This window comes from Kitasatospora sp. NPDC085464 (assembly GCF_044541955.1).
Classification (GTDB): Bacteria; Actinomycetota; Actinomycetes; order Streptomycetales; family Streptomycetaceae; genus Kitasatospora.
In genome coordinates, this window is the sequence record NZ_JBITTM010000069.1 from 1 (window position 1) to 42,789 (window position 42,789).

35 protein-coding genes are annotated in these 42,789 nt (G+C 72.9%); 13 read left to right on the top strand and 22 right to left on the bottom strand.

The window, feature by feature from the left end:
• Window positions 1-290 precede the first annotated feature (290 nt).
• From ACIGG8_RS38700 to ACIGG8_RS38715, 4 genes are read right to left on the bottom strand one after another with little or no spacing between them, the layout of a single operon-like run.
• Window positions 291-1,151 carry an amidohydrolase family protein gene (locus ACIGG8_RS38700; RefSeq protein WP_396553282.1) on the bottom strand — a complete coding sequence of 287 codons (861 nt, stop codon included), beginning with the start codon at window positions 1,149-1,151 and terminating at the stop codon, window positions 291-293.
• A gap of 8 nt (window positions 1,152-1,159) precedes the next feature.
• On the bottom strand, window positions 1,160-2,044 hold the full coding sequence (locus ACIGG8_RS38705; RefSeq protein ID WP_396553283.1) for a 3-hydroxyacyl-CoA dehydrogenase NAD-binding domain-containing protein: 885 nt from the start codon (window positions 2,042-2,044) through the stop codon (window positions 1,160-1,162).
• Window positions 2,041-4,020, bottom strand: a complete 1,980-nt coding sequence (locus tag ACIGG8_RS38710) for an acetoacetate--CoA ligase (protein WP_396553284.1) — start codon at window positions 4,018-4,020, stop codon at window positions 2,041-2,043. Before ACIGG8_RS38710 ends, ACIGG8_RS38705 begins: the two co-directional genes overlap by 4 nt.
• Window positions 4,017-4,811 (bottom strand): crotonase/enoyl-CoA hydratase family protein, encoded by a 795-nt coding sequence (locus ACIGG8_RS38715; protein ID WP_396553285.1) that lies wholly within the window; start codon window positions 4,809-4,811, stop codon window positions 4,017-4,019. Before ACIGG8_RS38715 ends, ACIGG8_RS38710 begins: the two co-directional genes overlap by 4 nt.
• 110 nt (window positions 4,812-4,921) lie before the next feature.
• Here ACIGG8_RS38715 and ACIGG8_RS38720 point away from each other — a divergent pair, with 110 nt between their 5' ends.
• Entirely contained in the window at window positions 4,922-5,383 is a 462-nt protein-coding gene (locus ACIGG8_RS38720; protein WP_396553286.1) for a MarR family winged helix-turn-helix transcriptional regulator, read from the top strand.
• Window positions 5,384-5,717: 334 nt separating this feature from the next.
• On the opposite strand, the gene ACIGG8_RS38725 is transcribed toward ACIGG8_RS38720, so the two are convergent.
• Complete coding sequence (locus ACIGG8_RS38725; RefSeq protein ID WP_396553287.1) at window positions 5,718-6,410, bottom strand: substrate-binding domain-containing protein; 693 nt, start codon at window positions 6,408-6,410, stop codon at window positions 5,718-5,720.
• Between the two features lie 73 nt (window positions 6,411-6,483).
• Here ACIGG8_RS38725 and ACIGG8_RS38730 point away from each other — a divergent pair, with 73 nt between their 5' ends.
• The 7 genes from ACIGG8_RS38730 (at window position 6,484) to ACIGG8_RS38760 (ending at window position 13,577) form a co-directional block, all read left to right on the top strand.
• Complete coding sequence (locus ACIGG8_RS38730; RefSeq protein WP_396553288.1) at window positions 6,484-7,251, top strand: IclR family transcriptional regulator; 768 nt, start codon at window positions 6,484-6,486, stop codon at window positions 7,249-7,251.
• Window positions 7,252-7,365: 114 nt separating this feature from the next.
• Window positions 7,366-8,574, top strand: a complete 1,209-nt coding sequence (locus tag ACIGG8_RS38735) for a 4-hydroxybenzoate 3-monooxygenase (RefSeq protein WP_396553289.1) — start codon at window positions 7,366-7,368, stop codon at window positions 8,572-8,574.
• Window positions 8,575-8,601: 27 nt separating this feature from the next.
• A complete protein-coding gene (locus ACIGG8_RS38740) occupies window positions 8,602-9,639 on the top strand; it encodes an amidohydrolase family protein (protein ID WP_396553290.1) in 1,038 nt (345 codons plus the stop codon).
• Window positions 9,640-9,656: 17 nt separating this feature from the next.
• A complete protein-coding gene (gene ligK / locus ACIGG8_RS38745; RefSeq protein ID WP_396553291.1) occupies window positions 9,657-10,346 on the top strand; it encodes a 4-carboxy-4-hydroxy-2-oxoadipate aldolase/oxaloacetate decarboxylase in 690 nt (229 codons plus the stop codon).
• A 2-nt stretch (window positions 10,347-10,348) separates the two neighbouring features.
• The gene (locus ACIGG8_RS38750) at window positions 10,349-11,269 is read left to right on the top strand and encodes an amidohydrolase family protein (RefSeq protein ID WP_396553292.1); all 921 of its coding nucleotides are present in this window, start codon (window positions 10,349-10,351) and stop codon (window positions 11,267-11,269) included.
• 27 nt (window positions 11,270-11,296) lie between these two features.
• Window positions 11,297-12,604, top strand: coding sequence for a protocatechuate 4,5-dioxygenase subunit alpha (ligA, locus tag ACIGG8_RS38755; RefSeq protein WP_396553293.1), 1,308 nt, complete (start codon window positions 11,297-11,299; stop codon window positions 12,602-12,604).
• A gap of 1 nt (window position 12,605) precedes the next feature.
• Window positions 12,606-13,577 (top strand): Gfo/Idh/MocA family oxidoreductase, encoded by a 972-nt coding sequence (locus ACIGG8_RS38760; RefSeq protein ID WP_396553294.1) that lies wholly within the window; start codon window positions 12,606-12,608, stop codon window positions 13,575-13,577.
• A gap of 861 nt (window positions 13,578-14,438) precedes the next feature.
• Here ACIGG8_RS38760 and ACIGG8_RS38765 read toward each other — a convergent pair.
• From ACIGG8_RS38765 to ACIGG8_RS38785, 5 genes are all read right to left on the bottom strand, one after another.
• Window positions 14,439-15,578, bottom strand: coding sequence for an FAD-dependent oxidoreductase (locus ACIGG8_RS38765; protein WP_396553295.1), 1,140 nt, complete (start codon window positions 15,576-15,578; stop codon window positions 14,439-14,441).
• A gap of 189 nt (window positions 15,579-15,767) precedes the next feature.
• Entirely contained in the window at window positions 15,768-16,463 is a 696-nt protein-coding gene (locus ACIGG8_RS38770) for a TetR/AcrR family transcriptional regulator (protein WP_396553296.1), read from the bottom strand.
• A 222-nt stretch (window positions 16,464-16,685) separates the two neighbouring features.
• Window positions 16,686-17,033, bottom strand: a complete 348-nt coding sequence (locus ACIGG8_RS38775) for a DUF4259 domain-containing protein (RefSeq protein WP_396553297.1) — start codon at window positions 17,031-17,033, stop codon at window positions 16,686-16,688.
• Window positions 17,034-17,131: 98 nt separating this feature from the next.
• Window positions 17,132-17,557 (bottom strand): DUF4267 domain-containing protein, encoded by a 426-nt coding sequence (locus tag ACIGG8_RS38780; RefSeq protein ID WP_396553298.1) that lies wholly within the window; start codon window positions 17,555-17,557, stop codon window positions 17,132-17,134.
• A 111-nt stretch (window positions 17,558-17,668) separates the two neighbouring features.
• A complete protein-coding gene (locus ACIGG8_RS38785; RefSeq protein WP_396553299.1) occupies window positions 17,669-18,019 on the bottom strand; it encodes an antibiotic biosynthesis monooxygenase family protein in 351 nt (116 codons plus the stop codon).
• Window positions 18,020-18,240: 221 nt separating this feature from the next.
• On the opposite strand from ACIGG8_RS38785, the gene ACIGG8_RS38790 reads away from it, so the two are divergent.
• Window positions 18,241-18,822: a TetR family transcriptional regulator gene (locus ACIGG8_RS38790; RefSeq protein WP_350522336.1), complete on the top strand. Its 582-nt coding sequence runs from the start codon at window positions 18,241-18,243 to the stop codon at window positions 18,820-18,822.
• A 325-nt stretch (window positions 18,823-19,147) separates the two neighbouring features.
• Here ACIGG8_RS38790 and ACIGG8_RS38795 read toward each other — a convergent pair whose 3' ends face one another.
• The 3 genes from ACIGG8_RS38795 to ACIGG8_RS38805 all read right to left on the bottom strand — a co-directional run bounded on the left by ACIGG8_RS38795 (window position 19,148) and on the right by ACIGG8_RS38805 (window position 23,877).
• Complete coding sequence (locus ACIGG8_RS38795; RefSeq protein ID WP_396553300.1) at window positions 19,148-19,864, bottom strand: hypothetical protein; 717 nt, start codon at window positions 19,862-19,864, stop codon at window positions 19,148-19,150.
• A gap of 516 nt (window positions 19,865-20,380) precedes the next feature.
• Entirely contained in the window at window positions 20,381-20,545 is a 165-nt protein-coding gene (locus ACIGG8_RS38800) for a hypothetical protein (RefSeq protein WP_350522339.1), read from the bottom strand.
• A gap of 569 nt (window positions 20,546-21,114) precedes the next feature.
• Window positions 21,115-23,877 carry a tetratricopeptide repeat protein gene (locus ACIGG8_RS38805; RefSeq protein ID WP_396553301.1) on the bottom strand — a complete coding sequence of 921 codons (2,763 nt, stop codon included), beginning with the start codon at window positions 23,875-23,877 and terminating at the stop codon, window positions 21,115-21,117.
• Window positions 23,878-24,226: 349 nt separating this feature from the next.
• On the opposite strand from ACIGG8_RS38805, the gene ACIGG8_RS38810 reads away from it, so the two are divergent.
• Window positions 24,227-25,000, top strand: a complete 774-nt coding sequence (locus ACIGG8_RS38810) for a glycosyltransferase family 2 protein (protein WP_396553302.1) — start codon at window positions 24,227-24,229, stop codon at window positions 24,998-25,000.
• Window positions 25,001-25,227: 227 nt separating this feature from the next.
• Here ACIGG8_RS38810 and ACIGG8_RS38815 read toward each other — a convergent pair whose 3' ends face one another.
• The 3 genes from ACIGG8_RS38815 to ACIGG8_RS38825 all read right to left on the bottom strand — a co-directional run bounded on the left by ACIGG8_RS38815 (window position 25,228) and on the right by ACIGG8_RS38825 (window position 28,351).
• Window positions 25,228-26,178: a DUF2218 domain-containing protein gene (locus ACIGG8_RS38815; RefSeq protein ID WP_396553303.1), complete on the bottom strand. Its 951-nt coding sequence runs from the start codon at window positions 26,176-26,178 to the stop codon at window positions 25,228-25,230.
• Between the two features lie 350 nt (window positions 26,179-26,528).
• Complete coding sequence (locus ACIGG8_RS38820; protein WP_396553304.1) at window positions 26,529-27,179, bottom strand: response regulator; 651 nt, start codon at window positions 27,177-27,179, stop codon at window positions 26,529-26,531.
• The gene (locus ACIGG8_RS38825; RefSeq protein ID WP_396553305.1) at window positions 27,176-28,351 is read right to left on the bottom strand and encodes a sensor histidine kinase; all 1,176 of its coding nucleotides are present in this window, start codon (window positions 28,349-28,351) and stop codon (window positions 27,176-27,178) included. Before ACIGG8_RS38825 ends, ACIGG8_RS38820 begins: the two co-directional genes overlap by 4 nt.
• Window positions 28,352-28,553: 202 nt before the next feature.
• Between ACIGG8_RS38825 and ACIGG8_RS38830 the strand changes: the two genes are divergently transcribed.
• Both ACIGG8_RS38830 and ACIGG8_RS38835 read left to right on the top strand, forming a co-directional pair.
• A complete protein-coding gene (locus tag ACIGG8_RS38830) occupies window positions 28,554-30,806 on the top strand; it encodes an MMPL family transporter (RefSeq protein WP_396553306.1) in 2,253 nt (750 codons plus the stop codon).
• A 305-nt stretch (window positions 30,807-31,111) separates the two neighbouring features.
• Window positions 31,112-32,107 (top strand): WD40 repeat domain-containing protein, encoded by a 996-nt coding sequence (locus tag ACIGG8_RS38835; protein WP_396553307.1) that lies wholly within the window; start codon window positions 31,112-31,114, stop codon window positions 32,105-32,107.
• Window positions 32,108-32,475: 368 nt separating this feature from the next.
• Here ACIGG8_RS38835 and ACIGG8_RS38840 read toward each other — a convergent pair whose 3' ends face one another.
• Window positions 32,476-33,132 (bottom strand): helix-turn-helix domain-containing protein, encoded by a 657-nt coding sequence (locus tag ACIGG8_RS38840; protein WP_396553314.1) that lies wholly within the window; start codon window positions 33,130-33,132, stop codon window positions 32,476-32,478.
• 143 nt (window positions 33,133-33,275) lie between these two features.
• Between ACIGG8_RS38840 and ACIGG8_RS38845 the strand changes: the two genes are divergently transcribed.
• Complete coding sequence (locus ACIGG8_RS38845; protein ID WP_396553308.1) at window positions 33,276-34,265, top strand: alpha/beta fold hydrolase; 990 nt, start codon at window positions 33,276-33,278, stop codon at window positions 34,263-34,265.
• Between the two features lie 50 nt (window positions 34,266-34,315).
• On the opposite strand, the gene ACIGG8_RS38850 is transcribed toward ACIGG8_RS38845, so the two are convergent.
• From ACIGG8_RS38850 to ACIGG8_RS38870, 5 genes are all read right to left on the bottom strand, one after another.
• Window positions 34,316-35,377: a glycosyltransferase gene (locus tag ACIGG8_RS38850; protein ID WP_396553309.1), complete on the bottom strand. Its 1,062-nt coding sequence runs from the start codon at window positions 35,375-35,377 to the stop codon at window positions 34,316-34,318.
• A 1,058-nt stretch (window positions 35,378-36,435) separates the two neighbouring features.
• Window positions 36,436-37,137 (bottom strand): hypothetical protein, encoded by a 702-nt coding sequence (locus ACIGG8_RS38855; RefSeq protein ID WP_396553310.1) that lies wholly within the window; start codon window positions 37,135-37,137, stop codon window positions 36,436-36,438.
• A 274-nt stretch (window positions 37,138-37,411) separates the two neighbouring features.
• Window positions 37,412-40,156, bottom strand: coding sequence for a M4 family metallopeptidase (locus ACIGG8_RS38860; protein ID WP_396553311.1), 2,745 nt, complete (start codon window positions 40,154-40,156; stop codon window positions 37,412-37,414).
• A 306-nt stretch (window positions 40,157-40,462) separates the two neighbouring features.
• Window positions 40,463-41,938, bottom strand: coding sequence for a UbiD family decarboxylase (locus ACIGG8_RS38865; protein WP_396553312.1), 1,476 nt, complete (start codon window positions 41,936-41,938; stop codon window positions 40,463-40,465).
• Window positions 41,939-41,951: 13 nt separating this feature from the next.
• On the bottom strand, window positions 41,952-42,557 hold the full coding sequence (locus tag ACIGG8_RS38870; protein ID WP_396553313.1) for a non-oxidative hydroxyarylic acid decarboxylases subunit B: 606 nt from the start codon (window positions 42,555-42,557) through the stop codon (window positions 41,952-41,954).
• Between the last annotated feature and the right edge of the window lie 232 nt (window positions 42,558-42,789).

Sequence of the window (42,789 nt, forward strand, 5' to 3'; positions counted from 1 at the left end):
CTGACCCTCAATGAAGATCAGGATGATCAGACGATCGCGAGGTGGGTCACCGTTGGTCCGCCGTTCAGCGGTCAGTTTTCACCCGTCGGCGAGAGGGCCCCGGTGTGCCGGGCCTGAGTGACGCATCCGGCCCCGGCTGGAATGGCCGCGGGCCGGTGGCGCTGCTCCCTCGGCGCCGACCGCCGCACGGAGCCGCCGCCCGGTTCTTCACTGACAGGCAGTCGGGCGCGTTGCCGATGAGAGGAACGGAGCGCCGGGAAACCACCGCCCGATCGCCTTCGCGTGCGCTGTCAGAGGGCCAGGACGCGGACGGCGTTCTCCTTGAGGATCAGGGGGCGGACCTCCGGTTTGATGTCGAGGGTGTCGAAGTCCGCCAGCCAGCGGTCGGGCGTGACGACGGGGAAGTCCGAGCCGAACAGCACCTTGTGCCGGAGGAAGGAGCCGGCCGCCTTCACGAGTTGCGGCGGGAAGTACTTCGGCGACCACCCCGACAGGTCGATGTAGACGTTGGCCTTGTGCGTGGCGATGGAGATCGCTTCGTCCTGCCAGGGCACCGACGGGTGCGCGAGGACGATGGTCAGGCCGGGGAAGTCGGCGGCGACGTCGTCCAGGAGCATCGGGTCGGACCAGCGCAGCTTGATGCCGCGCCCGCCGGGCAGGCCGGCGCCGATCCCGGTCTGCCCGGTGTGGAACAGGGCGGGGACACCCAGTTCCTGGATCGTCTCGTAGAGCGGGTAGTGCTCGCGGGCGTTCGGCGCGAACGCCTGGAGGCTCGGGTGGAACTTGAAGCCGCGGACGCCGTGGTCGAGGACGAGCGAGCGGGCCCGGGCGACGGCGTCCGGGCGGTGGGGGTCGACCGAGCCGAACGGGATGAGGACGTCCGGGTGGGCGGCCGCCGCCTCGGCGATCTCCTCACTGGACAGGGCGGGATGGCCCAGGCCCGTGGTGGCGTCCACCGTGAAGATCACGGCGGCCGTGCGGCGCTCGCGGTAGTACGCGGCCAGGCGCTCCACGGTCGGCGTGCGGTCCTGGCCGGACTTGAAGTAGGCGGCCGAGGCGTCCATCAGCTCCGGGTCGAGCGCGAGATGGCCGTGGGCGTCCTGCTCCACGTGCACGTGGAAGTCGATGGCGATCGCATCGGCGGGGTTCATCGGTGTGCTCACAGGTGGTCGGTCCGGTTCTTGGCGTCGAGGAGGAGGGAGAGCAGGGCGTCGCGCTCCGCGACGAGGTCGGCCGCCGCGGTACCGGCCAGCTCGTCGCTGACGCCTTCGGCGATCGCGCGCGTCAGCTCGGGCGTGAGGCGCGGTGCGCCGAGGTCGGCCCACCACTCCTCCATGGGCGGGCCGAGGTGCTCCAGGACGTGCGCGATGCCGCCCGCACCGCCCGAGAGGTGCTGGTTGAGGAAGGGCCCGAGCAGCGCCCAGCGCAGGCCGGGACCGTGGGCGATGGCCGCGTCGATGTCGGCGACGCTCGCCGCGCCCCGCTCGACCAGGGAGTAGGCCTCCCGCCACAGCGCGGCCTGGAGCCGGTTCGCGACATGGCCGGGCAGTTCCTGGCGCAGCCGGATCGGACGGCGGCCCAGGCTTCGGTAGAACTCCATGGCCGCTTCGACGGCGGTTTCATCGGTCCGCTCGCCCGGTACGACCTCGACCAGGGGGATGAGGTGGGGCGGGTTGAACGGGTGCCCCACGAGGACCCGTTCGGGATGGGCCGCGCAGGCCCGTTGGATCCGCGACGGCAGCAGCCCGGAGGAACTGCTCGCCAGGATCGTCCCCGGCGGGGCCGCGGCGTCGAGGACGGCGAAGACCTCGTCCTTCAGCTCGGGACGCTCCGGGCCGTTCTCCTGGACGAAGCCGGCGTCCGCGACGGCTTCGGCGAGGTCCGGGGTGAAGGACAGCCGGCGCTGGTCGGCGGCGACGGCGGCCCGGAGGCGCTCCTCCGCGCCGGGTGCGGGATCGCTGGCGACGACCTCGTGCCCGTACGACAGGAGGAGCGTGGTCCAGGACGCTCCGATGACCCCGGTGCCGACCACGGCGACCCTCACGACGCGCTCCCGTGCCCGGTGCCGGCGGCCCGCCCGACGGCGTACGCGACGAAGGCGGCCAGGGAACAGGGGTCGGCGAGCACGTCGGTGCTGGCGACGGACTCGGGACGCGCGCCGAGGAGGATCCGTTTGACCGGCACCTCCAGCTTCTTGCCGGTGCGGTTGCGCGGGACGGCCGGTACCTGCTCGATGACGTCCGGGACGTGCCGCGGCGACAGCGCCGACCGCAGCGCGCGGGCGATCCTCGTACGGAGGGCGTCGTCCAGCTCCGCGGGGCCCGCGACGAAGAGCAGCAGCTCCCCGTTGCCGCCCTCGGGGTCCTCGATGTGGACGACGAGACTGTCCTCGATCTCGGGCAGGTCCTCGACGACGGCGTAGAACTCGGCGGTGCCGAGCCGGACCCCGCCCCGGTTGAGGGTGGCGTCGGAGCGTCCGGCGACGACGCAGTGGCCCTCGGGCGCGAACCGCACCCAGTCGCCGTGCCGCCACACGCCCGGGTACTCCTCGAAGTACGCGGCCCGGTAGCGGGAGCCGTCGGTGTCGCCCCAGAAGCCGACGGGCATCGACGGCATCGGCTCGGTGATCACCAGCTCGCCCAGCTCGCCGACGACCCGCCGGCCCTCGCTGTCGTAGGCGTACGCGGCGACCCCGAGGCAGGGCCCGGAGATCTCCCCGGCGCGCACGGTCTGGAGCGGGCTGCCCTGGAGGATGCCGGTACAGACGTCGGTGCCGCCGCAGCCGACGTTCAGGAGGACCCGGCCCCCGAACTGCTCGGCCACCCAGCGGAAACCGTCGGCGGCGAGCGGGCTGCCCGCCGCGCCGAGCTGCCGCAGCCGCGACAGGTCGAACTCCTCGGCGGGCCGGATCCCGGCCTTGCGGCAGGCCATGAGGTAGCCGGGGCTCACACCCATCAGCGTCGCCCCCGTCTCCTCCGCGATCCGCCACTGCTCCCGCAGGTCGGGGTGGACCGGATTGCCGTCGATCATGACGATCGAGGCGCGGACGAGCAGCGCCGAGACCAGGGTGTTCCACAGCATCCAGGCGGTGGTGCTGAACCAGAGCATCCGGTCGCCCGGCTTCAGGTCCCAGCTCAGCGCGTTGTTCTTCAGGTGCTCCAGGAGGATCCCGCCGTGCCGGTGGACGATCGCCTTGGGAATGCCGGTGGTGCCGGAGGAGAAGAGCACGAACAGCGGATGGTCGAACGGCACGGGAGCGAAGGACAGTTCGGCCGGTTCGGCCAGCAGCTCCGCCCAGCCCAGCGCGTCGGGGAGGGCGTTCGGTCCGTACGCGACGTGGACGACCCGCTCGACGGTGGGCAGCTGAACGGCGATCTCCGCCACCTCGGTGCGGCGGTCGACGTCCCGGTCCCCGTAGCGGTAGCCGGCGACGGTCAGCAGCACCTTCGGTTCGAGCTGGGCGAACCGGTCGACCACGCTGCGCGGGCCGAACTCCGGCGCGCAGGCCGCCCAGACCGCCCCGATGCTCGCGGTGGCGAGGAAGGCCACCAGCGTCTCCGGGATGTTCGGCAGGTAGGCGACGACCCGGTCGCCCTGGCAGACGCCGAGGCGCAGCAGCCCGGCGCGCGCCCGGGCGACCTGGTCACGGAGCTCGCCGAAGGTCAGCTCGACCGGTGCCCGGGTCTGGGAGCGGGCGACCAGCGCGACGGCGGCGTCGTCGGCGGCGGCCCCCTCGCGGCCGAGCGCGTGCTCGGCGTAGTTGAGGGTCGCGCCGGGGAACCACTCGGTGTCCGGCATGGACCTGCGGCCCAACGCGGCGGTGGGCGGGGTGTGCGGGCGGACGTCGAAGAACTCCCAGACCGACGACCAGAAGCCGTCCAGTTCGGTGACGGACCACTGCCACAGGCTGTCGTAGTCGGGGAAGCTCAGCTGCCGCTCCGTCTCCAGCCAGCGGAGGTAGCGGCCGATCTCCGACTCGTCCCTGACCCTGGGGCCGGGGGTGCTGAGGATCTCGTTCATCGGGCGTCCTTCCGGTGGGTGCCCGGTCCGGCGGCGACCTTCGCGGCGCGGCCGTCCAGGAACGCCCGCATCCGCTCCTGGGCGTCGCGGCTGCCGGCCGCTACGGCCGACATGAGGGATTCGAGCAGGAAGCCGCCCGCGGGCGGGGCCTCGGCGATCCGGGGGAGCGCCTGGAGGACGGCGAAGTTGGTCAGCGGCGCGTTGGCCGCGATCCGCTCCGCGAGTTCCAGGGCCTTCGCACGCGCCCCGCCCTCCTCGGTCAGGTACTGCGAGAGGCCGGCGGCCAGGCCCTCGGCGGCGTCGAGGACGCGGCCGGTGAGCATCATGTCCGCCATCCGGTGCGCGCCGATCAGCCGGGGGATCCGGACCGAGCCGCCACCGCCGACGAAGAGTCCGCGCTGTCCCTCGGGCAGCGCGTAGAACGTGGACGGCTCGGCCACGCGGATGTGCGCGGCGGCGGCCAGCTCCAGGCCGCCGCCGATCACCGCGCCCTTGAGGGCAGCCACCACGGGGACGCGCCCGGCCTCGATGGTGTCGAAGACGCGGTGCCACATGAGCGAGTGCTCCAGAGCCTCCTCGGTGGAGCGCTCGGTCAGCTCGCCGAGGTCGAGCCCGGCCGAGAAGTGATCACCCTCGGCGTCCAGGACGACGGCGCGGACGTCGGCGCCAGGCTTCCGGAAGAACTCCTCGATGCTCAGCACGGTGGCGTCGTCGAGGGCGTTGCGCTTGCTGGCGCGGCGGAGTTTCAACACCGCGACAGCGTCGCGGTGTTCGATGGAAAGCGTGCTCACGGGAAGGCTCCTCAATTATCAGGAATCCTGAGTATCGGAGGGTCTGGCGCCGTCAGGCAAGGGGGTTGGGCTAGGATTTTCGACAGGTTTCCTGACGATGGGGAGGACTTGTGACGGGCGTCGCTCCGCCGTCGTTCTTGTACGCGGTGAAGCAGGTCGAGCTGGCCACCCGGGCCCGGCTCGACGAACTGCTCAAGCCCTCGGGCGTCACCGCCCTCCAGTACACCGCGCTGACCGTGCTCGAACGCCGGGACGGGATGTCCTCGGCCGAGCTCGCCCGCAACTCCTTCGTCAGACCGCAGTCCATGTCCGACCTGGTCGGCGCACTGGAGCGACGGAACCTCATCACCCGGTCCCCGGACCCGGCGAGCCGGCGCCGCCACGTCATCAGCCTCACCGACGACGGCCGCGCCCTGCTGGCCCTCCATGCCCCGGCCGTCCGGGAACTGGAGGACGAGATGCTCACGGGCTTCACGGCCCGGGAGCGCACCGCCTTCCGCGCCTACCTCAACCGCGCCCGGGAAGCACTCGGCCACCCAGGAGACCCGTCTACGTCGACGGCGTTGTCGTAGCGGCCGGGACGAGCGAACGCGCAGTGTCCGCGAACTGATCGTCGACACGCGTCGACACGCGTCGACACGGCGTTGCGGCTGGTCGGGCAGCGCTGCGCGGAGGCGCTCATCGTCCGCGGCTCGGCACCCCACCGGGCGCCGACCAGACCGCTGCCCGTGGCCTTCGCCGTCGATGCCAAGGGATCACCGCCTTGGGGGTGGGGGGGTGGGGGTGGGGGAAGTGCGAGCCATGAAACCGGGGGAGCCAAAGACACGTCAATCCTGTTGTCATAAGAGCCGTGCCGATCGTCCGCCGGGTGGTTCCGCGCTTTCCGGGGCCTCGTGTCGGGCCCTGCTACCCGACCGCCCGCATGCCCCTGGCGCGGGCGATCCCCGACGCCGTGTCGGAGCCGAGGAGGTCGAGGACCGTGCGGGCCCGGCCCGGTCGGCCGGAGGACGCAAGGACGCCCCCGCTGAAGACCGAGTCGATCGCGGTGTCGCCGGGCAGCGGTCCGACGACGAAGACACCCGGCAGGTCCGTCAGCTCGCTGCGCTGCTGGAAGGCCAGGTCGGCCCGGCCGGACGAGAGCAGGCTGCCGGCGGGCACCCCCGCCGGCGCCTGGACGAGCCGCTCCGAGAGCGTGCCGGTGAGCCCCAGCCGGGCGATCAGCCCGATGAGAGCCGTCCCGCTGGGACCGGTGGAGTACGCGACCCCCGTCGCGGACAGGAGCGCGGCCCGCAGGTCGGATTCCGAGTCGAGCGCCGGTACCGGCGCCCCGTCCGGTACCGCGGCGACGACCTGGGAGACCCAGAGCGGGCGCGCCGTGCCCCTCAGCACGAGTCCCTCCTCCTCCAGTTCGGCCAGTGCTCCTGCGGCGAGGACGAGCAGGTCGGCCCCGGCACCCTCGCGCACCCGCCGTGCGACCTCGACGCCGCCTGCGGACTCGAAGCGCACCGGGGTGCCGCAGGTGTGCCGCAGGTGTTCGCAGAGGTCGGCCAGGACCGGCCGCGTCGCCATCGAGGACAGCCCGGAGATCTCTTGGTTCACATCGCCTCCTTGGGTCCGGCAGCCGGTACGACGCGTGCCAGGGGGCTTCGCGCCGGTCTGCGAGACTGGCCGGATGATCACACCCCGGAGCACGGCGGCCGGAAAGGTCCTTGAGGTCCTTGCGGCCTTCGACCGTGAGCACCCGTCGCAGACACTGTCGGAGATCGCTCAGCGTACGGGCATGGCCTTGAGCACCACGCACCGCGTGGTCACGGAGCTGGCGGGCTGGGGAGCGCTCGAACGCGCGGAGGACGGGTCGTGGCACATCGGGCTGCGCCTGTGGGAGATCGCCTCGGGGTGTCCGCGGACCCAGATCCTGCGTGACGCGGCGCTGCCGTTCATGCAGGACCTCTACGAGGCGACCCACGAGAACGTCCAGCTCGCGGTGCGCGAGGGCACGGAGCTGGTCTTCGTGGAACGGATCGCGGGACACGGGTCGGTCGAGGTCGTCACGATGGTCGGATCCCGGTTTCCCATCGGCTCCACCGGGATGGGCCGGGTGCTGCTGGCGCACGCGCCCCAAGAGATCCAGGAGGAAGTCCTCGAATCGCCGCTCCGGGCCTGGACCCCGCACACCGTCACCGAACCGAAGGCGCTGCGGGCGCAGCTGGACCGGATCCGCCGCGAGCAGGTCTTCGTCAGTGACCGGCAGCTCTCGGAGCGCTCCGTCGCGGTGGCCGCGCCGGTGCGGATCGGCCGGGCCGGCCCGGTGAGCGCCGCCCTGGGGATCGTCATCGCGGCGCGGGGTGCGAGCCGGGCGCGCGGCCTGCGCGAGCCGCTGCTGAGGGCTGTGCGGGGGATCTCCGAGGAACTCGGCAGGCGGGCCCGGACGACGGCCTGAAACCCGGGGAGGTTTCCGCCTGACGGAAAGGGGGGCGACCGGTCGAGGACCCGGATGCGAGCGTTCGGGGTGTTCGAAACCTTCGCGACCCCGCGCCACCGTTCAGGAGATGCCATGGCCGATGCCATCGTCGACACCGTTGCCTCGGTCCCCGTCGCCGTCGTCGGTGCCGGCCCAGCCGGCCTGATGCTGGCCCATCTGCTCGGGCGAGCCGGGGTCGAGACGATCGTGCTCGACACCCGCACCCGGCACGAGATCGAGACGACGCAGCGGGCCGGCATCCTCGAAGCCGACGCGACCCGGGACCTGGTCGAGACCGGTGTCTCCGAGCGGGTCCTGCTCGACGGCCACGAGCACGAGGGCGTCGAGCTCCGGTTCGGCGGCCGGCCGTACCGCATCGACTTCAAGGAGCTGGTCGGCGCGTCGGTGTGGCTCTACCCGCAGACCGACGTGTTCGTCGACCTGGCCGACGCCCGGCAGCGCGACGGCGGCACGGTCCACTTCGGCGTCAGGGACACCGAAGTCCTCGACATCCCGACCGACGCTCCCCGGGTCCGCTGGACCGCGCCCGACGGGACCCGCCACGAAGTCCGGGCACGGTACGTGGTCGGTGCGGACGGGTCGCGCAGCATGTGCCGCGATCTGGTCCCCGAGGACCGGCGGGCGCGCTACGGCAAGGAGTACCCCTTCGCGTGGTTCGGCATCATGGCCGAGGCACCGACGAGCGCACCCGAGCTGGTCTACGCCCACTCCGAACACGGGTTCGCGCTGATCAGCCAGCGCACCGAGACCGTGCAGCGGATGTACTTCCAGTGCGCCCCCGACGAGTCCGTGGACGCCTGGCCCGACGACCGCATCTGGGAGACGCTCCAGGCCCGGGTGGCCGGCGAGGACGGCTTCCGGCTCAAGGAGGGGCCGATCCTGGAGAAGACGGTGCTGCGGTTCCGCTCCTTCGTGCAGGAGCCGATGCGCTGGGGCTCGATGGCGCTGGCGGGCGACGCCGCGCACACCGTACCGCCGACCGGCGCCCGCGGGCTGAACCTGGCGCTGCACGACGTGAAGGTCCTCGCCGGTGTCCTGCTGCGGGCGCTCGGCGGTGAGGGCGCGGCCGCGCTGGACGACTACCAGCCGCGCGCCCTCCAGCGGGTCTGGCGGGCACAGAACTTCTCGTACTGGATGACCCGGCTGCTGCACACCGCGCCCGGCGCCACGCCGTTCGACCTGCGGCGTCAGCTCGGCGAGCTCGACAACGCGGTGGGCACCCGGGCGGGCCGCACCTTCCTCGCCGAGCAGTACACCGGCTGGCCCGCGGCCCAGGACTGACCCCGAACGCCCTCCAGGAGAGCACGCATGATCATCGACTGTCACGGTCACTTCACCACCGCACCGCCGCAGTTGGCGCAGTGGCGGGACCGGCAGGTGGCGGCGGCCGGCTCCGCCGGCGACGCACCCGACCCCGACGACCTGGTCATCACCGACGACGACCTGCGCCGGGCGATCGAGGGCAACCAGCTGCGGCTCATGGACGAGCGCGGCAGCGACCTGACGATCTTCTCCCCGCGGGCCAGCTTCATGGCCCACCACATCGGCGACTTCGCGGTCTCCTCGGTGTGGGCGCGGATCTGCAACGACCTGGTCCACCGCGTCGGCACGCTCTATCCCGACCGCTTCGCGGTGGGCGCGATGCTCCCGCAGTCGCCCGGAGTCGACCCCGCGAGCTGTCTGCCCGAACTGCGCCGCGCCGTCGAGGAACTCGGAGCGGTGACGGTCAACCTCAACCCCGACCCATCGGGCGGCCGGTGGACCGCGCCGCCACTGACCGACCGCAGCTGGTACCCGCTCTACGAGGCGATGGCCGAGTACGACATCCCTGCCATGATCCACGTCAGCACGTCGTGCAACCCGGCCTTCCACACCACCGGTGCCCACTACCTCAACGCCGACACCACGGCGTTCATGCAGCTGGTCCAGGGCGACCTGTTCGCCGACTTCCCGACGCTGCGGTTCGTGATCCCGCACGGCGGCGGCGCGGTGCCCTACCACTGGGGCCGGTTCCGCGGCCTGGCGATGGCGCTCGGCAAGCCGGATCCCGAGACGCTGCTGGACAACGTCTTCTTCGACACCTGCGTCTACCACCAGCCCGGCATCGACCTGCTGACCCGGGTGATCCCCAGCCGGTCGGTCCTCTTCGCCAGCGAGATGATCGGCGCGGTCCGCGACATCGACCCGCGCACCGGCCACCACTTCGACGACACGAAGCGGTACGTCGACGCGGCCCCGAACCTCTCGGACGAGGAGCGGGCCGCCGTCTACTCGGGCAACGCCCTGCGTGTCTACCCCCGCCTTGCCGCCCGCCTCGCCGCCCGCCTCGCCGCAGCCGGGCGTTGAACCCAGGAGAAGAAGCCATGGAACACACCGACATGGGTGTCGTCCACACGTCGATCACCCGCGCCGACCCCCAGACGGTCGCCGCGCTGTCGGAGTTCGGCGTCGCGACGGTCCACGAGGCGATGGGCCGGGTCGGACTCATGCGCCCCTACCTGCGCCCGGTCTACCCCGAGGCCCGGCTGTGCGGCACGGCGGTGACCGTCCTGCTGCAGCCCGGCGACAACTGGATGCTGCACGTCGCCGCCGAGCAGATCCGCGAGGGCGACGTCGTCGTCGCCGCCTGCACGACCGAGAGCGAGGACGGTTTCTTCGGCGACCTGCTCGCCACCTCCTTCCGCGCCCGGGGATGCCGGGGCCTGGTCATCGACGGCGGCGTCCGCGACGTGGCCGACCTCCAGGAGATGGACTTCCCGGTCTTCGCGCGGGCGGTCAACGCCAAGGGCACGGTCAAGGCCACCCTCGGCTCGGTCAACGTGCCGGTGGTCTGCGCCAACGCCCTGGTCCGGCCCGGCGACGTCGTCCTCGCGGACGGCGACGGCATCGTCGTCGTGCCGCGCGAGCGGGCCGCCGAGGTCGCCGAGGCGGCGGCCGGGCGCGAGGCGGGCGAGGCGGGCAAGCGCGTGAGGTTCCGCGCGGGCGAACTCGGCCTGGACATCTACGGCATGCGCGGCCCGCTGGCCGCGCTCGGGCTGCGGTACGAGGACTGAGGATGACGACGACCTTCGAGAAGACCCCCGGCTGGCTGGACTGGTACGCCGGTCCGAGCCGCCCGCAGTTCCGGCTGCCCGCGGGCGCCGTCGACGCGCACTGCCACGTCTTCGGGCCGGGCGCGGAGTTCCCGTACGCCCCCGAACGCAAGTACACCCCGTGCGACGCGTCGAAGGAGCAGCTCTTCGAGCTGCGCGACCGCCTGGGCTTCGCCCGCACCGTCGTGGTCCAGGCGACCTGCCACGGCGCGGACAACAGCGCCATGGTCGATGCCCTGCGAGCCTCGGGGGGCCTGGCCCGCGGCGTGGCGACGGTGCGCCCCGGGATCCCCGACGCGCAGGTGCGGGAACTGCACGAGGCAGGGGTGCGCGGCGTGCGGTTCAACTTCGTCAAGCGGCTCGTCGACGCGGCGCCGCAGCAGGACCTGTGGGACGTCGTCGAGCGGATCAGGCCGTACGGCTGGCACGTCGTCGTCTACTTCGAGGCGGCCGACCTCGCCGACCTGCGCGAGTTCCTCCTCTCGATCCCGGTGCCGCTGGTCGTCGACCACATGGGCCGGCCCGATGTCGCCAAGGACCCGCACGGCCCGGAGTTCGAGGCGTTCCTGGACTTCATGCGGGCCCGCCCCGACATCTGGTGCAAGGTCACCTGCCCGGAGCGGATGTCGGTGAGCGGCCCGCCGGCCCTCGACGGTGAGCGGGCGGCCTACCGCGACGTCGTCCCGTTCGCCCGACGCGTGGTCGAGGAGTTCCCCGACCGGGTGCTGTGGGGCACCGACTGGCCGCACCCGAACCTCACCGACCACATGCCCGACGACGGCCTGCTCGTCGACTTCGTGCCGCACATCGCGCCGACGCCGGAGCTGCGGCACCGGCTCCTCGTCGACAACCCGATGCGCCTGTACTGGCCCGAATCGGACTGAACCGTCCCACGAACGGAGGACCCACCCATGTCGCTGGACAAGAGCTACCAGCTGGTCCCGGGGACGACCGTCTTCGACGCCGAGCAGTCCGCCAAGGGCTACCACCTCAACCAGTTCTGCATGTCGCTGATGACGGCGGAGAACCGTGAGCGCTACCTCGCCGACGAGCGCGCCTACCTGGACGCCTGGCCGCTGCGGGAGGAGCAGAAGCAGGCGCTGCTCGACCGCGACCTCAACGCCGCGATACGGGAGGGCGGCAACATCTACTTCCTCGCCAAGTGGGGTGCGACGCTGGGGCTGTCGTTCCAGCAGATGGCCGGCTCGATGACCGGCATGACCGAGCAGGACTACCGCGACATGATGGTCGCCGGCGGCCGCTCCATCGCCGGCAACCGGATCGGCCACGCCGTCCTCGAAGCGGCCCACACCGGCCGGCGCTCGCCGCAGGGACAGGCCGTCATCACCGGCGCGGTCTTCACCTCGCACGTACCGGCGATCGGCGCGGCGATGGACCACCACAAGACCGACGAGCCCTACTGGCGGCCGGTCTTCGAGGGCTACGAGTTCTCCAAGCAGTGGGAACGGGACAACGCCCCCGACGTGATCTTCCTGGTCTACAACGACCACGCCTCCACCTTCGACCTGTCGATGATCCCGACCTTCGTGCTCGGCACCGGCGCTGCCTTCCCCACCGCCGACGAGGGCTACGGACCCAGGCCGGTCCCCGGGATCGAGGGCGATCCGGAGCTGGCCGCGCACATCGCGCACGCACTGATCCGCGCCGACTTCGACCTCACCCTCGCCAACGAGATGACCGTCGACCACGGCCTGACCGTCCCGCTGTCACTGATGTTCGGGAACGTCGAGCGGTGGCCGTGCAAGGTGATCCCGTTCCACGTCAACGTGGTGCAGTACCCGGTGCCCTCGGGCGCGCGGTGCTTCCGGCTCGGCCAGGCGCTGCGCCGGGCGATCGAGTCCTACGACAGGCCGCTGAACGTCCAGGTGTGGGGCACGGGTGGCATGAGCCACCAGCTGCAGGGGCCCCGGGCGGGCCTGATCAACCGGGAGTGGGACAACGTCTTCCTGGACCGGCTGATCGCGGATCCGCAGGGCCTGGCCCAGGTGCCGCACCTGGAGTACGTCGAGGAGGCCGGCTCGGAGGGCATCGAGCTGGTCATGTGGCTGATCGCCCGCGGCTCGATGAGCGACATCGACGGAAGCGGTGAGATCGAGGTCAAGCACCGCTTCTACCACGTGCCGGCGTCCAACACGGCCGTCGGACACCTGATCCTGGAGAACCACCCGCGGGCCGAGGTGCCCGCCGTGAAGGAGTGACATGACTGACGACCGGACCGTTCGGATCGCTCTCGCCGGAGGCGGCGCCTTCGGTGCCAAGCACGCGGCCGCGCTCAGGCGGATCAAGGGCGTCGAGGTGACCGCCGTCGTGAGCAGCTCCCTCGAAAACGCCCGGAAGTTCGCCGAGGAACAGGGCGTGGGCCGAGGCGTCGCGACGTTGGAGGAGGTGCTGACGATGGACGACGTCGACGCCGTCATCCTCGCCACGCCCACGCCGATGCACGCCGCGCAGACGCTGGCCTGCCTGGAGGCGGGCAAGCACGTCCAGGTCGAGATCCCGTTGGCCGCCTCGCTAGCCGACGCCGAGGCGTGCCTGACCGCGCAGCAGGGCACCGGGCTCGTCGCGATGGTGGGGCACACCCGGCGCTTCAACCCCAGCCACCAGTGGGTGCGGCAGCGGATCCAGGCCGGGCAGTTCCGGATCCAGCAGATGGACGTGCAGACCTACTTCTTCCGCCGCACGAACCTCAACGCCCTCGGGCAGCAGCGCTCCTGGACCGACCACCTGCTGTGGCACCACGCCGCGCACACCGTCGACCTGTTCGCCCACCAGACCGGCTCGCCGATCGTGCAGGCCAACGCGATCCAAGGACCGATCCACTCCGAACTCGGCATCGCGATGGACATGTCGATCCAGCTGCGCGCGGAGAACGGGGCCATCTGCACGCTGTCGCTGTCCTTCAACAACGACGGTCCGCTGGGCACCTTCTTCCGCTATATCGGCGACACCGGCACCTACCTCGCACGTTACGACGACCTCTTCACCGGGAAGGACGAGCCGATCGACGTGAGTGGCGTCGACGTCTCGATGGACGGCATCGAGCTGCAGGACCGCGAGTTCGTCGCCGCCATCCGCGACGGCCGCGAGCCGAACTCCTCCATCGCCCAGGTGCTGAACTGCTACCGGACGCTGGCTGCCCTGGAGGAGCAGCTCGCGGCTGCCGCTTCGTGACTGCGGCGAAGACTTCGGGTCCGGGCCGCCGCGTGTTGCGGCGGCCCGGCCGTTCGAGGTCCCGGCGGTCGGCCTGGGCTGCACGCCTGGGAAGCGGACAGTGCGCCGGTCCTGCACTGGCGCGCCCTCGACGCCCCCATCGGCCGCACCTTGGCGCCGCCCCGCCCACCGACGACGACCTCGCCGACGCCGAAGCCGCCATCCGCCTCCTCACGAACGCGCTCACCCGCATCACCCACCCCTGACCAGCACAGCCCTACGCCCCCGGCCGGGCACCACGCGAAACGGCTGCGGTACCACGCCGGGGACCGTGCCCGGCCCGCCGAGGCGAGGCGGTGGCGGCGTCACGAGGGCCACCGGGACCCCGATGTCCCGGGCCGCCCCGGTGAGGCACCACTTCCACCGCCCGCACGGCGCTCTCGGCGGCCAGACACCCTACGAACGCCTCAAGCAGAAGACCGAGGCCCCCGTGTAACCGGGCTCCGGCAGATGCACACCTAGCTCTGGCAGAGAGGGGCCTCGGCGTCAGCGAGGCTGTTCTCGGGGCGAGAAGATCATGGCCGCGCCCGCGGCGTGACCGCCACCTGCAAACCCCGCCCAGCAGGCTCTCGTCCTCGCGATGCAGACAATCGGCGGCAGCTGCGCCCGGTCGCCGTCAGCCTGCCGATCGGACGCCGACGCGTCCGGTGCTGGTGCTGGTGCTGGTGCTGGTGCTGCCCACGATGATCGCGAGGTTCAGCATGATGACTCCGGTCGGAGAAGGCCCGGCCGCCGCCGGGCGGTGAGGACACGGTCAGGTGGGACGGCGGGAGAGCGCTGAAGGGTCCTCGGCGGGAGGCTGCCGCTCCCGCCGAGGGGCTGTCACCCACGGGCCGGGGCGGTGGTGAAGAAGGCGGTCATCTTCTCCAGACCGTCGTCGCCGAACATGGTGTTCAGGCTGGCGGCGGACTCGGCGGCGGAGGCCTCGCTGCGCGGGAAGAGGGCGTTCTCGTAGGTGGTGAGGGCTGCCTCCGTGTCGCCGGGGTGGGCGGCGATGGCCTGCCCCAGTTCGGCGCCGTCGAGCATGGCGAGGTTGGCGCCCTCGCCGGCAAAGGGGGACATCAGGTGGGCGGCGTCGCCGAGCAGGGTCACGCCGGGGACGCGGTCCCAGCGGTGTCCGACCGGCAGGGCGTGGACGCGGCGCGGGGTGATGGTGTCGGCGTCGACGACCAGGGCTCGCAGGTCCTCGTGCCAGCCCTCGAAGTGGGCCAGGACGGCGGCCTTGGCGGCGTCGCCGTCACGGAAGTCCACGGTGTCCAGCCAGTCCTCGGCGGCCTTGAGCGCGGTGTAGACGTGCAGGCTTCCGTCGGTCTCCCGGTGGGCGAGGAAGCCGCTCCGGCCGCCGAGGGAGAGGAAGAACCCGCCGCCGATGACGGCGGCGCTGCGCGGGTGACGGCTGTCGGCGTCGAAGAGGTCGGTCTCGACGAAGGAGATGCCGGTGTAGCCCGGGACGGCTTCCGAGAGCAGCGGCCTGATGCGCGACCAGGCGCCGTCGGCACCGACCAGCAGGTCGGTGGTGAGGGTGGTGCCGTCCGCGAAGGACACTTCGTGGCGTCCCCCGTCCAGCGGGCGGGCGCCGGTGGCCTTCCTGCCCCAGTGGACGGTGCCGTCGGGCAGGGAGTTCAGGAGGAGGTCGCGAAGGTCGCCGCGGTCCACCTCGGGCCGGCCGCCGGTGGCGTCGTCCTCCTCGGCCACGTGGACCGTGCCGTCCGGGCCGAGCAGGCGCAGGGCCTGGCCGCCCGGGTGGACGATCTTGAGGAAGTCGTCGTGGAGGCCGGCGGCGCGCAGGGCCTGCTGGCCGCTGTCCTCGTGGATGTCGAGCATGCCGCCCTGGGTTCGGGCTTCGGCGGACGCCTCCAGGTCGAAGACGGCCGCCTGGATGCCGTGGACGTGCAGCACCCGGGCGGCGGTAAGGCCGCCCAGGCCGCCGCCGATGATCGCGACGGGGAAGTGCGTGTTCATGGGTGCCTCCGGAAGGTCGTGGTGCCGGGTGTCGACCGGGCAAGGGGTTGCCCGTGCCCGGCCGTGCCGCCGGATGCTGCGGCTCCTCCAACGTAACGAACATGTTCGTTACGAACAAGTTCGTCGAGGCTGCGCATGCGAAAAGGCCCCGGGAGCGCAGCGCCCGGGGCCGGATCGGAAAGAAGACGCTCAGTCGGCGCCGGCAGGAAGGGGGGTGTGCGTGATGCCGTTGACCAGGACGTCGAAGCCCCAGGTCAGACGGTCCTCGACAGCTCCGGCGAGCAGGGCCGGCATATGCGCGCTGATCATCGGGTGGGTCGTCTCATCCACGGCGCTCACGGCCTGCTTCAGCGCGTCCCAGTCCTCGCGCGAGGCCGGGTCACGCTGCTGAGTGCCGTGCTCGGCGGCGGTGGCCGTGGCATGCAGCAGCAGGTTGTCGACACCCCAGGCCACCTGCCCCCGCGGCGCGCCGCTAGCGGCCAGCAGACCGAGGACGCGTTCGACCAGGCGCAGGTAGTTCACGCCGCTGGGCCGGGCCACCAGAGCCGAGCGGGCGAGCTGCGGGTGCTCGAACAGGACCCGGGTGTAGGAGGAGAGCACCGCGAAGAGCCGTTCCCGCCAGCCCTCTCCCGCCTCTCCGGCGGCCAGGTCGACCTCGCCCAGGAGCGCGTCCAGGACGGCCGCGTGCAGTTCTGCGGTGTTGGCCACATAGACGTACAAGGACGCGGGGCCGGTGTCCAGCTCCTGGGCGAGCCGGCGCATGGTCACCTTCTCCAGCCCCTCCGCGCGCATGATCCGCATGGCCGTCTCCACGATGCCGTGCCGAGTCAGAGCGGGCTTCGCGGGACGCTCACGGCGGCTGACCGGCTCTCGTTTCACGTCCATACCCTGATCGTAACGAACACGTTCGGGATCGGCGTCGGCCTCCACACGGGCCGGCCGCCACTCCGAAGGTCGGACAGCGGTGACCTGGGCGGGGACTGATGGCTGCAGCCGCCTGACCCGCCCCGCCCATCACTGAGCCGGCCTGTCGCGCCTACGCGTCGCCGAAGAGCGGAACGTCGATCGACGGAGGTGGTGGGTCGAGCACCGAACAAAGAGCCTCGATCAGGGCGATCCACCGAGCGCAGTCGGCGGCCGCGCCCCAGCTCTCGGTGATGCCGAACTCATCGGAAGCGATGCGCGCGAGGACCTCGCCGGCGAGCAGGCGGAGGTCCGAACCATGGCCTCCCGCTCGACGGGCTCGGCCTCATCCAGCGCTCCGGCGAAGTCGGCGGCCGTGTCGTTGTCGAACGGGCCGACCCTGTCGTGGTTCGCGCGGCTCTCCCCCGCCAGGAGTCGGCGTCGTCGGCGGTCCGGTAGGAGTCTCCGGAAGGGTGCGGACCTCGGCGTGGTGGGCCGTGCGGTCGACCATTGCGGCTGCGACGACGTCGCCGGAAGAAGCGCTGGTCCCACGAGGATCGGTCGAAGTTCGGCGGGCGATCGGGGTTCAACGCGGAGTTCAAGGCAGCGCAGGCGCCGCTCGCAGGCTGCGCGGCCCCGGGGCGGTGGAATCAGGCGGGCTGCGGGACGGTCGTCCCTGGGGCGGCCGCGGTCTTGCGGGTCTCGCGAAGCATCAGCAGGCCAGTGGACGCCATGAGGGTCGCGGTCAGGCCGTGGACGCCGAGCGCGGTGGCCGCCGAGCCGTGGTGGGCGAGCACGGTGGCCATGTCGCCGTAGGCGGCGAGGGCCTCCACGAGCAGCACCCAGCCCAGTGCCCGGCGGTGGCCCGTCACCAGCAGGACGCCCAGGACCAGGGCCAGGACGACGTCACGGATCCCCTTGACGACGAGGAAGCCGCCGCCGTCGCCGGACGGCCAGGCCGGCAGGCCGAAGCCCGGTGCCGTAGTCGCCGGGCTCAGGATGAACTCCGTCCCGAACCAGAGGATGAAGAGGACGAAGGCGGTGGCCAGGACGGTGTTGATCTTCTTCAGTGACACGGTTCTTCTCCTTGCGGGCCTCGGTGCGGTTCAGTCAGAACCGGGTGGGTGAGCGCGGATGGCGGGGCCGGGGCGCCGTGGCGCCCCGGCCCCGCGCATCGATGCGTGGTGTCACGCGTCGATCCGCTCGAAGATGTGCGGGTACGACACGATGTCGTCGGGGAACTCGGCCGCCAGGCGCTGGAACTCCGGGCTGCCGAACGCCGCGGCGAGCGCCCCGGTGGACTCCCAGACCGCGATGTTCATCAGGAGGCGGCTGCCCGCCGCCCCCTTGTGCATCTGCAGGCTGATGAATCCCGGCTGGGCCTGCATGAACTCCGCCTGCCTGCGGAAGAGCACCAGGAAGGCTTCGGTCCTCTCCGGCGGAACGACGAACGTGTTGGCCAGGACGATCGGCCCGGTGTCCTGCGTGAACTGCGCGAACAGCGGCGTGCTCGGGTCCAGGCTCTGCAGCTCGGCCATCTCCGGTACTTCCTCTCGCTCTCGGTCTGCCCCACGGCACCGGATCCGGCGGCGCTCGCCGCCCAGTGGCGCACGAGGGGGTCTGTCGGGCATTCATGTCGCTTCGCCGCAAGGGCAGTTCGGCGACAGCCGCGATGCCAACGCTTGTTGGTCAACGCTTGTTGGCAAACGTAGAGCGGCGATTCTGGACTGTCAACACCTGTTGGCCTACAGTTGTTGGCATGACCGGCACCACGGAGAACCAGCAGGCCGCCCGGCGTTCCGACGCCACCCGCGCCACGATCCTCGCCGCGGCCCGCGAGCGGTTCGCGGCGGACGGCTACGAGAAGGCGACCATCCGGGCCATCGCACGCGACGCGAAGATCGACCCGTCGATGGTGATGCGCTACTACGGCAACAAGGCCGGCCTGTTCGCGGCGGCCGTCGCCATCGACCCCGGCCTGCCCGGCCTGCCCGTCGAACCGCGCGAGGAGATCGGCCGCACCCTGGTGCGCCACTTCCTCACCCTGTGGGAGGAGAACGGCGAACTCACCGCCCTGATGCGGGTCGGCGCCACCGACCCCACCGCCGCCGAGCGCATGCACAGCGTGCTGCGCGACCAGCTGATCCCACTGGCCCGCCGCGTCGGCCCCGCACCCGAGCAGGCACCGGCGCGGGCGGCACTGTGCGCCTCGACCGTGCTCGGACTCGCACTCACGCGCTACGTACTGCGATTCCCCGAGAGCGTGGACCTCTCCCCCGAGCAGATCGTGGACTGGCTCGGACCCACGCTGCAGCGCTACCTGACGGCGCCGACACCGTAGACGACAGTCGGCACAGCGACCGGAGCGACCGAAGCGACCCACTGGGGCGCAACAGCGTCGCCCAGGCCACCCACCACCGATCCGGACGGCACGAGGAAGCCCCGGCGGGCATGCAGCGGCGCAGAGAAGGCGGACGGCGTGGCATCGGTGACGGCCAGTCAGTTTGCGGCGTCCTGCCACCGGGGCGGCAGGCCAGGTATCGGGCGTGCACGACCCGTCCACCCGGCGCTCGCCTGCCTTCCGGCCTCGGTACGTGCGACGGGGCCGCGACGGGTCGGCCCCCGTCGCGGCCCCGCGGATCACTGCCCCGCGTAACCCTCCCGGCTCAGCTGCCCAGCGGGCGGAGGGCCGAGTCCAGGGGGTCGAGCGACCAACCGCCGCCGCCGGGGCGGCAGCTGAGCGCGGTGTCGGCCGTGTCGGCCGCGTTGGTGCTGGTGTTGAAGTTGGCGTTCGGGGTGTTCGGCAGCACGCCCATGTAGTACATGCCGGCCGACGTCCACACGCACTGGTGCAGGTTGAGGTAGCGGTTGCCGGCCAGGTCGAAGGACTTGACGGCGGAGTTGGCGAGCGTTAGCGTCCAGCCGCCACCGCCCGGGCTGCACCGCAGCACCGTGTCGGGCGTGTCGGACACGTTGGTACCGGCGTTGAAGTTGACGTTCGGGGTGTTCGGCAGGATGGCCGTGTAGTGCTGGCCGGCCGAGAAGTACACGCACTGGTGGACGTTCAGGTAGCGGCCGGCGGCGAGGTCGAACGCCTTCACCGCCGAGTTGGCGGGCGCCGGCATCCAGCCCCCGCTCCCCGGACCGCAGGAGAGCGCCGTGTCGGGCGTGTTGGAGACGTTCGTCCCGGTGTTGAAGGACGTGTCGGCAGTGTTCGGCAGCAGGTTGGTGTAGTGCCCACCCGGGCCGTAGTACACGCACTGGTGGATGTTCAGGTAGCGCGCGGCGAGCCGCGGCCCCGGCGGCCCCGCCACGGCGGTACTCCCGAGGACGAGGGCGACGGCCCCCGTGACCGCCGCCACGGTGATCGACAATCTACGCATGGTGCACTCCTCCCGAACCCACGCCCACCCGTCAGGGCGTGCACGCACCAAGCTAGTGGGGACCGGCGGGTGGGTGGTCATGACCGCACGTCGGTAACCCATTCGGCCGTATTGAGCGGACGATATGCCCATCAGATCGGACGACCGCCCAGCTCGGCTTGAGCTGGGCGAGGACGGCGAGGACGGCACCCGAGGTGCGTGGCGCCTGCTGACGGCGTGCCATGGCTTCCGCATACGGCCGCACATGTAACTCGGCATGCCCCCCGACGAGGACAACCGTCGGGTGAAGGCCATCCCGACCTGGTTCGAATACAACCAGTCAGGATGATGACGGCCTCGTACCGGCAGCCGGCCGCTTCGACGTCCGGCAGTGCGTCGACGGTGGCGAGGTCGGGCAGCACCGTCGAGCTTGCGGGGGTAGGGCGCCTGCCGTTGAAGGGGGCGGCGGGGTGGAGCCGGACCAAGTGCCGCTGGGGCAGGGGGCGAGGCGCCGTGGCGGGCTCGTGACCCGGGCCGTCATCGGCCTCGGCGCAGTTCCCGCACGCATTCCGCGACGGCGCGCAGGATGCCGGCGCGGTCCTCGGAGGCGGTGTCCTTCAGCGCGAGGCCGGTGATGGTCACCAGGGCGATCGCGAGGATCGCGAGCCCGGCCAGGGCCACCGTTGCCCACCAGATGTCCATGCGTCAGTCCTTCCCGAGGAGCCTCGGCCTTCCCCGGGCGGGGTGGCCACGGGCAGCTTCTCCAGGACGCGCAGGGGCGGCTACGGATGCCGGATCGCCGGATTTCCGTCCGCGAGCTGCCAGGTGGGAGGAGCATGGTCCGGGGGCGCCGGATCGGCCGGATCGGATCGGCCGGAGCGGCAGTCGATCGGGAGGGGCGGACGTGAGCGCGAGGAACGAGCACGCCGGACGGCGAGCCCTGGCGCAGGAGCTCGGGCGGCTCGGCGAAGCGCTGCGCGATCTGCACGCCAGGGGCAAGAACCAGAAGACCGCGGTCGCGGAGGCCAACAGGCGTCTTCGCGCAGCCGCAGGACCCGGCGGCGGCAGGGATCTGCCCGTCACGACGGCGCGAGCGGGCCGCCGACGACTCCGACTGGCAGCTGCAGCGAACGGCCGTGACGGCGCTCGCCGATCGCTGGCCGTACGACCCGCAGATCCACGCACTCGCCGAACGTCTCGCCGACGAGTGGTAGCCGGCGCAGCTCTGACGAGTGGCGGCCGGCATGCCCCGGCGGGCTGTACCGCCTCCCTCAGTCCTCCACCCCGGCGCCGGCACCAGGTGCACCGGCGCGCGCCTGCAGCGCGGCCCGGGCCGCCTCGGCGAGGCGGTAGGCGTCCTCCAGCGCCTCGTCCAGTGCGGGCAACCGGGGCAGCACGTGCGGGCCGACCGCCTCGATGGCCAGTTCGGCGTCCCTCGCGGCCTGCGCCGGATCCTCGGCGAGGACGGACTCCCCGCGGTGGACGCGGAGGAGTGCCACGGCGTGGCGCCCCGACAGCGTGGTGTCGTCGTGGGGGCCGAAGACGCGTTCCTGGTGCGGCCGCAGGCTCTCGGCGAGCTTCAGCGCCCGCTCCGTTTCGCCCGCGGTGGCGTAGGCGTTGACGAGGTTGCCGGCGGAGATCAGGGTGTCGGGGTGGTCGCGGCCGAGGATCCGCGACCGGAGCGGGAGGACGTGCTCCGCGATCGCGACGGCCTCGTCGTGGCGGCCGGTCCTCCGGCACGACACCGAGAGGTCGGCGAGGGCCTTGAGGGTGTCGGGGTGCTCGGGGCCCTGGACCCGGTACCGGTCCGCCACGGCCCGCTTCCGCAGGACGAAGGCTTCCTCGTCCCGCCCCGTCGCGGCGTACGAGGAAGCGAGCGAGACCCGGACGGCGATGGTGTCGGGGTGGTCGGGCCCGAGAATGCGCTCGGAGACCTCCAGCACCTTCTCCTCGATCTCCATCGCGTCCCCCAGCCGCCCGGCCTGGGCGTAGCTGGAGGCGAGGCTCGCCAGTGCGATGAGCATGCGGGGGTGTTCGCCCGTGCCGAGCAGGCTCGCGAGTTCCATCACGACCCGTTCCTTCAGGACGAGTGCTTCGTCGTGCCGCCCGTTGATCTCGTAGGCGAGGGCGAGGTTGTTCCGCGCGTTCACGGTGTCGGAGTGGGACGGGCCCAGGACCCGTTCCCTGGCGGCCAGGACGTGTTCCTTGAGCGTGATCGCGTCGCCCTCGTAGCCGAGGTCCGTGTAGGAGCCGGCGACGGAGGCGAGGGCAACGAGGGTCTTGGGGGAGTCGGCGCCGAGGAGGCGCTCGAACTCGACCGCGACCCGCTTCCGGAGGGCGAGGGCCTCCGCGGCCCGTCCGGCCAGTGCGTAGGCGGCGGCCAGGTTGGCCTGTGAGGCGAGGGTGCGCTCGTCCTCGGGACCCAGTTCGGCCGTGTCGGCCTCGGCCTCCTGCGTCCAGTGGTCGACGGCTTCGGCGTGCAGACCCGCGCCGAGGAGACTCAGCCCTGCTCTCTGCCGCAGCGCGAACCCCGGGAAGAGCCGGAGGACCTCCGGCCCGACCGTGTCACGCAGGGTCTCGGTGTTGGCCCGGAGGCAGGCGGCGAGGCGGTGGTCGAGGTGGTCCTCCTCCGGCCAGAGCCGGTACATCGCGAACATCACCGCGGACCGGGCGGGGGTCGGGTCCGGGGTGGTGTCCCGGGCCGCGCGGGCGGTCAGGGCGTGGATGGAGACCTCACGGTGGGCGGCCACCGTGCCCCGGTGCGGGATGTCGACCCCGGCCGGGTAGTTGCCGATCAGGTTGTAGGTGTGCAGGACGGCGAGGACGGTGAGCGCCTCGTCGGCTGTGACCGGCGGGGGCTCTCCCGCTTCGGCCGGCTCCGCGTCGGAGCCGTCGCCGGGTGCCGCCGGACCGGGCACCGCTGCTCCGGCGGCGCGCTGCTCCGTGGCGCGCTGCTTCGTGAGGTAGTCGGTCACCGCCCTGGTGGTCCAGAGTTCGCGGGGGTGTCCGGCCGGGTCCAGCAGGCCCGCCAGTCGGACGGCCGGGACGGCGAGGCCCTTGGGCTCGGTCTGCTGGGCGGCGTCCAGCGAGATCAGCAGCGCCGCGGCGACGGGCCGGCCGTACAGCTCGGTGTCCGCCTCGGGCGGCAGCACCGAGTCCAGGGTGCGGGTGCGCTCCCGGAAGATCTCCAGGTAGGCCGAGCAGGTGCGCTGTTGGTTGACCATGTAGGCGGCGGCGTGGGCGAGGGCGAGCGGCAGCCGTCCGAGCGCCTCGGCGAGCTCCTCGGCCTGCCGGTCCAGCAGGTAGGGGTAGCCGGCGGCGGTGAGGCGCTCGCGGAGGTAGGCGCCGGCCTCGGCCGCGTCGTAGACGTCGACCGGGACGACGGCCCGCCCGCCGCCGGACGCGTGGGCGCCGCGCTGGCGGGTGGTGGCGAGGACCCGGCCGTTGCCACGGCGTGACCGCCCGGGCCACAGCGGCCCGGTGGCGGTGAAGTCGGTGACGTCGTCGAGGACCACGAGCCAGCTGCGCTCGGTGCTGCTGAGCCAGTTCAGGAAGAGCCGGGCGTCCTGTGCGACGCGGTCGCGGGCGTTGGTGGCGCCGGGCAGCTGGACCGCGGCCGCGGCCTCGGCGTACGCGAGCAGGACGGAGACCGGGTCGGCTGCGGCCGCCCAGACCACCACGTCGACGCCGTCCTCCAGGGCCTGCCAGGCGTAGTGCGCGGCCAGCTGGCTCTTGCCGACCCCGCCGCCCCCGGCGAGGACCTGGGAGAGCACCACCGTCTCGCTCCCGGCCCGGACCCGGTCGATCGCCTCGCGCACGGCGGTGCGCGGCTGGAAGGCGCTGGCCAGGATCGGGATGACGCCGATGGACAGCGGCCACTCCGGCGGAGCGGGCGACGGCAGCTGGACGGTGACGGTGCCGCCCTGGATCACCGAGCCGTTGACCGTCGAGTTGTGGATCGCGTTGACGACGGTCGTCCGGCTCTCCGCCTCCGCGCCGTCCCCCGACCGCTGCGGCGGCGTCACTTCTTCCATGATCTGATCCTCCGTCAATTGGTGTGACGGAGAACATCCTTGCGCGGGACACGGCCGATCGGCACGGGTTCGGCCGAACTCGCCACCCGCACCGCGGCCTGCCGTGCCGACGGGCCGACGGCGCCGGGGGGCGGGCTCGGCGCGTGGGGCCGGCGCGTAGACCAGCGCGTGGGGCCGGGGCCGTCCGGCAGTGGATCGGCGGTGCGCTGCTTGCTGCGCTGCAGGTCCACGCCGCGGTCGGCCACGCGACGACCCGCCCCGGCGACGCACACGGCGGCGGACTCACGTAGCCTTGGCCGGCGACGACAAGATCCATGACGCCTCCGACCGAGGTGGGTGAGGAACTGCTGTGCCCCTGGTTTCTGTGGTGATGCCGGTACACAACTCGGTTGCCACCGTCGGCGCGTCGGTGCGCTCCGTGCTCGCGCAGACGCACGCCGACGTCGAGCTGCTGATCACCGACGACGCGTCCACGGACGGCTCCATGGACCTGTTGCGAGACCTGGCCCGCCAGGACGAACGGGTGCGCCCGGAGGCCGCTCCCGGGCAGGGCGGTGCGGCCAAGGCCCGCAACCTCGCCCTCGCACGGGCGCGCGGCGAGTACGTGGCCTTCCTGGACAGCGACGACATGTGGCTCGCGGAGAAGCTGGAACGGCAGCTCGCGTTCGCCGCCGACGGCGATGCCCCGTTGACGTTCACCTCTTACTACAAGGTCGACGGCGACCACGCCGGCGAGGCCTGCGACTTCACGCCCAACGGACGGGTGATCGAGGCCAGGGATCGCGTGACCTACCGGGACATGCTGGTGCAGGACCACATCGGGGCCCTGACCGCGATGTACGACCGGAGTCGGCTGGGCACCCGGCTGATGCCCGACATGCCGAAGCGGCAGGACTACGCGCTGTGGCTGGCGATCATGCGGGACGGGCACCCCGCCCGGGGGCTGCGGGAACCGCTGGCGATCTACCGGTCCGGCCGGGCGGGGTCGCTGTCCTCGAACAAGCTGTCGCTGGTCGAGCACAACTGGAGGCTCTACCGCGATCACGAGCAGCTGTCGCTCCTCCGGTCCACGCGGGCACTGGCCGGGGCGGCCTGGCACTCGGCGCGGAAGGCACGCGTCTAGAGGCCGGCGGCGCCCGGCACTCACCCCCGGGGACGGATCCGCCGGGCGCACGTCGTGGAGAACATCCTGCGAGGCCCCGGCGACCCGGCCGGACTCCCCGCGAGCTGCGCGGACCTCCGGGACGTCGTGGAGACGTTCACCGACACGGCACGACGGGCCCTGAACACGTAGGGCCCGGTCCGGCGCCGCCGCGAGGAGGCGGAGGGTCGGCGGCGGTCACCACGTGGTCACCGCTTGCGCGCCAGGGTCACCCCGTCGCGGACCGTCAGCATCACGGCGTCCACCCGGTCGTCCGCCGCGATGAACTCGTTCAGCCGGCGCATCGCCAGGTGGTGCTCCTCCTGGTAGGCCGGGTCCAGGGAACGGCCGCCGAGCAGGACGTTGTCGAGGACGACCACGCCGCCCGGGCGCAGCCGGCGCAGGATCTCCTCGTAGTACGCGGGGTAGCTCTGCTTGTCCGCGTCGATGAAGGCGATGTCGATGTGCGGCTCGTCCGGCAGCGCCCGGAGGGTGTCGAGGGCGGGGGCGATCCGCAGGTCGATCCGGTCGGCCACCCCGGCGCGCTCCCAGTGCTCCCGGCCGATGGCGGTCCACTCGGCGTTGGTGTCACAGGCGAGCAGGCGGCCGCCCTCGGCCAGGCCGCGGGCGATGCAGAGGGAGGAGTAACCGGTGAAGACCCCGACCTCCACGGCGAACTTCGCGCCCAGCATCCGCACCAGCATGGTGAGCAGCGCACCCTCGTCGGCCGAGACCTGCATCCAGGCGGCCCGGCCGGTGGCTTCCCTGGTCCGCTCGGCGAGGTCGTGGAGCACCTGGTCGGCGGGGGTGCAGTGGCGCAGTGCGTACCCGTCGACCAGCGGGTGGATCGGCTCCAGTTCGGCGCCGTCGACGGGCGTGTTCCACTCGACGGTGAGTTCCTCCTGGGTGGCGAAGCGCACCAGGTGACGGGCGACCAGGTCCTGGACCTGGCTCAGCGCCTCGGCGTCGGCCGCGGCCGCGATCAGTTCCAGCTCTCCCGGGCGGGCGGTCATGACGCAGTTCGCGCCGTTGCCGAGGGTGACGGTGCCGCGGTCCTGGGCGTCGAGCGTGGTGCCGGTCTTGTGGCCCAGGTGGGAGACGAGCTGCTTGAGGTAGCGCTCGGGGCGGTCGGTGGTGACGTGGGTGATGGACAGCGGCACGGGGTTCCTCTCGCCGGGGTGGTGCGGTGGGGCGTGCGATGCGGGGCGGGCGTGTGATGTGAGGCGGGCGTGCGATGCGGGGCGGGCGTGTGATGTGAGGCGGGCGTGTGATGTGGAGCCGGGTCAAGCGTCGATGATCGTCGACGCTGGTTCAAGGCCCTCGGGCACCCGCTGCGCCACCGCCTGGTCAACTGCAGAAGGCCGGGGTGCGGGCAACACGGCTGGGGGCGGGCGAGAGTCCGACCGCGGAGGCCTACGGCCTGCTGGTCAGCCTCTTTCCGGCCGACATCCCGAGGTTGGGGCCGGACGCCGGGCGGCGGTACCGGCCACCGGCCGGCCCAGCCCGGGTGTCAGTCGTCGGCGATGCCCTCCTGGATGGCCAGGACGGCGAGGCGCACCCGGTTGGGAGCGTCGGTCTTGGTCATCAGGTTGGACACGTGCGTCTTCACCGTGGTCAGGCCGATGTGCATGCGGGCGGCGATCTCGCTGTTCGAGAGGCCGGCGGCGATGAGCCGCAGAACCTCCCGTTCCCGCTGCGTGAACGGTGTGCCCGCGCTCGGTCGTCCGGCCGTTCCGCCCCAGGCCAGGGCGGCGCGGGTGACCACCCGGTGCAGCACGGTCGGGCTGTACGGGCTGTCGCCCGCCGCGGCGCGCCGGACGGCGTCGAGCACGGCCGCCGGTTCGACGTCCTTGCCCAGGAAGCCGCAGGCGCCGGCGCTCAGCGCGGGGTAGAGCCGGTCGTCGTCGTCGAAGGTCGTCAACACGACGACGCGGGCGGCCGGGTGGACGCGGAGAGTACGGGCGGTGGCGGCGATGCCGTCCGTCCCGGGCATGTGGAGGTCCATCAGCACCACGTCCGGCCGCAGCCGTTCGGCCAGACGGACCGCCTCCGCGCCGTCGGCGGCCTCCCCGGCGACGACGAGGTCCTGCGCGGACTCGCAGAGCATCCGCACCCCGGCGCGGACCAGTTGCTGGTCGTCGACGATGAGCACGCTGATCACGGGCCCACTCCGGTCGCCGTGGGTGGCAGGGTCGCCGCGATCCGCCAGCCGCCCGGGGCGGGTCCGGCGTCGAGCGTCCCACCGACCAGGGCGACGCGCTCGCGCATGCCCAGCAGGCCGTGACCCCCGGACCGCTCCGGGTGGCCCGGCAACGGCGGGGTCGCGCCCGTCGGCAGGGTGTTCTCCAACGCAAGGGACAACGTCCCGTCCTCCATCTCCATCCGCAGCCGGATCCGGGCCGCGGGGCCGGCGTGCTTGGTGGCGTTGGCCAGCCCCTCCTGGACCAGCCGCAGGACCGTCAGCGACCGCATCGCGTCGAGTCGGGCGATCCCGGGATCCACCTCGGCGTGGACCGCCATTCCGGACTGGCGGCTGCGTTCCACCACGCCCCGGACGGCGGCGGGCAGATCCGTCGTCTCGGCGAGCAGCGGGGCGAGGTGGTCGGCGGCGGGCTCGCGCAGCGCGGTCAGCAGCCTGCGCAGGTCGGTCAGCGCGGTGTTCGCGCTCGTGTGCACGTCGTCCAGCACCTCGGCGAGGCGCGGGTCGGCCGGTGCCAGCACGTGCCGGGCCACGCCGACCCGCAGCACCGTGGACGCCAGGTGGTGGGCGACCATGTCGTGGAGCTCGCGCGCGATCGCCGCCCGCTCGCCCATCCTCGCGCCCCACTCGGCCAGGTGTCGGCTGCGCTCTGCCTCCAGCGCCCGCTCCCGGGCGATGCCGGCGGCGCGCTCCGCGGAACGGATGTAGGCCGCCAGCAGGACGGGCACGCCGACGATCACCGCAGCCCGGTACAGCGCCGGGAACATCTCCGCGGACGGCGGCCAGCCGGTGCGGACCAGCTGGGCCAGGGCCAGGGCAGCGGAGGCGACAGCGGTCGGTCTCCCCCAGCGGCGCACCGCCAGCTCGAACAGGGCCGCGCTCGCCCCGACCTTCGCCTCCACCGTGACCAGCGGGGCACACAGTTCCGCCAGCGCCAGCATGGCGCACTGGCCCATCGCCGTCCCCCACGGCCCGAAGCCGCCGAGCGCGGACAGCGCCAGCACCCCGAGGCCCACGGCCCAGTCGGCCGCCCCCAGCTCGCCGGGGCGGCGCAACAGCAGCAGGTAGCCGAGGCCGAAGGCCACGAGGGCCAGCCGCATCGGGCCGAACCTGCGACCGAAGAGGCGATCCATCCGTCCACGCAACACGGGACCAGACCCTACGTCCCGTCAGGACGGAATCTCCTCCCCCGAGCGGAGGAGACGCCTCCTCCTTCCGGTCGGCCGGGATCGGGCCGGTCGCCCGAGGCCGGAACCCCGCCCGGACCGCCAACCTCGGGACAGCGCCCGCTGACGCCCCGCGGGCCCCGTGTCCCACCCTCCCAAGGAGTCACCCGTGTTCGCCCTGCTCGGAAGATTCGCCGCCCGGCGCCGACGACTGGTCGTCGTCGCCACCCTCCTGTTCACCCTGGTGGCCGGCCTGTGGGGCACCCAGGTGTTCGGCGCGATCACCGGTGGCGCCGGCTTCGACGACCCCGACAGCCCCTCCGTCCGGGCCGACCGGGTGCTGGCCGGCCCGCTCGGCCGCCTGCAGCCCGACGCCGTGGTGCTCTACCGCAGCGCCGACCGCCGCATCGACGACCCCGACCTCTCCGCGCGGCTCCGCACCGCCCTGGACGCCGTCCCGCGCGAGGACCTGACGCATCTGGAGTCGTACTGGTCCAGCCACGGCTCCGCGGACTTCGTCAGCCGCGACGGCCGCTCCACGTACGTCACCCTGCAGTTCGCGGCGTCCGACGACCAGGAGCGGGTCAGGGCGCTCCAGCGCATCGCGGACCGCTTCCGGGTGTCGGGCCTGGACGTCGCGTTCGGCGGTGTCACCGCGATGACCGAACAGGTCAACGCGCTGACCGGCCGCGACATCGGGCGCGCGGAGCTGCTCTCGGTACCGCTGCTCCTCGTCCTGCTCGTCCTGGTCTTCCGCAGCGCGATCGCCGCCCTGCTGCCGCTGGCCACCGGCGCCGTCGTGGCGCTCGGCTCGTTCACCGTGCTCCGGATCACCGCCTATGCCGTGCCGATCTCCAGCAGCGTGATCAACGTGATCACCATCCTCGGGCTCGGACTGGCCATCGACTACGCCCTGTTCATGGTCAGCCGCTACCGCGAGGAGCTCGCCGCCGGCACGCCGCCGGACCTCGCCGTCGAACGCACCACCGCCACCGCCGGACGCACCGTCGCCTTCTCCGGGCTGGCCGTCGCCATCTCCTTCGCGAGCCTGATCCTCTTCCCCTCCCGCTTCCTCAGCTCGATGGGCTACGCCGCCGTGTCGGTCACCGCCTTCGCCGTGCTGAGCTCACTCACCGTCCTGCCCGCGCTGCTGCGCATCACCGGGCACCGCGTCGACGCCCTGCGGATCCCGCTGCCGTGGGGCCACCGGGCCGGTGCCTCCCGGCGCCAGGCCGCGCCCGCACCGGGGCAGGGCCACTGGTACCGCGCCGCCCGCCTGGTAATGCGTCGTCCGGTGCCGACCTGCCTCGCAGCCGTCGCCCTGCTGCTCACCGCCGGTGCGCCCTTCCTCGGCGCGAACTGGGCCCGCCCCGGTGACTGGGTCCTGCCCGCCGACGCCGACGCCCGCGTCGTCGCCCGTCAGTTGGGCACCGGGTTCGACCACGACCCGACCAAGGTGCTCACCGCCGTCGTCCGGCTCGACGGTCCGGCGGGCACCGCCTCCCCCGCGCTGGAGGCCTACGCCCGACGGCTGGGCGCGGTACCCGGGGTCACCGGCGCCGCGGTGACATCCACCCACGGCGACACCGCCCGCATCACCCTGCGGTACGGCGCGGACCAGATGTCGCAGGAGGCCGCCGCGATGGTGCGCGACCTGCGGGCGCAGACACCACCGGACGGCGCCACCGCGCTGCTCACCGGCATGCCGGCCTCCCGCGTGGACATCGTCCGCATGATCGGCTCCCGGGTGCCGTGGATGGCGCTGTTCGTCGCGGCGGTCTCCGCCCTGGTGCTCTTCCTGGCCTTCGGCTCGGTGACGATCCCGTTGAAGTCCGTTCTGCTGAGCGCACTTTCCCTGTTCGCCGCGTTCGGCGTGATCACCTGGATCTTCCAGGACGGCCACCTGCACGGCCTGTTGGGGTTCACCCCGATCGGCGCGATCGACGCCGACTTCCCGGTGCTGATCGTCGCCATCGCCTTCGGCCTGGCCATGGACTACCAGGTGTTCCTGCTCTCCCGGATCAAGGAGCACCACGACCGCGGCGCGGGCACCGAGGAGTCGATCGCCCTCGGGCTCCAGCGCACCGGAGGGGTGATCACCAGCGCCGCGCTGCTGCTGATCGTCGTGGTCTGCGGCTTCCTCGCCTCCTCCATCGCTTTCATGCAGATGATCGGCGTCGGACTGGTGGTCGCCGTCGCGGTCGACGCCACCGTGGTCCGGGTGCTCCTCGTCCCCGCGACGATGCGTCTGCTGGGCCGCTGGGCCTGGTGGTCCCCACGTGCCCTGACCGCGCTCCGGCGGCGCGTCGGACTCGGCCGCGCCGAGGCCCCCGCAACGCCCGGCCCCCCGGCCACCGAGGCCGCCCCCGTTCCCCCGGGTGCCCACGTCGCCCACATCGCCCACATCGCCCGGGAACGGTGACACCGGCCGACGCCGGCCCACAGTCGGCCCGAGCCCGTGGCCGGGGCTGCGCCGGCGGTCGAGGCGGCGCCGGCGGCCGGGGGATCGCCGGCAGCAGCTCCGACTCCGACTCCGGTGCCGGTGCCGGAGCCGGAGCCGGAGCCGGAGCTGACGAGGGCGCGCCCGTTGCCCGTCCGTCCGGCTGGTAGCGTCCCGCCGTTCGGGGGGCCGCCGCGCGGACGGTACCGCCCCCCTCTCCCCCTTCGAGGACAGTGAGGTTCGGCAGGAATGCGCAGGGCGACCCTTTCACGGCCCGGGACGGACCCGTGCTGATCGGCCCGGGCCAACTGCTCGGCGCCGAGCTCGACGGGCGGTCGGTGGTCATCCGGCCGGGCTCGACCCAGGGCCGGGGCTTCTCGGTGTACGACGCCGAAGACGGTTCCCTGGTACGGGAGTTCGCGCTCGGCGAGCGCTTCATCGGCGGCCCGCTCTGCCGGATGCACGTCGACGCCGGCGGCGGATCGCCGGTGCTGGTGCTCCTGCAGCAGTCCCGGGGACTGCGCGGGGCGCTGTTCCAGGTCGACCTGATGACGGGCGAGCGGGCCTGTCCCGACACCTGGGGCAAGCGGCGCAAGCCGTGGGGCCGGACGTGGCCGCGGATGTCGGCGGTGGTTCCCCATCTCGGCCCCGACGGGCAGCGGAGCCTGCTGCTCGGATGGAGCGACGGGCGTGTGGAGCCGGTCGACGCGGTGACCGGGGAGCCCGCGGGGCCCCGGATGCGCGGTACCGGCCGCAGGCAGGTGTGGTCGCTGGCCGCGTTCACCGCGGCGGACGGCACGCCCCGGCTGGCCGGCGCGGACGCCGACGGGCTGCTCCGGGTCTGGGACCTGGCGACCGGCCGGCCGGTCGGCGGCCCGGTCAAGGCGCACAACGGGCCGATCTCCCGCCTCGTCGCGTACCCGGCGGACGGCCGGATCCTGCTGGCCACCGGCGGTACGGACCACTCGGTGCGGATCTGGGACCCGGAGACCCGGACGCCGCTCGGCAGGATGATGGTGCAACCCGAGAACACGCTGGGCCTGTGCGCCTATCAGGTGGACGGCCGGGCCGTGCTCGCGGTGGCCTCGGACCGCCTCTACCGGTACGACGCGCTCACCGGGCAGCCGGTGGGCGAGCCGGTCGACGGGTGGGAGGACGACGCCTGCATGGGGGTGTGCGCCGTCCGGGTGGGCGACCGGGTCGCCCTGGTCGCCGCGGACGAGATAGACGTGCGGCGCCTCGACGGCGCCACCGGCGAGGGGTGGCCCGCCGGGACCGCGTGAACCCACCACCGGGGCGTGGGACAGCCGCGATCGAGGCTGATCTATCCTCACGGACCAGGACGGACGGACCTCGGGTGGGGAGCAGACCAGGTGGGAGCGTGGGGCGCTCGGTTCGCAGCGCCGGCAGGGGCCCGACCGTGGCCGGCGCGGACCAGGGCGGGAATGAATCCCGTCCTGTCCGCCGAGCAGGTGCGCCGGTTCGAGGAACGGTCCTGATCGTCACCGGTCCGGCTGCCGGCCAAGTCTGGGAGGACGACCTGAGCGTGAACGGCACGCTCCGCCCCGGCCCGGGCTTCGGCGTCTGGTACCCGGCGAGGCTTCCCCGGAAGCCCGGGTGACGGATGGCGACGCCCGAGGTCCGCTCCGCGCTACCGGGCCGCGCGGCCGGGGGCCGGGGTGCGCGGCCGTAGGCGCTCCCCCTGCGGCCCGAACATGACCAGGTATTCGACCGGTCCGTCGGGTCCGGCGTTCGCGACCCCGTGGGCGGTGCGGGTGTCGAACTCGACCACTTCCCCGGCGCTCAGGACGAGGTCCTGCTCGCCGAGCGCCAGCCACAGCCGCCCGTACAGGACGCAGAGCCATTCGTACCCGTCGTGGGAGACCTGCCGCGGCCGCGCCGGCGGCGCGTCGACGGGCGGCAGCACGTGCTTGTGGGCGTGCAGGCCCCCGACGTAGCGGGTCAACGGCAGCACCGCCTTGCCGTCACCGGGACGCTGCGGCATCGGGATGCGCGATCCGGCCGCGGTGCCGGACGCAGGGCTGGGCGCGGTGCCGGGTGCGGTGCCGGGCGCGGTGCCGGGCGCGGTGCCGGCCAGCTCGTCCAGGGAGACGTCGTACGCCTTCGCGAGGCGCAGCAGCACCTCCAGGGTCGGCTTGCGCCGACCGGTCTCGATCCGCGACAGCGTGCTCAGCGAGATGCCGGTCGCGCGGCTGACGCCGGTGAGCGTGGCTCCGCGCTGCTCGCGCGCGGTCCGCAGCCGCGGGCCCATGGCCGCCAGCGCGTCGGCCACGACGTCGTCCGTCACCATCGCCCGACTCCCTCCAGCCGTGCCGCCTCCACCGCCCTGCCCTGCCAGTTTGCCAGAATGACAAGGGTGCTCGCGTCGGGCGGCCGCCGCGCCGCAAGATCGGTGGGAAACCGCGGCCGACCGTGAACCGAGGAGAAGCCATGCACCAGCCCGCGCCGTCCACCGACCTGCGCCACCGCACCATCGAGGCGCCCGCCGGCCGCCTGCACCTGGTCGAACAGGGCACCGGACCGCTGGTCCTGCTCGTCCACGGCTTCCCCGAGTCCTGGTACTCCTGGCGCCGCCAGCTCCCGGCCCTCGCGGCAGCGGGATACCGGGCCGTGGCGCTCGACGTGCGCGGCTACGGCCGCTCCTCCAAGCCGGCCGCGACGGACGCCTACCGGATGCTCGACCTCGTGGCGGACAACGTCGCCCTGGTGCGCGCCCTGGGCGAGGAGACGGCGGTGGTCGTCGGGCACGACTGGGGCTCCACCATCGCGGCGACCTCCGCCCTGCTCCACCCCGAGGTCTTCCGGGCCGTCGCGCTGCTGAGCGTCCCCTACGCGCCGCCCGGCGGCCCCCGCCCCACCGACGTCTTCGCGCAGATGGGCGGTGACCAGGAGTTCTACGTCTCGTACTTCCAGGAGCCCGGCCGGGCCGAAGCGGAGATCGAGCCCGACCTCCGGGGCTGGCTCGCGGGCTTCTACGCGGCGCTGTCCGCCGACACCATGCCCACCGAGGGCGAGCCCGACCCCCACTTCGTGACCCGCACCGGCGGCCGGCTGCGCGACCGCTTCCCCGCCGGCAAGCGGCCCGCCTGGCTGACCGAGGACGACCTCGACGTGTACGCCGGGGAGTTCGAGCGCACCGGCATGACCGGGGCCCTCAACCGCTACCGCACCATGGACCGCGACTGGGAGGACCTCGCCCCGTACGCCGGCGCCCCGATCAAGCAGCCGTCCCTGTTCATCGGCGGCGCCCTGGACGCCTCCACGACCTGGATGGCCGACGCGATCGACGCCTACCCGGCCACCCTCCCCGGTCTGGCCTCCGCCCACATCCTGGACGGCTGCGGGCACTGGGTCCAGCAGGAGCGCCCCGAGGAGGTGAACCGCCTGCTGACCTCCTGGCTGGACTCCCTCCAGGACTGAACCTCGGACGTTCCGGCCGGGCTCCGTCGCAGGAGAGCCCGGCCGCGGGCTCAGGCCGGCACCGGCACGACCGCCCGCGCGGCCCGCTCCGCGAACTCCCGGTTGGCGAGCGTCTGTTCGCGGTACCGCTCGGGCAGGTCGGCGAGGGCCGGCAGACGGTCGCAGGCCTCCAGCGAGCCCTTCGGATCGCCGACCCAGTACGACGTGACGGAGTACTCGAAGAGCAGCCCCCAGCGGTACACCCAGGGCTGGGTGAACAGCCAGTCGTCGGGCATCGCGCGGTCGAGGCCGGCCCGGGCGAAGGCGTGTGCGCTGTGGTGGCGTCCCATCAGGCGCAGGCGGGAGACCAGTTCGTAACAGGCCTCCAGCCGTTGCGGCCGGCTCTCCCAGGCACGCAGCAGCGCCTCCATGGCCGACGGCCAGTCGCCCTGCTCGGCGGTCAGCACGCCGACCTGGAGCAGCGCGTAGTAGACCTCCTCCGCCCACGCCCCCATCCCCGCGCGCCGCCGGTACAGCTCGACGGCCTCGGCGGTGCGGCCGAGGTCGCGGAGGGTCTGGGCGAGGTAGAAGACCGTGCGCGGGTTGGCGGGGTCGCGTTCGAGGTCCTCCCGCAGCAGGCGTGCGTCGCGCTCGAACTTGTCGGACCGCGACCCGCCGTCGGCGAAGTGCTCGATGACCAGCGCGTCGAGGTCAGCGGACCAGTCGACCTGATTCGTCGTCAGGTACTCGTGGGTGGCGCCCTCGTAGCGCCAGGCCTTCGAACCTCGGACCAGCCGCTTGATCCGGTACTCCAGGTCGGCGGCGTGGCGCAGCAGGTAGGAGTCGGCGGTCAGCTCCGCGAGCGGGCCCTCCTGCCGCACCACCATGTCGGCGTCGACGAGCAGCAGGTAGTCGGCCTTGCCATGGGCGTGCCGGATGTTCAGCGTGCGGTTGTGCCCGAAGTCGACCCAGGGCTCCTCGTGCAGCTCGCCGGGGATTCCCGCGAGCGCGCGGCGGATCAGCTCCTGGGTCCCGTCGGTCGATCCGGTGCCGGAGATGACCCAGGTGTCGACCAGGTCGCGCACGGAGGCGAGGCAGCGTTCGATGACCGCCGCCTCGTCCTTGACGATCATGCACAGGCAGACGGTGGGCCTCGCCCCACGGGGGCGGAAGTTCTCGTGTGGTGCCACAACGGCCTCTCGGGGGTGGGGCTGCGGGGGCGTGGGGAGCGGCGGGTGGACGGAGCAGGGCAGGCGGAGTTCCGCCCCTGGTCCCGCGCGGTGGGTCCTGACTCTATTTCGGCCGCCCGTTCGTTCCGCGGTCCCACACAGCCTCCCGCCGTCCGGGTGCGCCCCATGTGCACGGCCGGTGTGGGCCAGGTCGGTGATTTCCCGGGACGCCGCCATCCGGGCCACAGGTGCAACCGGGCCCATCGGGCCCACGGGAGCCACCGGCGCGACGGGAGTGGGCGCCACAGGTGCCGCAGGCGCCACGGGACCCACCGGTCCGACCGGCCCCACCGGCCCCACCGGTCCGACCGGAAGCGCCGGGCCCACCGGCGCTGCAGGAGCCACCGGCGCCCAGGGCCCGTGCAGTTCGCTGGAGACCGCGGTCCACGGCCAGTTCCTCTGCACCGGCGCCGTCAAGAACGGCGCCGTGCAGGTCGGCAGCCAGCCGCTCAACGGCTCGGGGGCCGGGACCACCACCTGGGCGTCCGCCCAGGCCCTGCCTGCGGGTGCCTCGCCCGCGTGCAGCGTCTCCGTGGTCGACCAGGGCGACCAGGGCGACCAGGGCGACCACGTCATTCTCCAGGCGATCACCACGAACGGCTTGGTGTACCAGACGAGTTGCACCTTCGCGAGCAACACGTCGCCGGTGAGCTGCCCGATCCCGTGGGCGCTGCTCTCCTCGGAACCCGCCGCAGTGGGAATCGGGCGCTCCGCCGTTCGGCACCGAGCAGCAGCGCGGCCCGGCCCCCGCCGAGGGGGCACGGTCGATCAAGGTGTCCTGGGAGCCGTACGTCCGCCGCCCCTCCTGATCCGCCCTCCCGGACGGACCCCGCCCGCCCCTGCCTGCCGTGTCGGGGCGGGCGGCGCGTCCGGGAGGGCGGGGCGATCAAGGAGACAGCAACCACGCGGCACAATGCGCGTGCGGTCATCGGGCCGTCACGGGCCGTCTCCCGCCCTGCTCGTCAAGGAGTGTCAGTCGCCGCGTACTCCCCCGTCAGGCCTGCGCGGGCCAACGCCCGGACGATGGCCGGCCCGTCCGACGAATCCCCGTCCGACGACCGGTCCGACGAGTCATCGTGGCAGTCGGTCCGGACCAACCGGTCAAGCAGCTTCTGCGGCTCCAGCCGGTACGCCTCCGCGTCGGCCAGGAGGCTTTCGGCGCTCGCCCCGCCGACCGTGCGGTCCAGGTTGGCCGTCAGTTCGGCCAGTACCTCGCCGCGGTCGATGAAGGAGCTCATGCCGCAGTCCAGGCCGTCGTCGTCGAGGTCGTCCGGGTACGGTGCCCGGGCCCAGGTGCCGTTCTCGTACCAGTAGACGCACCCGATCTCGTACGCTTCGATCCGGTCCCGCAGTTCCTCGTACGGCAGCCAGTCCGGGCCGCCCGCGAGCACGTCGATCGCCGGCTCGTGCCACTTGACGCCGCTGGCCTCGTCCTCGCCGTAGAGCACGAACCGGCCGTCGCCGCCCTTGGACATGACCCACCAGGTGCAGCCGCAGTCGTCCCAGTGCAGGCCCTCGTCGTCGATCCACCGGCCGGTGCGGTGACGGGGCGGGCGCTCCTCGTCCTCGGTGGTCGCCCCGAGGGCTGCGAGCAGTGCCCAGCGCGCCCACAACTCCTCGGCCGGCGGAAGGTCCTGCGGCAGTCCCGGCCGGTGAACGGTCATGTGTGGTGCCCCCGTGTGCGTTCCGATGGTGATCGCCGCACACGATACGGTCCGACGCCGACACGACCGGCCCGGGGCCGGCCCGGGGCCGACCCGGTGACCCGGTGACCCGGTGTCCCGACCGTGCTCCGGGCCCGACGTGAGGAGGCCCCGCCCGGCCGCGAAGGGGAAGCGGCCGGGCGGGGGACCGGGGAGCAGCGGGGTCCTGGCGTCCGGGGTCGGGACGCTCGGGGTCGGGAGGCTCGGGGTGGGACCCCGGGGCAGCGTTCCTCGGTCAGCAGGTCACGGCCGCGCTCTCGCGCATGACCAGATCGGTGCGGCCGGGCGTGGCGTCCGCCCAGAGCACCCGGGTGCCGTGGTCGGCCACCGGCATGTACTGGCCGCCCCGGTTGCAGGAGAACCGCTGCGGGGTACCGCCCTCGATCGGGAGCTGCCACAGCTTCGGCAGGTCTGCGTTGGCGACGCGCCGGCCCTTGGGCCAGGTGAAGGCGTAGGCGAAGGTGACGGCCTTCTCGGAGGCGGTCAGCTCGTCGATCTGGCGCGGCTGCGTGGTGCTGCCGGTCAGCAGGTCGCTCACGCCGGAGCCGTCGAGGGCGCCGGAGCGGATCGAGGTGCCGCGGCTCCCGTCGACCGGCGTCTCCAGCCAGAGCAGCCGCTTCCCGGTCAGCAGCGTGCGGACCGCCAGCGTCTCCCGGGTGTCGCCCGCACCGCCCGCGACGTACTGGGCGACGACCCTGCCCGCGGAGAGCGAGTAGACGGTCGGCGCGTAGACGGTGCGTTCGCCCTCCTGCCAGCGCTCGGTCCAGGCGAGCAGGTCTCCGCGCAGCGAGAGGGCCTGCCCGTGGTGGCCGTCGGGCAGCGCGATCGGTGCGGCCGGCGCGCCGTTCACGGAGAGCCACGGCAGGGTGCGGCCGGTGCTGAAGTCCATTGCCTCGAAGGCGACGGTCCCGCCGGCGACCCGGACGCCCGAGAGCATCTGGCCGGTGGTGCTGTGGACGGTGCGCGTGGCACCGCCGTCGAGCGGGCGGACCAGCACGGACCAGTCCGGCCGGCCCGGGGTGGTCTCGCCCTGGGAGACCCAGGCCGCGACGGTGCCGTCGGTGGCGGGCGCGCTGTGCGAGCGCTTGTCCCCGACCGGGCTGAGTCGGACCGGCTCGGCGGAGCTGCCGACGGTCCCGGTGAGGATGCCGAGGAAGCCTGCCTCGCCGTTGGCCATCACCCAGCGGCCGTTGACGACGTCGGGCCGGTTCTGGGTGCCCACGGTGAGCGAGCGCACCAGGGTGCGGCTGTCCATGCCGATCCGCCGCTCCCAGCCCTCCTTGATCCCGTGCGCGTCGAACGCGGCGGTCACCGTGCGGAGTTGGGCACGGGTGAGACCGAGCGTGCGACCGGCGGCGAGCACCGCGTTGCGGGCGTCGACGAAGGTGTCCAGCGGGGTGAGGTACTCGGTGAGCGCCCGGTAGACCAGCCGGTCGGCGAGCAGCGGGTCCAGGGTGCGCCGGATGTCCCACAGCGCGCCGCTCATGATCGCCGAGTTGTCGTGCGAGGCGTCCTCGGTGAAGTGGACCGGGAACCCGATGTAGTCGTTCACGGTGCTGCGGCCGGTGTCGAGGCGGCGCGCCGCGCAGTCCTGCGGGGTGCCGGTGCGGCAGAGGCTCTCGCCGAGCAGGGCGGCCCGCGGGTCGGTCATCGGGATGCCGAGGGTGGTGGCCTCGACCGCGTTGCCGAAGTAGTCGGCGAGGGCCTCGTCGAGGGCGCCGGACTGGTCGCGCATGACGAGCTTGGCGGTGTTCTCGACGACGCCGTGCGTCATCTCGTGGCCGGAGACGTCGAGCGCGGCGGCGAACGGGTAGTACTTGGCGTTGCCGCTCCCGTAGGTCATCCGCCCGCTGCCCCAGTAGGCGTTCGCCAGGCTCTCGCCCCCGCTGGTCACGTTCACGACGGCGTTGACCGGGCCGCCGACGCCGTCGATCCCGTCCCGGCCGAGCCGGTCGCGGAAGAAGTCGTAGACGGCGCCGGCGTTGCGCTGTGCCTCGGCGGCGCCGGTGGCGGCGAGCGAGGCCGGGAAGTCCGGGGTCGGCGAGCTCACCGGGCGGACCCCGTCGGGCAACGAGCCGCCCACCTCGTACTCGTCCCGGCCGCCCGCGTCGTAGACGGTCAGGGCGGTGGGGCGGGTGAGGTCGATCAGCTGGTAGGTGCCGTCCGGCAGGCGGGCGATGTTGACGCGGGTCGGACGGCCTTGGACGTCCGGCGCGGTTCCGACGGCGGGTTCGAGGCCGGCCGCCGGCGTAGCCGCGGCCGCGGCGGCGGGCGCCCCGGCGGCGCGGGCCCGGACGGTGTGGGCGAGGGCGACCGCGCCGGTGGTGGCGTCCACGTAGATCTCGCGGGCCCTGCCCTCCCAGACCGTCCGGTCGGTGCCGCGCACGGTGTAGTGCCGGGCCAGTCGGCCGGTGCCGCCGGGCAGCACCACCGGACCGCCGTCCTCGGCGGTGACGCCGGTGCGGGCCGGACCGTCCTCGACGGAGGCGAGCGCGAGGCCGCGCAGCACCTCGTCCGGCAGGGCCTGGACGGTCGGGGCGGTCAGGCCGGTGAAGTACTTGCCGCCGACCGACTCGACGTGCTGCGCCTGGCCCTCCCCGGCCAGGTGGACCAGGTAGGCGGCGCCGAAGACCGGCAGGCCGCCGTACCGCTGTTCGAACCGGACGGTGCGCCGGCCGTCCGCCGAGCGCTCCACGCCGGTCACGACGAGCTGCGCCGGGTCGACCCGGTAGCGCTCCCGGTGGGCGGCGAGGTGGGCGCGGGCCGCCTCCGCGGCGTCCCCCGGGGCCGGCTCGTCCACGCCGGTGACCAGCTGCGGGGCGGTGGTGTCCGTGCCGGCGACCAGACCGGGCACGGGGTCGGTGTCGGCGGCCGGATCCCCGGCCGGTCCGGCGAGCGCCGGCGGCACGCCGACGCCGAGGCCCAGAACGACGGCCACTGCGGCACCGAGCAGCCTGGGCGTACGGGAACGGTGGTGCACTGCGGGTCCTCCCTCGGGAAAGCGGGGGTCCGGTCGCATGCCGGACCACGCGTGCGCAGCGGGCGCCCACCCCGCGACTCGTCCGTTCTCCGGAGTCGGCCGCCCGCCATGTGACGAACATAGGTCATCATCCTTCATATGTCGACCAACTGCCTATGGAGTCCGGCCTGTCGACGGCTCACGACGAGGCGGGCGGGCCCCGGCGCCCGGCCGCGACGGTCCGCCGGGTCGGCGCCGGCGGACCTCGGTCCCCTTCCTGAGCCCTGAGCCCTGAGCCCCGAGCCCTCAGCGCTCAATCCTCAGCCCTCAGTCCTCGTCCCAGTGGTCGAGGACGAGTCGACGGATCCGGGCCGGGTAGGCCTCGGCGAACGAGCTGTGCGGCATGCGTCCTTGGCCGGGGGCGGGCTGGAGTCCGTCGTGGAGGACGACCGGGCCGGTCATGGCGGCCCGCTCGCTGTGGTGGTAGCAGTTCATCAGGGGGTGGATCAGGCCGTTCCACGCCTCCGCGCGGTCGGTGGGGTGGATGCGGGTGGCCAGGGCCCACAGCAGGTCGGTGTCGTCGGCGGGGTCGATGTCGTCGTCGAGGACGAAGACCCGGGCGTGCAGTCTCCCGGTCCGGGTCACCGTGTCCATGACTTCGCCGATGCGGTGGACGAACTCCCGGGAGTCGGTGTCCGGGAGCAGTTCGCGCCAGTTCGCAGGGACGGTGAGCACCAGCCAGTGGGAGGCCGCGCGCAGGGGTGACCAGGCCGTGGTGATCGGCAGGCCGGCGGCGCGCAGGTCGTGCAGGACGTCGGCGGCGATGCCGATTCCGGTGACGGTGTGGAACTCGTCCACCGGGCGCCCTTCGGCGACGATCGGCCAGATCGGGTCATCGCGGTGGGTGATGCACTCGACGGTGTAGACGGGCTGGTGGGAGACCTCGTCGGGGACGTATCCGGCGAACTCCCCGAACGGGCCCTCGACGGCGGAGCGTTCCACGGACAGGTGGCCCTCGATGACGATCTCCGCACCGGCCGGTACTTCGAGGTCCGACAGCTCGCACCTCACCACCTCGACGGGCTCGCCACGCAGCGCGCCGATGAAGCCGGCTTCGTCGACACCGTCGGGGAGCGGGATGCCGCCGACGAAGGGGATCGCCGGATCGCCGCCCTGGACGAGTGCGTAGGGCATGGGCTTGCCGATCTTCACCCATTCCTGCCAGATGAGACCGATGTGCTGGGGCGGTATGACCAGGCCGGTCATGTGGGTGCCGTCGATCATCATGATGCGGGCGATCGACCAGTTGGTCCACGAGCCGTCCGGGGTGCGCGCGACGATGATGCCCCAGGTGTTGAGGTACCGGCCTCCGTCCTGCTCGTGGACGCGGGGCACCGGGAAGCGGTCCAGCGTCGCATCCTCGCCGAGGAGGACGTTCTGCTTGCAGGGGGCCTCGGCGCGGGGCACGCGCCGGGTCGGCACCGGGGGCATGTCGCGGGTCGCCGCCAGCGTGTCCACGAGCTGCGCGGCGGTCAGGTCCGTGGGGAGCCCCAGGGAGAGCGCGACACGGGCGAGCGGTTTGCCGGGGACGGAGCTCAGCGAGGCGGGCGCGCCCATCAGGCGGAAGCCGGGCTCCGCCCCGCCGACGTTCTCGAAGAACGGCGCGGGAGCGGTGCGCTCGTAGGAGAGGCGGGTGATCGCCGCGGCTTCCAGGTCCCAACTCACCTCGCGCTTCACGCGTTTGAGGTCGCCCAGGGCTTCGAGTGCGGCGATGTGCTCACGGAGGTCCTTGCGGTGGTTCACGGGTTCGGTTCCTTCACTGGTTGATCCGGAGGGCCGTCGGGCGCGTGGTGGCAGCGGGACGCATGCCTTCCCAGCGCCGGGCCCGTGTGGAGTCGATGCCGAACTGGTCGCAGATCCTCGCCACGATGTGGTCGACGACGTCGTCCACGGTGGCCGGATGGTTGTAGAACGCGGGCATGGGCGGCACGATGGCGGCGCCCATGCGGGCGAGGGTGAGCATGTTGTCCAGGTGGATCTCGCTCAGCGGGGTCTCGCGGGGGACGAGCACCAGCTTGCGGCGCTCCTTGAGCGTGACGTCCGCGGCACGGGCCACCAGACCGTCGGCGTACCCGGTGCGTATCCCGGCGAGCGTCTTCATGCTGCACGGGACGATCACCATCCCGTCGGCGGGGAACGAGCCGGAGGCGATGGACGCCCCCTGGTCGTCGGGAGAATGGACGGTGTCGGCCAGAGCCGAGACGTCGCGGGTGCTCATCCCGGTCTCCAGCTCGACGGTGGCCCGCGCCCAGCGCGTCAGCACCAGGTGGGTCTCCACATCGGGATGCCGGCGCAGTTCCTGGAGGAGCCGGACCCCCAGGACGGCTCCGGTCGCTCCTGTCATTCCGACGATCAGGCGCACTGTGTCTCCCTGTGCTCTCACGGTGGACGGACGGCCCGCGGGCAGGGCCCCGTCGCTCTGTCGGGTCGTCCGGCCGTCGGCTCTTCGGGGCGTCGGCCCCTCGGAGCTTCCGGGCGTCGGGTCGTCAGGCGTTGGTGTTGAGGGTGTCGTCGAGCCAGTCGTAGATGCGGGCCTGGGTCAGGCGCATGGCGCCGGGGTGGCAGTGGGCGCCGGCGCCTTCCTCGGCGGTGAA

Coding starts and splice junctions, on each gene's coding strand:
- ACIGG8_RS38700 (WP_396553282.1), bottom strand. CDS start 1,151: ATGAACCCCGCCGATGCGATCGCCATCGACTTCCACGTGCACGTGGAG.
- ACIGG8_RS38710 (WP_396553284.1), bottom strand. CDS start 4,020: ATGAACGAGATCCTCAGCACCCCCGGCCCCAGGGTCAGGGACGAGTCG.
- ACIGG8_RS38730 (WP_396553288.1), top strand. CDS start 6,484: ATGATCACACCCCGGAGCACGGCGGCCGGAAAGGTCCTTGAGGTCCTT.
- ACIGG8_RS38735 (WP_396553289.1), top strand. CDS start 7,366: ATGGCCGATGCCATCGTCGACACCGTTGCCTCGGTCCCCGTCGCCGTC.
- ACIGG8_RS38740 (WP_396553290.1), top strand. CDS start 8,602: ATGATCATCGACTGTCACGGTCACTTCACCACCGCACCGCCGCAGTTG.
- ligK (WP_396553291.1), top strand. CDS start 9,657: ATGGAACACACCGACATGGGTGTCGTCCACACGTCGATCACCCGCGCC.
- ACIGG8_RS38750 (WP_396553292.1), top strand. CDS start 10,349: ATGACGACGACCTTCGAGAAGACCCCCGGCTGGCTGGACTGGTACGCC.
- ligA (WP_396553293.1), top strand. CDS start 11,297: ATGTCGCTGGACAAGAGCTACCAGCTGGTCCCGGGGACGACCGTCTTC.
- ACIGG8_RS38760 (WP_396553294.1), top strand. CDS start 12,606: ATGACTGACGACCGGACCGTTCGGATCGCTCTCGCCGGAGGCGGCGCC.
- ACIGG8_RS38765 (WP_396553295.1), bottom strand. CDS start 15,578: ATGAACACGCACTTCCCCGTCGCGATCATCGGCGGCGGCCTGGGCGGC.
- ACIGG8_RS38770 (WP_396553296.1), bottom strand. CDS start 16,463: ATGGACGTGAAACGAGAGCCGGTCAGCCGCCGTGAGCGTCCCGCGAAG.
- ACIGG8_RS38785 (WP_396553299.1), bottom strand. CDS start 18,019: ATGGCCGAGCTGCAGAGCCTGGACCCGAGCACGCCGCTGTTCGCGCAG.
- ACIGG8_RS38790 (WP_350522336.1), top strand. CDS start 18,241: ATGACCGGCACCACGGAGAACCAGCAGGCCGCCCGGCGTTCCGACGCC.
- ACIGG8_RS38795 (WP_396553300.1), bottom strand. CDS start 19,864: ATGCGTAGATTGTCGATCACCGTGGCGGCGGTCACGGGGGCCGTCGCC.
- ACIGG8_RS38800 (WP_350522339.1), bottom strand. CDS start 20,545: ATGGACATCTGGTGGGCAACGGTGGCCCTGGCCGGGCTCGCGATCCTC.
- ACIGG8_RS38805 (WP_396553301.1), bottom strand. CDS start 23,877: ATGGAAGAAGTGACGCCGCCGCAGCGGTCGGGGGACGGCGCGGAGGCG.
- ACIGG8_RS38825 (WP_396553305.1), bottom strand. CDS start 28,351: ATGGATCGCCTCTTCGGTCGCAGGTTCGGCCCGATGCGGCTGGCCCTC.
- ACIGG8_RS38845 (WP_396553308.1), top strand. CDS start 33,276: ATGCACCAGCCCGCGCCGTCCACCGACCTGCGCCACCGCACCATCGAG.
- ACIGG8_RS38850 (WP_396553309.1), bottom strand. CDS start 35,377: ATGATCGTCAAGGACGAGGCGGCGGTCATCGAACGCTGCCTCGCCTCC.
- ACIGG8_RS38855 (WP_396553310.1), bottom strand. CDS start 37,137: ATGACCGTTCACCGGCCGGGACTGCCGCAGGACCTTCCGCCGGCCGAG.